Consider the following 54,883-nt stretch of genomic DNA (forward strand, 5'->3'; position numbering starts at 1 on the left):
GGCCGGATGTGTCGGTGCTGTATCCGCAGCGGCACCAGCGCGCCGCCCGCGTCAAGGTGTTCGTCGACTTTGTCGACGCCTTGTTCAAGACCGCCGCAGCTTCCTGCCCGCCAGCGGGTTGATGGTGCCGGCGCATTCGCCGCAGAAGCCATACAGCGACAACGAATGCTCATGCAGCACAAAGTTGCGTTCGCGCGCGACGACTTCCTGGCGCTGTTCGATTTCGGCGTCGAGGAATTCCTCCATGCGGCCGCAGTTGGTGCAGATCAGGTGGTCGTGGTGGCCGCCTTCATTCAACTCGAACACCGAAGCCACGCCTTCGAAGTGACGACGTATCAAAATACGCGCATCGGCAAACTGCATCAGTACGCGGTAGACCGTGGCCAGCCCCATGTCGATGTGCTCTTCATGCAGCAGGCGGTAGACGTCGTCGGCGTTCAGGTGTTTGCTTTTCGATTCCTGGAACAGCTGCAAAATGCGCAGGCGGGGCAGGGTGGCTTTCAGTCCGAGCTTGCGCAGCTCCTGGGGGATATCCATGTGGCTCCGTGATGATAATGATTCTTATTCTCATGGTAACCGTATTTTATTTTATTGGCAATGTCGTTCGCAAGCGTGCAGGTGGTCGTATCCGCAAGGTGGTTGGTGATACAAGATATTTGGTAGTGAAATGCTATTTCTATTGATGTTTAATTATCCAAATACGTGGTTTTTCGATAGATTTTTTGGTGTTGTACTCTAATGCATCGACAGTTGCCGCACAGCAGTATAAAGTACTTACATCCGAATCAGTTCTTCGGAACGGCGCCCTAGCCAGGCGCCACGCGCCTTAGTTGCGACCTTCCCACCCTGTTGAGCATGACCGCCCGCGCTTGCGGACGGCGTCCGCGTATTCGCGCGTCCTGAACACGGTGCACTTGGCAGAACACGCCGTATGTAACGATAGACAGGAACCACGAATGACGTTTGATTTTTCACCGTTGCGCGCCACCCGGGCGTCGCTGGGCTTCACCTTGACGATGCTGGCCTGCGCCGTGGCGCAAGCCGACGACGGCGCCGCCGCGCCGCGCTGGACCTTCGGCGGCTACGGCACGCTGGGTTTTGTGCACAGCAATGACAGCCAGTCCGACTTCACGGCCAACGTCCTCAATCCCGGCAACGCCGGCGCCAGCCACGAATGGAGCGCCACGGTGGATAGCCGCGTGGGCATGCAGCTGGGCGTGAACCTGGACAGCCGCTGGTCGGCGGTGCTGCAAGTGGTGTCCGAGCGCACGCTGCAAAGCGGCTATGCGCCGATGGTCGAATGGGCCAACGTCAAATACCAGGCCACGCCGGACCTGAGCCTGCGGGTGGGGCGCATCGCGCTGCCGCTGTTCCTGGCCGGCGACTATCGCAAGGCCGGCTATGCCTTGCCGTGGGTGCGGCCGCCGGTCGAGGTGTACGGCGCCATCCCGATCAGCAATAGCGATGGTGTCGACGCCAGCTACCGCTGGAGTGTGGCCGGCATCAACAACGTCACCCAGGTTTTCTTCGGCCACACCGATGTCACCGTCACGCCGCAGGCGCATGCCACGGCGCGCGCGATGACGGGCCTTTCCAACACCACCACCAGCGGCGCGCTGACCGTGCGCGCCAGTGCGATGAGCACCGAGTTGACGCTCAAGCTGGCGCGTGAATTGTTCGCCGGCTTGAACCAGTTCGGGCCACAGGGCGCGGCGCTGACCGCGCGCTACGATGTCGACGCCAAACGCGCCGACGTGATCTCGCTGGGGGCAAGCTACGACCCGGGCGCCTGGTTCCTGATGGGCGAAGTGGGGCGCATGAACGCCCGCTCCTACCTGGGTGACAAGACCGCCGCCTATATCAGCGGCGGCTATCGCTTTGGCGACCTGACTCCCTACCTTTCATATGCCGTGTCGCGCGCGAATATGCCGACCCACGTTGCAGGCCTGGACCTGGACGGACTGCCGCCGCAACTGGCCGGCGCCGCCGCGCAATTGAACCTCGGCTTGAACCAGATGCTGGACACGATACCGCAGCAGCGCAGCATCACCGCCGGCGTCCGCTGGGACCTGCGCGCCAACTACGCGTTCAAGCTGCAATACGACCGCCTGACGCCGCAGCAAGGCTCGAACGGCACCTTCATCAACGTGCAGCCGGGCTTCCAGTCCGGCCGCCCGATCAGCGTGTTCAGCGCTTCGGTCGATTTTGTGTTCTGAAGGGGATGACATGGCTATCCTCCGTTTAATCTCCTTGCTGCTGCTGGTGCTGACATGCGCCGGCGTCGGCGCGGCCGAACTGGTTGTCATCGTCTCGGCCAGGAACCCCTTGTCGGCGCTGCGTCCCGAACAGGTGGCCGATATTTTCCTGGCGCAGACTGGCCGCTTCCCTGGTGGCGACGAGGCCATGGCGCTGGACCTGCCGGTCGGCAGCCCGCTGCGCGATGAGTTCTACAACAAGGTGGCGGCCAAGTCGCCGGCACTGATGAAGGCTTACTGGACCAAGATGGTGTTCACCGGCCGTGGCCAGCCGCCACGCGAACTGGCCAACAGCATCGCTGTGCGCAAGATGGTGGCCGAGAATCCGTCGATGATCGGCTATATCGACCGCGCGGCCCTGGATGCCAGCGTCAAAGCCGTGCTGGTGACGCGATGACAGCGCGCACCCGCGGCGACACCTTGCGCAAGCGCTGGCTGCGGCGCGGACTCGATACGCACTTTTCGCTACCCCTGTTCGCCTTGCTGCTGCTGGTGGCGATCTGGGTGGTGACTTTCCACGAGATCGACGCCGAGCGCGTCCACGCGCGCGAAGCCGCCACTGATTCGCTGCGCGAATTGATGGGCACCTACGAGGCGCAGGTGGCGCGTAGCCTGGACGGCATCGACCAGACGCTGCGCGTGCTCAAATACGCGGTCGAACGCAAGGGCGCGCTGGGTGCGCTGCCGGAGCTGGGCCGCGAGGGCCTGCTGCCGCCGGGCGTGGTGTTCGTGGTCAGCATCGTCGACCGCAACGGCCTCACCGTCGCCAGCAATCCCAAGGCGCTGCCGATTTCGGTGGCCGATCAAAACTACTTCAAATTCCACCAGGAGCGCGACAGCGGCGTCACCTTCGTCAGCCAGGCCACGCGCGACGCCGCCAACACCGAATGGCATTTGCACTTCACGCGCCGGCTGGACGACGATACGGGCAACTTCGCCGGCATCGTCATCGTCGAAACCGATCCCGCCTACTTCACCAGTAGCTATGAGCGCAGCCGGCTCGGCGAACACGGCATGCTGGGCCTGGTGGGCAGCGACGGCGTGGTGCGCTCGCTGCGCATCGGCGACAAGCTGTCCTTTGGCCAGCATATGGAACCGGCGACGGAGCAGATCAGCACCGTGGAGGGCGTGCGCCGCTACAGTGGCATGCGCGAGCTGCACGGCGTTGCGCTGAACGTAGTGGTCGGCCTGGCGGAGAAGGAGCTGATGGCGGGCTTCGAACGCCAGCGCCGCGAGAAAACCTGGGAGGCATCGGTCGCCAGCGTGGTGCTGGTGCTGAGCACCGCCTTGCTGTGGCTTTGGTCCTGGCAGGGAGCGCGCAACCGCGCCCGCATGCGCCGCGCGCAGGAAACCTATGCGGCGGCGTCGGCGGCCAGCCTGGATGCCTTCTTCGTCTTGCGCGAGGTGCGCAACATCGGCGGCGAGATCGTCGATTTCGTCTTCGTCGACGCCAATTCGCGGGCCGAGAAGATGACCGGCTACAGCAAGGAAAAACTTCGCCTGGTGACGCTCTGCGGCTTGATGCCGCAGGCGCGTAGCAACGGCATGTTCGATCACCTGGTGCACGTGACGCAGGTAGGCGGCGTGCATGAGCAGGAATGGGAGAGCAATATCCCGCAACTGCGGGCGCGCTGGCTGCACCAGCAGGTGGTACCGGTGGAGGGCGGCTTGGTGGCCATCGTGCGCGATATCAGCGAACGCAAAATGGCCGAGGAGCGCATGCTGCACCTGGCGCATCACGATACGCTGACCGGGCTGCCGAACCGCAGCCTGATCGCCAGCCGTCTCGACCTGACCATCGCCCAGGCCAACCGCAACGGCGGCACGGTGCTGGTGGCCTTCATCGATCTTGACGGCTTCAAGCTGGTCAACGACGGTCTGGGACACAACGCCGGCGACGAGCTGCTCAAGGTGGTGGCCACGCGCATGAGCGCCTGCCTGCGCGCCGGCGACTCTGTCGGTCGTTTCGGCGGCGACGAATTCGTGCTGGTGCTGAACGAGCCGCGTCACAGCGAGCTCGCCGCGCCGGTGCTGGAACGGGTGCGCGAGGCGGTGCTCAAGTCGATCACGCTGAGCGGGCAGGAAGTCCAGGTCAGTTGCAGCATCGGCGTGGCGGTCTACCCCAACGACGGCGCCGACGCCGAAACGCTGCTGATGCACGCCGACGCCGCCATGTACCGCGCCAAGGACCTGGGCAAGAACAACTGCCAGTTCTACACCCGCGAAATGAACGCCTGCATCGAAGAGAAGCTGGTCCTGCTGGAAGGCTTGCGCGGCGCTCTGGACGAAGGCCAGTTCCGGCTGGAGTACCAGCCCAAGGTCGACCTGCGTACGGGCCGCATCTTCGGCGCGGAGGCGCTGGTGCGCTGGGAGCATCCGGAACAGGGCTGCATCGGGCCGGACCGCTTCATTCCGCTGGCCGAGGAAAGCGGCATGATCATCGCGTTGGGCGAGTGGGTGTTGCAGACCGCCTGCCGCCAGAACCGCGTCTGGCAGGAAGCCGGCTTGCCGCCGCTGCGGGTCTCCGTCAACGTTTCGCCGCGCCAGTTCGAGGAGCAGGGCCTGGTGCAGCGGGTCGCGCTGGCGCTGGCCGACAGCGGCCTGGCGGCCGAATGGCTGGAGCTGGAAGTGACGGAAGGCGTCATCATGCGCGACCTGCAGCAGGCCGTGGACAAGATGGCTGAGGTACGGGCGATGGGCGTATCGCTGTCGATCGACGATTTCGGCACCGGCTATTCAAGCTTGTCGGCGCTGAAGTCGTTCCCGATCAGTACCCTGAAAATCGACAAATCGTTTGTGCGCGACCTTGGCGTGAGCGAGGGCGACGAAGCCATCGCCAGCTCCATCATCGACCTGGCGCACCGCCTGCGCCTGCGCGTGATCGCCGAGGGCGTGGAGACCGAGCAGCAGCAAGCCTTCCTGCGCCGGAATGGCTGCGACGAGATGCAGGGCTATCTGTTCAGCCGTCCGCTGCCGCCGGAGCGCTTGCGGCAATTGCTGCTGGACCAGGCGCCGGCGCGTCCCGTGGCCGCTCTGCCGGAACCTACAGCGGCTTGATCACGTACACGCAGCGGCGCGCGCCGTTGAGCATGTGCTCGACGCGGCCCACCGAGCATTCGGGGCCCAGCACGCGCTGGAACACGTCCAGCTCCGAGCGGCAGAACTTCTGGCACTGGCGCGCGGCCGCGCAGATCGGGCAGTGGTTCTCGATCAGCAGCATGCTGCCGTCGTCGCGGGTTTCGACTTCCGCCATATAGCCTTCGGTGCTGCGCGCCTGCACCAACGCTTCCACCCGTTGCGGCAGCGTGCTGGATGCTTGCAGGTGCTGGCGATACTGCTGCTCGCTGGCCGCCTCGCGCGCGCCGATCAATTTATCGAGGCCGGCTTCGCCGAAAAGGCCGCGCACCTGGTCGATCAGCTGCAGCGTCAGGTCGGCGTGGCGGTCGGGGAAGCGCGCGTGACCAGCCTCGGTCAACATCCAGCGGCGCGACGGGCGGCCCGGCTTGTCGGCCACCTCTTCATACGTCACCATGCCTTTTTCCTGCCAAGATTCGAGTTGCTTGCGCGCGCCCATCGAGGTCAGGTTGAGCAGGCCGGCCAGTTGCTGCGCGGTTTGCGGGCCGCGCGTCTTCAGCAGGAACAGCGTGTGTTCGGCGGTGTTCATTGCAGTGCGCCTTCCAGCTTGTCTCGGTCGTTGCGGGCCATGCTGGCGTGCCAGGTCTGCATGCGCCAGGCCGACCACGCCGTCAGCGCGGCGCCCAGCACCAGGATCAGGCGCGTGTCGATCAAGGTGAGCACGGCGCCGATCAGGGCCATGATGATATTGGCCAGGCAGAAGGTGGTGGAGATCAGGCCCATGACGGCGCCTTGTCCGTGCGCGCCGAAGCGCTCGGCGCACCAGTTGGGGACGATGGCGTTGTAGATCGAATGCGGTATGCCGTACAGGATGATGGCGGCGATGCCGAACCACGCATTGCTGGCGGCGAGCAGCGCGATCAGCGAGGCCGTGACCAGCGCGAAGCGGCGCGCCCGCAGCAGCGGCTCGCCCTTGAACGGACGGCCGGCGAACATGGTGGTGGTGGTCATCACCGCGCACATGGCGGCGGTGGTCCAGGCGATGCCGCGCGCGCCGAAGCCGGGCACTTCGACCAGCCACAATGGATAGAATTCGTAGAACGCGGTCACGCCGCAGGTGTAGGCCAGCGTGACGATGAACAGGTTGCGCAGGTCCGGTTCGCGCAGCAGGTTGAGCGAGTGGCGGTCGCGCGCCACCTGCCACCACGAGGTGGTCGCCAGCGACGGCGTCTCGCGCGGCAGCACCACGGCCACCAGCAGCGCCACCAGCAGCAGCGCCACCACGGCGATCCAGAACGGCACCGTGATGCCCCACACCAGCGTCATGCCGGCCAGCAGCGGGCCGGCCAGCCAGCCCATGTAGAAGGCGCCGTTCAACCACGACAGGGCTTTGCGGCGCAGGTCGCCGTCGAGGCGGTCGGCCAGCATGGCGCGCGCCACGGAGCCGTTACCTTCCAGCAGACCGGTGACGAAGCGGGCGACGATGAACAGCGGGTAGGATTCCAGCAGCAGCGCGCAAGCCGTGGCGGCGTGGCCGATGGCGGCGCCGACGGCGGTGATCAGCAGCACCGGGCGGCGGCCGTAGCGGTCGGACATCGGCCCCAGCAGCGCGGAGCCGATCAGCAGGCCGAGAGGGTTGATGGTCAGCGCCAGGCCGAACAGCAGTTTGGGCGGCAGCCCGAGGAACTGGTTCAGGCCGTTGCTGACGCCGGCGGCGAACAGCGGCGGCAGGATGGGATAGGGCAGCGACGCGCCTATCGTCGAGAGCAGGGCCAGCAGGCAGGCGGCGCCTATCAGCAGAGGTGTTTTCATCATCGGCATTCAAAGGTAGCGAGTACCGACACTGTAAGCGGTCTCCGTTAATAAGTAAACAAAAACGTTTATTAACTCATTGCTGCTGCTCGACCATCTTGCGGATCTTGACGGCCTTCTCGAAGTGATCGAGTTCGTGGGTGCGTATCCACCATTCGGCTGCTTCCATCAGCAACGCCGGGTCGTCGTTCTTGTTGGCGAAGAAGGCGTAGAAGGACAGGCCGACCGTCTCGCCCTTTTGCGCGATCTTGTCGTTGCAGACGCGGATGATTTTTTCTCTCAGTTGATCTCTCATGCCCTGGCTTTGTTTTGCTTGAAGTGCGCTTCAAGTTCGTTGAACGACGGCCGCTCGGTGGCGGAAATGACCTTGCGGCCAAATTCTACCGCCAACACTGGCGAATAGCCGTTCATGCTGGCGATCAGCGTGACCTTGATGCATTGGAACATCTTGGACGACTCGTTCAATTTGCGTTGCAACAGCGCGGCCAGCGGGCCGACCACGCCATACGACAGCAGGATGCCGAGGAAGGTGCCGACCAGGGCGGCGGCGATCAGCTTGCCCAGTTCCGCCGGCGGCAGGCCGACCGAACCCATGGTGTGTACCACGCCCATCACCGCAGCGATGATGCCGAATGCCGGCATGCCGTCCGCCAGTTTGGTGATGGCGTGGATCGGCAGGTCGCCGTCCTGGTGATGGGTTTCGATTTCGTTGTCCATCAGGTTCTCGATCTGGAATGGATCCATATTCCCGGAGACCATCAGGCGCAGATAGTCGGTGATGAACTCCACTAGGTGGTGGTCGCCGAGGATGTTGGGGAACTTGGCGAACAATGCGCTTTGATGCGGAGCATCGATGTCCGCTTCCAGCGCCATCAAGCCTTCCTTGCGCACCTTGGCCAGAATTTCGTACAGCAACGACATCAGTTCCAGATACAGCTCGCGCGTGTATTTGGATGTGTGGAACAGCGTCGGCAGCGCTTTGAGTGTGGCCTTGATGGACTTCCTGTCATTGGCGATGACGAAGGCGCCTAGTGCGCCGCCGCCGATCATCAGCAATTCGTAGGGCTGGTACAGGGCGGCCAGGTGACCGTCATCCAGCGCGAAACCTCCGAAGACCGCGCCCAGCACGATCAGGAATCCAAGTATCACCAGCATCGCCACTCCTCACATGAAAAACAGCTGCTTACTATACAGCGTTGCCCCACGAAAATATACGTGGATTGTCACGGTCACGGCGGCGGGCCGCGCATGTATGATGGCGGCATTGCATCTACAATGAAACACCATGAAGAATTGGTTTGCCAGCCAGCGCGGCGCGTACTTTTTTCTGCTGCTCGGCATTGGCCTGATGCTGATGTTCGTCGCGCTGGAGCGCAACTTCCCCAATGCCGATCAGCTGGAGACGGCGAGCGGTCGCGTGGCCTCGTCGCAGTCGGCGCAGGGCGGCTTGTATTTCGCGCTGGATGGCGAGCAGCGCCAGTTCGTGTTGTTCGTCAAAGGCGATTCGGACCAGCGCCTGCGCGCGGCGATCCGCGATGCCGAGGCATATCCGATCAAGGTGCGCTTTCACCCGGGGCAGGTCAGCAGTCCGAGCTTTTTGCCGGGCCGGTTCCATGCGGTCTACGGCGTGACGGTCGGCGGCAAGGAAGTCTCCAGCCTGGCCACCGTGCGGGGCAGCTACCGCCGCGACAACCTGATCGCGCTGGCGATGGGTGTGCTGTTCGCGGCCTACGGCGGGACCCGCGTCTGGAATTTCAGGAATACGGCTGCAGACGCGCCAGCAGTTCGACATCGCCGGCCACGATGAAGGGCAGGTTGGCGGTGATATGTTCGACCGGCCAGTCCCACCACGCGATCGCCTGCAAGCGCGCCGCCACCTCCGGCGTAAAGCGCTCCTTGAGCTGCCTGGCCGGATTGCCGCCGACTACCGTGTACGGCGCGACGTCGCTCGTCACCACCGAGCGCGATGAGACGATGGCGCCGTCGCCGATGGTCACGCCGGGCATGACCAGCACGTCGTAGCCTATCCACACATCGTTGCCGATCACCGTGTCGCCCTTGTACGGCAGCTCGCCAGGCGCCGGCATGACTTGCTCCCAGCCGTTGCCGAAGATCTGGAACGGGTAGGTCGAGATGCCGGACAGCTTGTGGTTGGCGCCGTTCATGATGAACTTGACGCCGCGCGCCAGCGCGCAGAATTTGCCGATCACCAGCTTGTCGCCGATGAAGGGGAAGTGATACAGCACGTTGCGCTCGAAGTTTTCCGAGTCGTCGGGATCGTCGTAGTAGGTGTAGTCGCCGATGACGATGTTCGGATTGTCGACCGTGTTCTTGATGTAGCAGACTTGCGGGAAGCCCGCCATCGGATGCGGGTTGTTGGGTGATGGTCCGTTCATGCACTTTCCTTATCAATGTGCGACTTGGGTCGCCGCGCAAGCAGGTGAGACAGCCGTTGAAGACCCGTATGTAAGCGTCCACGGTCCTTGATGCTGCCCAAAGAGATCCGAATTGCATTCGCGTATCCGCTGCCGGTTGCGAATGCCTCCGCCGGCGTGACGGCGATGCCCTCGCCGTCGGCTGCACGCGCAAACTGTGAGGGGTTCCAATACGCCGGCAACTCGAGCCATACATGCAGGCCGTCTCCAGTGCCGCTGTAGCGCCCCGCCAGAATATCGCGAGCCATCCGGTGGCGCAGGCGAACCTCGTTGCGTACGCCCTGCATCAAGCTGTCGGCCGAACCGTCGAGTATCCACTGAGTGGCCAGTGCGGCCGTCAGAGGCGCGACCATCAGCGCAAAGGATCTGAGCGCGACCAGGAAACGTTCGCGTACGTGCGGGTCGCGTATCAGCACGAAGGCGACACGCAAGCCGGGCGTCAGGCATTTCGACAGGGTTGAGATGTAGTACACCTGTTCCGGGGCAAACGTGGCAATAGGTGGCGGCGGGGCGTCGGCAAGGAGCCAGTAGGGATCGTCCTCGACGATGCGTACATTGCAGCGCTTCGCGATGCCGGCGAGCTCCTTGCGCCGGCGTTCCGGCATGGTGATGGCGGTCGGGTTCTGACATGTCGGATTGAGGTAGACCAGCCCGGGCTTGTGCTGGCGGCACGCTTCCTCAAGCATCCCGGGCACCATCCCGTGCTGGTCCGCTTGCACCGCAATGACGTGCCGGCCGAATTGGGTCGCTGCGGCACGCAAGCCGGGATAACTCGTTGGCTCCGCCAGGATGACATCGCCAGGTTCCGTCAGCGCAAGGATCAATGCGGCGATCGCCGCTTGCGCGCCAGGACAGACAACCAGCTGTCGAGTATCCAGATGTCCCAACATCGGTTCGAGCCATTTGGCGCCAGCCTTGCGGTCGGAGTCGCTTCCCCCGGCCAAGTGGTAAGTCATCAGCAATGCATTATCTGTCCTCATCAGTACTTGGGACAAACCTTGTTTCAACATGTCGTCGAAGTCCACGCCATCCGGCGGTGGCGGGGTATTCATGCTCAGGTCGAGGATGGCGGTCAATTCGACTTTCGGCGCCGCGACATAAGTGCCTCGAGCGCCGCGCCCCTCCAACAAGTTGCGGCGTCTGGCTTCGTCGTATGCGCGCGTGATCGTCGTCAGGTCGACGTCCAGTTGTGTTGCCAGCTGGCGCTGCGGAGGTAGACGGTCACCCGGCTTCAGCGATCTGTCTTCCACCGCCGCCTGCAACGCGTCCGCAATCTGCAAAAAACGCGGCCCTTTGCTGCCGGCCAATCGCGGCAACCAGATTGGCAAATTTTCGTCTTGCATGGTTTTTACCTGGGACATTTTGTCTCAATGTATGGAAATTGCTTTTAAGTAGTATGTCTCAGGACGTTTGGATAGTGTCAAGTAATAACCTGGAAAGACTCAAAATGATGGATTGGATACCTGTAGTCTTCGTGACGTTCAAGTTTCTCGTGCTCGGCACGGGCATGTTCTTCGCCATCAAGTGGCATTACGATCAAGGGAGCAAGGAGACGGAGCGGCGCGCGGTGCTGCGCGCCGGCGGCAAGGTGGCCGCAGTCTTCGTGCTGTCGCTGCTGGGCTTGGGGCTGGTCACCTTCGTCTTGATCAGGATGCTCGGTATGGACTTGACCTTGCCATCTCAGCTATGACACGTCGCGCTGGCGGCGGAAGGCCAGCCAGCCGGCGATCACCGTGAAGCTGGCGACGATCGCCACCACCAGCCAGAAGCCTTCCGGGTCCTGAGCCAGCGGGATGCCGCCGACGTTCATGCCCAGCAGGCCGGCGATGATGTTGATCGGCAGGGCCAGCACCGTGACGATGGTCAGCACGAACAGGCTGTGGTTATTGCCTTCGTTGACCAGCGCCGCGATCTCTTCCTGGATCAGCTTGATGCGCTCCTGCAGCGAGGCCATATCCGCCAGCACCATCGAGAATTCCTCGGTCGATTCGCGCAGCTCCTGCGCATCGAGTTCGGCCACCCAGGCCGGCGGCCGTTGCAGCAATCGGAACAGCGCCGCCGGCTCCGGTGCCAGCAGGCGTTGCAAGCGCACCAGCACGCGCCGCAGCGCGCCCAGGCTGGCGCGCTTGGTCTTCAGTTTGCCGGCCAGCAGATTGTCCTCGATCTCGTCGACGGTGCTGATGGCGTTGCGGACGATCTTGATCAGCGCGTCGGCCTGGTCGCGCAGCAGGTGGATCAGCAGCTCCACCGACGAACGTATCGGCTCGCCGTTGCGCACCGCGTTGCGCAGGCCGTCGACCGCCTTCAGCGGCTTGCGCCGCGCGCTGATGACGAGCTGCTGGTCGACGCTCAACCACAGCGTGGAGATGTCGGATGGCTCGAACGAAAAATCGTGCAGCACGTCGTTGACCACGGCGATCAGCGTGTTGTCGGCCATTTCGATGCGGGTCGAGCGCGGGCCTTCGTGCAGGCTTTCGTAGAATTCCTCCGGCAGCGCGGTGTGCTCGTGCAGCCATTTTTCGCTGGCGGTGTTGGCCAGGTTGTAGTGCAGCCAGATGAATTCCTGCGGATGCTGTTCGCGCTCGGCCAGCCACGCGCACGCGGCTTCGGCATCCAGCGGCAGACCCTTGCAGTCCGGGGCGCGGCCGAACAGGTAGCCGCAAACCAGACCCGATGAGTCGGAACCGTAGGACAGTGGCGCATTCTGCATTCAAATTCTCCGTGATGGTCGCGGGCATCAGGATAGCAAATTACGCTAAGATGGGGTGATATATCCTCGGTCGGAGAGATCATGCAGCAAGCGAAGCCGCAACCCGATCTGCCGCCGCGCCTGCGGCGCTTTGTCGAAGGCATGGACGCGCTGCTGGCGCGCGGCCCGGCCGAAGCCGGCGTCGTGGCGCACGGCGGTGCGCTGCTGCGCGCCTTGCTGGCGCATGACGACTGGCTGCCCGACGCGCTGGCGCAGCCGCATCCGCAGTTCTACCGGCAGTACCTGCTGTATCTCGATCCCGCCTCGCGTTATTCGGTCGCCAGCTTTGTGTGGGGGCCGGGCCAGCGCACGCCGCTGCACGATCACACGGTGTGGGGACTTGTTGGCATATTGCGCGGCGCCGAAGTGGCGCAGCCATGGCGCTACGACGACAGCGGGGCGCTGGTGGCGGACGGCGCGCCTCTGTTATTGCGGGCGGGAGAGGTGAGTGCGGTGTCGCCCACCTTGGGCGACATCCATGAAGTGCGCAACGCTTATGAAGACCGGGTGTCGGTCGGCGTGCATGTGTATGGCGCGGATATCGGCGCCGTCGACCGCTTTGTGTATGCGCCCGACGGCAGCCGCAAGCCGTTCCGCTCCGGCTACGCGAATCGTTGATTCAAACTCAGACCAGCAGCGCGTTGTTCATCTCGATGGCGTCGATCTTGGCTTCGGCCAGCATGGATTCGAGTTTCTGTTCGTCGATGAACAGGTCGATGGCCGAATCGGAGTGCGGCGGCAGGTCGCGCTGCGCTTCCTGCAGCGGCGATTTCACCGGCGTCAGGTGGTTGGCCAGCAGCAGGGTGTCGAGCAGCGTGTCCGGCGGGATCGACATGAAGCTGTCGCGCAGGCCTTCGATGGCTTCGGCCACCGGCTCCGGGATGCACAGCTTGCGCATCACTTCGCGGGTGATGATTTCCTCGCTGGCCGAGTGCCAGTTCTCGGGATCTTCTTCCAGCAGGCCGGGGAATTCGTCGGCGCGCGACAGCAGGTAGAAGCCGCCCACTTCATGCACGATGGCGGCGAACAGCGCGGTGTCCGGATTCACGCCGGTGACCTGGCGCGCGATGATGCGTGACAGCGCCGCTACGGCGATGGTGTGGTCCCACAGCTTTTCCGCTTTGTAGCGCAGGTCGGGGTCGGCGATCTTGGCGCCGAACTGGCGCACCACCATGGCGGCGGCCAGCGCGAACAGGTTCTGGTAGCCGATGCGCATGATGGCGCCGCGCACGTTGGTGATCATCGGCGCGCCGGAGCGGTTGAACATCGCGGAATTGGCGATGGCCACGGTGCGCGCCGCCAGGATAGGCTCCGCCAGCACCAGGCTGATGGCCTTGTCGACCGGGCATTCCGGATCATCGAGCGCAAGTTGAACGCGGAGTGCCGCATTTACACTGGTCGGAAAGACCAGCTCACCACGGATGGCCAGCGCCGCGATATGGCCGAATGCTTCTAGTTTATTCATGATCAAAATTATACGCATGCGCGGCCCCAATCTCAACGCCATCTTGGCTCGGGCGTGGCTTCTGGGGCCTTGAGGAGGCGGCAATGCCACACTGTGGGGCATTCGGCAGGGATGGGATGCTGGTGGGGGAGCCGTGCGCGGCGCCGTCACAGGCGCCGCGCACGGGGTAAAGCTGAGCCTGGTTTCAGGCGTTGGCGAACTGTGGACGGCGGGTGGCGCTGTCGCGGTTGTAGCGGCTGACCGACAGGTCGTCCGACAGGATGGCCGGGCGGCGGGCCGAAATCAGGTCGGACAGCAGCTGGGCCGAGCCGCAGGACATGGTCCAGCCCAGCGTGCCGTGGCCGGTGTTGATGAACAGGTTGCGCAGGCCGGTGCGGCCGACCACCGGCGTGCCGTCCGGCGTCATCGGACGCAGGCCGGTCCAGAAGGTGGCGGCGGCGGTGTCGCCGGCGCCGGGGAACAGGTCGTTGACCACCATTTCCAGCGTTTCGCGGCGGCGCGGGTTCAGCGCCAGGTTGAAGCCGGCGAGCTCGGCCATGCCGCCGACGCGGATGCGGTCGTCGAAGCGGGTGACGGCGATCTTGTAGGTTTCATCCAGAATGGTCGAGACCGGCGCAGCGGAAGCGTTCACGATCGGCACGGTGATCGAGTAGCCCTTCATCGGGTAGACCGGGATCTTGACCAGGTCTTTCAGCAGCGTGGTCGAGTAGGCGCCCAGCGCGACCACGTAGGAGTCGGCCGTCACCAGCTCGGCGCCGCACTGCACGCCTTTGATTTCTTCGCCGGCCGTGACCAGGCCGCTGATGTCGATGCCGTAGCGGAACTTCACGCCCAGCTGCTCGGCCATCGCGGTCAGGCGGGTGGTGAACAGCTGGCAGTCGCCGGTTTCATCGTTGGGCAGGCGCAGGCCACCGACCAGCTTGTTCTGGTCCAGGCCGGGTTCGGCGGCGACCAGTTGTTCGCGGTTCAGCAGCTCGTAGGGCACGCCGGTTTCCTGCAATACCTGGATGTCCTTGGCGGCGTCGTCCAGTTGTTTCTGGGTGCGGAACAGCTGGGTCGTGCCTTGCTGGCGGCCTTCGTATTCGATGCCGGTGGCGGCGCGCAGGGCTTTGAAGCAGTCGCGGCTGTACTCGGCCAGGCGCACCATGCGTTCCTTGTTGACGGCGTAGCGTTCGGCATTGCAGTTCTGCAGCATCTGCCACATCCATTGCAGCTGGAACAGCGTGCCGTCCGGGGTGATCGACAGCGGGGCGTGGCGTTGCAGCATCCACTTCATCGCTTTGAGCGGGATGCCGGGCGCGGCCCAGGGGGAGGCGTAGCCGGGGGAGATCTGGCCGGCGTTGGCGAAGCTGGTTTCCAGCGCGGGACCGGGCTGGCGGTCGAGCACGGTCACGTCGTGGCCGGCTTGCGCCAGATAGTAGGCGCTGGTGACGCCGATAACACCGCTACCCAAGATCACAACCCGCATTTCAGTCTCCCGATTATTTAGCTATACCAGATATTCCGCTATGGTATGCTTGTATCACTAGTATTTGTTACTGTATAACTTCAACTATTCAGTGGATTTTCATGCGAATTCAGAAAGAATCGGTCCGTAGCCTCGATAAACTGGACAGAAAGATATTGCGCATCCTGCAGGAGGATGGGCGGATCTCGATGAAGGACTTGAGCGAGCAGGTCGGCCTGTCGATCACGCCGGCCATCGAGCGGGTCAAGCGCATGGAGCGGGACGGGGTGATCACCGGCTATCACGCGCGCATCGATCCGCCGGCGCTGGGGGCGAAGTTGCTGGTGTTCGTGGAGATCACGCTGAACCAGAAGTCGGGGCCGGTGTTCGAGCAATTCCGGCGCGAGGTGCTACGCATACCGGAGGTGCAGGAGTGCCATCTGGTGTCGGGCGATTTCGATTACCTGATCAAGGCGCGCATTCACGAAATGGCCGAGTACCGCAAGCTGCTGGGCGACATGCTGCTCAGCTTGCCGGGGGCGGCGCAGTCGAAAAGCTATGTCGTGATGGAGGAGATCAAGGAGACCTTGATCCTGTCTACCGAGGTGGTGCCGGGTTGAGCCGGATCAAAGTGCGGCGCTTGCGCGGCGCGGGCAGAGGCGCACAATATGCGGATGAACGGCACATTCGACACCCTCAGTTACACCAAGCGCCTGGAAGCGGCCGGTGTGCCCGCTGAGCAAGCGGAGGCGCATGCGCTCGCGCTTCGTGAAGTGATGCTGGCGCAATGTGCGACCAAGGCCGATATCTATGATTTGCGCGAGGCGATACTTACACAAGGTGGCCGGTTGGATGCCCAGGCCGCCGAGTCGGAAAGGCGCGACCTGCAATTGAGCGCAAAAATTGATCTGGAAGTACAGCGGCTAGATGGTTCGATCAAGGAGCAGGGCAGCCATCTCCATAACGACATGCTCAAGATAAAGGCCGATCTGATGGGCTGGACATTGGCGCTCAATATCTCGCTGGTTGCCATTCTATTCGCCGCGCTGACCTACTTCCGCTCCTGGCCGTTCGCCAGCTAACGCAGTGATCGCGCCGCTTCAGTTAAAATGCAATAACAGCATTATTTAACGAAGCGGAGCAAGTGTGAACAATCAGCACGGTACTCCCGGCGATACCCATGTGGTCAGCGTGCGCTCGCTGGACGAGCATATGTCCACCGACCAGAGCTTCAGCTCGGCCTACGCGCGCGCCGTCGGCGCCATCGCCGGCAACGAGGGCAGCCTGACGCTGGCCCAGTTCGCCGCCGTCACCGACATCGCCGGCGACGGCAAATCCTCCGCCGTCTTCACCGCACTGGTATTGAATGCCATCGAATCGGGCGTGGACGTCGACTGGGCATTCAACGCCCTCAGCCGCAGCAGCGCCGGCATCGACCAGGCCGCGCGCGAAAACGCCCTCAGCATGACCATCCCGCTGCTGGCGCTGCACGGCGCCGACGCCCGCGTGCTGGCGCAGCGCCTGGCCAAGGCCTTGTCGGCCCGGCTGTCGCCCGAAGACCTGAACCGCCTGCCGCAGGCCGAAGAACGCGGCATCCTCGCCAACCTGGGCGAGCAGGCGCGCCGGCTGGTGCGCGGCCGCTCGCTGGCCGACGCCGTGGCCGATTTCGGCCGCCATGCGGGACAGCCGGTGCTGGTCGAACACGCGCGCAATTTCCAGTCGGGCGACATCGATCATGGCCAACTGCGCGAACTGGTCGGTAGCACCACCGCCGCCATCGCGCAGGACATCAGCGTCTACCTGGAGCAGGCGCGCATGCTGTCGGTGGGCGAGGCCATGGCAGCCACCCTGGTCAGCGCCGCCAACGACCTGAAAAACCAGGTGCTGCAACGCCTGACCCTGGTGGACCAGCGCATCGCCTACGAACGCCGCCTGCTGCTGGAGGAAATCGACGACGCCGTGCACGATGCCGGCAACGCCATCGAACTGGCGATCACCGACCGCCTCAACACCGATCAATGGAAAGACGACGATGTGTGGGCCAGCATGGGACGCCAGCAGTTCGGCCTGGAGATGGAGCGGCGGCTGGACCGCATCGTGCGCCGCAAGGAGCAGTCGCTGCACCTGATGCAGGAAGACTTGCGGCTGTTCCAGCAAGCGATGCGGCTGAATCAATCGTCGGTGTTCCAGCGTCAGCACCACTCGACGCTGGCCCGCTTGATGCCGCGGCTGCGGGTCGGCACGCGCATCGTCAACAGCGTCGACACGGCGGCCAATGTCACCCTGATGAGCGGGGCCGTGGTGGCGGCCGGCACCGGCACGGCGGCATATCTGATCGGCGCGGCGGTGGTGTTGCCGGTGGTGGCGCCGGCGGCGCCGTTTGTCGGCGGCGCGGTGCTGCTGGCGGGCGCGTTCAAATGGTTCACCGACGGCGGCAAGCGCAAGCGCACCGAGATCCGCGACAAGCGCGCCGCCTTCGAGGCCGAACTGCGCAAGCAGCTGCAGGCGGCCGAGCTGAGCTTCAACACCCAGCTCGACCTGGTGGCCCAGGGCTTCCACGACTCCGCGCTGCAATTGTTGACGCCTTTGCTGCTGGAAGCGGAAGCGGCCGGCCGCGTGCCCGGCATGCGCCAGCGCATCGCCGACCGCGTGATCACCCAGGCCCAGGCGGCGATCCGCCAGCTCGACGCCGAGCTGCGCAAGTAACCCGTCATTCCCGCGAAAGCGGGAATCCATGCTGAGCCAGTTTCAGACGCGTCCTATGGATTCCCGCCTGCGCGGGAATGACGGCGGGGTCAGAGGTTGCGGGCGATGATGGCGTCGGCGGCGGTGGCGGCTTGCTGCAGCGGCTGCGCCAGCGTCTGCGTGCTGTAGACCGGCGTTTGCGGCATCGCCGCGCCCAGCACCGGACCGTCGGTCTTGCTGATGTCCACCGTCACCGTGGTCGACAGGCCGATGCGCAGCGGATGCTCGGCCAGCTCCTTCGGATCCAGCGCGATGCGCACCGGCAGCCGCTGCACCACCTTGATCCAGTTACCGCTGGCGTTCTGCGCCGGCAGCAGCGAGAACGCGCTGCCCGTGCCGGCCGACAGTCCCACCACCTTGCCGTGGAATTCCACTTTGCTGCCATACATGTCGGCTTCGATCTTCGCGCTCTGGCCGACGCGGATATTGCGCAATTCCGATTCCTTGAAGTTGGCGTCCACCCACAGCTGGTCGAGCGGCACGATGGCCATCAGCGAGGTGCCCGGCGCGGCGCGCGCGCCGAGCTGCACGCTGCGCTTGGCCACATAGCCCGACACCGGCGCGACGATGGTGTTGCGGCGCGCCGCCAGCCAGGCCTGCACATAGTCCGCCTTGGCCGCCTGCACCGCCGGATGCCGGGCCAGCGTAACGCCCGCCACGCCGGCCTGCGCGGCCTCGGCCTGCCGGTTCGCCACCATGATCGCGGCGCGCGCATTGTCGACCGCCTGGCGCGCGTGGTCGACTTCCTCTCCCGATACCGTGTGATCGGCCGCCAGCGGCTTGCGGCGCGCCAGGTCGTCTTCGGCGGTTTTCAATTGCAGCTTGCGCAGCGCGACGGTGGCGTCGTACTGGGCGACGTCGGCGTAACGCTGGCGTTGCTGGCGCACGGCGGCGCCGAGGCGGGCGTCGGCCTGGCTCAGCGCGATGTCGGCATCGGCCGTATCGAGCTTGATCAGGGTGGCGCCGGCTTGCACCATCTGCGTTTCATCGGCGCGGATTTCGGTGACGTTGCCGGTCACCTGCGACGACAGGTTGACCAGGTTGCCGCCCACGTAGGCGTTGTCGGTTTCCTGCTCCTTCGACAGCACGGCCTTGTAGTAGGCCGCGTAGGCCACGCCGGCGGCGATGAACAGCAGCGTGATCGCGGCCAGCACGGTCTTGCGCTTGTTGTCGTTGGGTTTGCTGATGTCAGTGCTCATGATGGGGTTCCCGTTTTATTTGGAGGCGGTGGCGGTGGGCGCTTCTTCGCGGTAGCCGCCGCCCAGCGCGTTCGTCAAAGCCACTTCGGCCAGTCGCTGGACTTGTTGCAGATAGAGGTCGGCGTCCTGCTGCTTGAGCAGCGCCAGTTGCGCGAACAGCACGCTGGCGCGGTCGCCTAGGCCGCGCTGCAGCCGTGCCTGTGCCGACGCCATCTGCGCGCGCGCCGCGCCGGTGGCCGCCGCCTGCTGTGCGATCTGCTGTTCGATGCCTTGCAGCTGTACGCCGTCCTGCGCGACGTCGCGCACGGCGGCGATCACCGCCTGGTTGTATTCGGCGATGCGTTCGTTGCGGCCGGTGCGGGCGCTGTCCAGTTGCGCGTCGAGGCGGCGGCTGTCGAACAGCGGCAGCGTCAGCGTCGGCCCGAGGTAGAACGTGCGGCTGGCCGCTTGCAGCAGGTTCTCCAGCTTGACCGTGTCCAGGCCGATGGAGCCGGTCAGGTTCACGTCGGGATAGAACGCCGCCTTGGCCGCGTCGATCTTGCTGAGCGAGGCTTCCAGCTTCCAGCGGGCGGCCTGCAGGTCCGGGCGCCGCGCCAGCAGTTCCATGCCGAGGCGGGCGGGCAGGGCGTGCGCCGCGTTGCCCGGCGCCTGCGGCTGGAGGTCGGCCAGCGCGCCGCCGTCGGCGCCGATCAAGGCGCGCAGGGCTTCGCGTTCGCGGCCGATGTCGGCGTTGAGTTGCGCCTGCTGCTTGCGGATCAGGCTCAGCTCCGATTCGGCGGCGCGTTGCTCGTCGTTGACGGCCAGGCCGCCGGCGATGCGTTTGGCCTTGTCCTGCACCAGCGCCGCTTGCGCGGCCGCCAGCTGTTCGGTGTTGGCCAGGCGCGCCCACGCGCCTTGCAAACGGAAGTAGCTTTGCGCGATGGCGGCGGCCAGCGCGCGTTCCGCTTCGGCGTAGGCGGCGCGGCCGGCGTTGAGCTCACCGACGGCTGCGGCGACCTGCGCGCGGTTCCTGCCCCACCAGTCGAAGTTGTAGCGGGCGTCGAGGCGCAGCGTCTCGGCATTGAACCAGGCGCCGCCGATCGGCGCCGGGAACAGGCCGGTGCCGGAGTAGCGCTGGCGGTTGGCGCCGGCGTAGCCGCTGACATCCAGCCCCAGGTCGGCCGCGCTGCGCGACAGCGCCGAACGCGCGCTGCCGATCTGCGCCGCCGCCACTTCCAGCGTCGGGCCTTCGGCCAGCGCCTGCTTGATCAGCGCATTCAGTTGTTCGTCGTGGTAGGCGGTCCACCATTGCGCGTCCGGCCAGCCTTCCTTGGCCAGCTTGATGCCGGCCGACAGTTCGGCGCCGGCGATGTCGCGCCTGGCCAGCGGATGCGGGTCCGGCGCGATGTGGGCGCAGCCGGCCAGCGCCAGGGCGGCGGCCAGCAGCAGGGTGGTTTTTTTCACTTGAGGTTCCAATCGTTTCATCATCACTCCATCGCCGCGTGGTCGATCGCCGGCGCCACCTGTTTGGCGGGCGGACGTATCAACAGCAACAGCGGTATCACGCACAAGGTCAGGATCATCATCAGCCAGAAGTCGTCCACGTACGAGATCATCGAGGCCTGGCGGGTGATCTCGCCGTTCAGCGCGGCCGCCGCTTCCGGCGTGGCCAGGTTGTCCAGCAGCGACGGATTGACGGTGGTGATCTTCTCGGTCAGCGCGGCGTGCATGGCCTGGGTGTTCCGCACCAGCAGCGTCTGCACCATCGCGATGCCGATCGAGCTGCCGATATTGCGTATCAGGCTGTAGATGGCCGTGCCCTCGGCGCGCATCTCAGGCGACAGCGTGGCGAAGGTCGCGGCGCTCAGCGGCACGAACACCAGTCCCAGGCCCAGTCCCTGGATCACGCCCGGCCAGACGATGTCGCTGCGCGACAGCACCAGCGTGTAGCCGGTCATCTGCCACAGCGAGAAGGCGGTGATGGCGAAGCCCAGTCCCAGCAGCAGGCGCAGGTCGAACTTGCCGACCAGCCGGCCCACCACCATCATCGCCACCATGGTGCCGATGCCGCTCGGCGCCGTCACCAGGCCGGCGACGGCGGCCGGATAGCCCATCAGGCTTTGCAGCATCGACGGCGTCAGCGCGCGCGAGGCGTACAGCACCAGGCCGACGATGAAGATGAACAGCAGGCCGCTGACGTAGTTCGCGTTCTTCAGCAGCCGGTAGTCGAAGAACGATTTGCCGGCTGGCCGCAGCGCGGTGTGCGCGACGAAATAGGCGAAGCTGAGCGCCAGCACGATGGCTTCCACCCAGGTCTCGGTGGCGGCGAACCAGTCATTCTGTTCGCCGCGGTCGAGCAGCATCTGCAGCGCGCCGATCGACAGGCTGAGGGTGGCGAAGCCGAAGGCGTCGAACGTCATCTTGCGCGCGCCGGGCACGGGGCGGATGTAGCGCCAGATGCCGTAGAACGCCAGCGCGCCGACCGGCACGTTGATGAAGAACACCCAGCGCCAGTTGTAGCTGTCGGTCAGCCAGCCGCCCAGGGTGGGGCCGAGGATGGGGCCTATCATCACGCCCATGCCCCACACGGCCATGGCCGAGCCGTGCTTTTCGCGCGGATTGATGTCGAGCAGCGTGGCCTGCGACAGCGGCACCAGCGCCGCGCCGAACACGCCTTGCAGCAGGCGCGCGGCGACGATCTCGGCCAGCGAGCCGGACAGCCCGCACAGCACCGAGGCTGCCGTGAAGCCGGCCACCGCCGTCAGGAAGATGTTCTTCTGGCCGAACCGGTCGCACAGCCAGCCGGTCAGCGGCGTGGCGATGGCGGCGGCCACGATGAAGGAGGTCAGCACCCAGGTGATCTGGTCCTGCGAGGCCGACAGGCTGCCCTGCATGTGCGGCAGCGCGACGTTGGCGATGGTGCCGTCCAGCGCCTGGATGATGGTCGCCAGCATGATCGAGATGGTGATCATGCGGCGGTTGATTGCGCCTGCGGCCGGGTTCATATGCGCGATTCGAGATCGGTCAGCATGGTCTCCAGGAATTCGGTGACGATGCGCAGCAGCGCAGGATCGGTGCTGCCCAGCAGTTCCAGCCGCACGGCCGAGGCTTCGGTCCAGACGGTTTTGTAGATTTCCTTGCCGGCCTCGGTCAGGCTGACCAGCTTGACGCGGCGGTCGGTCTCCGACGGCGTGCGCAGCATGTAGCCGGCCTTGACCAGGCGGTCGATGGTGGCGACCATGGTCGGGTCCTCGACGCCGACACGGGCGGCCAGCCGGGTCTGCGACGGCGGTTCTGTTTCCTTGGCGGTGTAGGCGATCGCCATCCAGCTGGCCTGGCTGATGCCCAGGTGCTTGAGGCGGCGGTCGATGGCCAGGCGCCAGGCGCGGGCGGTGCCGTGCAGCGCGGCGGAGAAGCGCTCTTCGATAGAAGACATACCATTCACCTGCTAATAGTTAGGATTCGAACTATTATTCTAGCATGGGTGTTTTCCCTTCGGCAAGCGACGTGCTACGCTGGCGTCATAGCCAAACAAGGAAATCCCATGAAACCGTATCTCGCCGCCGCGCTCTGCCTGTTGCCGCTGTTTTGCCTGGCCGAAGACGGGCCGCCGATCACGCCTTATCGGCCATCCGTTTCCAGTCCGGCGCAGCTGCCGGCCGCCGGCCAGCTGGAGCTGGAGCTGGGCGGCTTGAGCAGCAAGTCCGATGACGGCCGCCGCAACAGCCTGCCTTACGCGCTCAAGCTGGGCTTCAACGAACAATGGGGCATCGTGCTCGGCGGCGAAGCCTATGTGTCGGCGCCGGATGGCAACGGCGGCCATGCGCGCGGCATCGGCGATACCTTGTTCGTGCTGAAGCGCGCCTTCGCGCTGGACGAGGGCAGTGCGCTGGGCCTGGAGCTGGGCGCCAAGGCCCCCACCGCCAGGGACAGCATCGGCAGCGGCCGCGCCGACTACAGCCTGAACGGCATCTACAGCCAGGACATGGGCAGCGTCCACATGGACGCCAACCTCAACGCCACCCGCCTGGGCGCCTACGACGCCGGCACCGGCCGGGTGCAGACCGGCTTGTCGGCCTCGTTCTCGACGCCGGTGAACGAGCAGTGGGGCGTGACCGGCGAATGGTCCGGCACCCGCCGCAGCGGCGCGGCCAGCACCGCGCAGGTGCTGGTGGCGTTCAGCTACAGCCCCAGCAAGCGGCTGACCATGGACTTCGGCGCGGCGCATGGCTTGAACCGGGCCTCGCCGAACTGGGCTTTCTTCAGCGGGGTGGTGTTGCCGCTGGCGCAACTTTGGTGATGCATTGTGGTTTTTTGTGTACGCTAGCGTACGGATAGTCGGGGCTGGGTTTGTTACTATTCCAATTGAGCAAGTTCGCTCAGCCAAGATTACAAGAAAAGAAGGCCCAAATGAAAACCAAGATTCTTGCCGCCAGCCTGTTGGCGTTGTCTTCCGCAGCCTTCGCCAGCGACGTCGGCGTTTCCATCAACATCGGCCAACCTGGTTTTTATGGCCGCATCGATATCGGCGACTATCCGCAACCGCAGGTGATTTACCGTCAGCCGGTGATCGTCCAGCGTCCGGTACGCTACGTGGAGAGCGCGCCGATCTACCTGCGCGTGCCGCCGGGCCATGCCAAGCATTGGGACAAGCATTGCGGCGCCTACAACGCCTGCGGCCAGCGCGTGTATTTCGTGCAGGATGGCTGGTACCAGAATCAATACGTGCCGCGTTACCGCGATCGTCATGGCGATGGCCGCCACGAGGAGCGCCACGACGACCGTCGCGATGACCGTCGCGATGACCGCCGTGACGACCGCCGCGATGACGACCACGGCAAGGGCCACGGCCATGACAACGGCAATGGCCACGGCAAAGGCCACAACAAGGACTGATCACGCGGCGCCAGCCGCCGCCACAGGAGAAACGTTTGCAGAGTCAAATCTTGATCGTAGGTGGCGGGGCAGGCGGGCTGGAGCTCGCTTGCAAGCTGGGCCGCAAGCTGGGCCCGCAGGCGGTGTCGCTGGTCGACAGCCGCCTGTTTCATATCTGGAAGCCGTCGCTGCATGAAGTGGCGGCCGGCACGCTGGACGTGCACCAGGAAGGCCTGTCGTACCAGATGCTGGCGCACGACAACGGCTTCACCTTCGTCTACGGACCGATGCTGGCGCTGGACGCCGGACAGCGGCAACTGACCGTCGGCGCCATCTACAGCGGCGACCATGGCCAGCACGAAGAAGTGCTGCCGCAACGCCTCATCGGCTACGACTCGCTGGTGCTGGCGATCGGCAGCACCTCCAATTATTTCGGCGTGCCCGGCGCGGCCGAGCACACCATCTCCCTGAACGCCACCGAAGACGCCGAACGCTTCCGCCTCACACTGCTCAAGCTGCTGACCCAGGCCGAGCTGCAGAAAAGCACCCGTCCCGAGGCCGGCGTCGACATCGTCATCATCGGCGGCGGCGCCACCGGCGTCGAGCTGGCGGCCGAACTGCGCGAGGCCAGCGGCGTGTATGCCGCCTACGGCTTCCGCCAGCTGCGCGCCGAGCGCGACGTGCGCATCACGCTGCTCGAAGGCGCGCCGCGCATCCTCGCGCCCTTGCCGGAAAAAGTATCGGCGGCCGCGCTGGAGTTGTTGCATCAACGCGCCATCCAGGTCGTGACCGCCACCCGCGTGACCGCCATCGCCGCCGACGCGGTAACGGCCGGCGACGTCGTCTACCCGGCGCAGCTGGTGGTGTGGGCGGCCGGCATCAAGGCGCCGGACATCCTCAGCCAGCTGGGCCTGCCGACCAACAAGTCGGGACAGATCGAAGTCGACGCCCGCCTGGCCGTTCAAGGCCATGCGGGCATTTACGCATTGGGCGATTGCGCCGCCTGCGCCGGGCCGGACGGCAAGCTGGTGCCGCCGCGCGCGCAGGCCGCGCACCAGCAGGCCGACTACCTGGTCGAGACTTTCATACGCCAGCGGCGCGGCAAACCGCCGCAGCAACAGCCGTATGTGTATCGCGACTATGGTTCGCTGGTGTCGGTCGGCCAGACCACGTCGGTGGGTAGCCTGATGGGATCGCTGAAGGGATTAAGCTGGTTTGTCGACGGCCTGGTGGCGCGGCTGATGTATGTCAGCCTGCACCTGATGCACCACCGCGCCGTGCTCGGCACGGTGCGCACTGCAGTGCTGGCGCTGGCGCGCTTCCTGATCAAGCGTAGCACGCCGCTGGTTAAACTACATTGACCGGCTTGGGCAGGATCATGGTCAGCGTCATGCCGCGCTCGGCGCCGTTCGCCAGGGTCAGCGTGCCGCCCAGGTAGGCGGCCCGCTCGCGCGCGGTGCGCAGGCCGAACTTGCCTCCGACCTGACTCAGCAGCGCCGTCACCGGCCGGTCCAGGCCGATGCCGTTATCCTTCACCGTCAGCATCACTTCGTCTTCGTTGTCGTCGACGATGACGTCCACCTCGGACGCCCGCGCATGGGCGACGATGTTGCGCAGCGCTTCCTCCAGCGTGTGCAGCAGCACGATGCCGTGGCTGCGCGGGCAGTCCAGTTCTTCTTCCGGCAGGCTGCAGCGCGCGGTCAGCTGTTGCTGCTGGCCGAACTGCTGAACCGCCTCGTCCAGCGCCACCCGCACGCCGAGGAATTCCAGCTTGTCGTTCCACAGCTTGATCTGCATCTGGCGGTTGGTTTCGACGATCTGCAGCAGCAGCTGTTTCATGTGGGCGGCGCGGTCTTGCAGCGCCGGGTCCTGCGGCATCTTCTGCATCAGCAGGCCCAGGTGCATGGTCAGCGCCGTCAGCGATGAACCGAGGCTGTCGTGCAGCTGGCGCGACAGCGAGCGGCGCTCGTTGTCCCAGCAGGTGTGGACGTGGCCGAGCAGGTCGCTCAGGTCGGCGCTGCGCAGCGCGTCTTGCTGGCCGGGCGCTTGTTGCTGTTGTTGTGGTGCCGGGACGGACATGGTTTTCTCTGTTAGGGCGTACTTTGTGGGGCGATCATACCCGAGCTTTGCAAGTCGTGGCGCACTCTGGCTAATGCTCACTGTTTGATGGCGAGCGGGACGTAGCCGCCGATCACATCGGCCAGTTGGTCGATGTCCACCGGCTTGACCAGGTGGCGGTCGAAGCCCGCGTCCAGCACGCGCCGCAGGTCTTCGGCCAGGCCGTAGCCGGTCAGCGCGATCAGGCGGATGTGGCTGGTGACCGGGTCGGCGCGCAGGCGGCGCGCCACTTCGTAGCCGTCGATGCCGGGCAGGCCGATGTCGATCAAGGCCACGTCCGGCTGCTGGCTGGCGGCGGCCGCCACGCCTTCGTTGCCGTCGGCCGCCGCATGCACTTCATAGCCGTAGCAGCTGAGCATCATGGTCATCATTTCGCGGCCGTCGTCGTTGTCCTCGATCAGCAGGATGCTGGGCATGCCGTGCTCGCTGATCGGCGCGGCCGGCGCCGGCGCCGCCGTCGGCTGGTGTTCGATGCGCGGCAGGCGCAGCGTGAAGGTGCTGCCGCCGCCCGGCCCCTTGCTTTCGGCGGCGACGGCGCCGCCGTGCAGATCGGCCAGCCGGCGCACCAGCGACAGGCCGATGCCCAGGCCGCCCTGCGAGCGGTCCAGCGTGCTGGAGCCCTGCACGAACACGTCGAACACATGCGGCAGCAGGTCGGCGGCGATGCCGACGCCGGTGTCGCGCACGCTGAGCACGACGTCGTCGTTCTCGGTCCAGGTGCGCACTTCGATGCGGCCGCCGGCCGGCGTGTACTTGAGGGCGTTGTCGATCAGGTTGCTGGTGATCTGTTCCAGCCGGGTGGCGTCGCCGTCGACCCAGCCCGGGTCGAGGTCATTGACCAGCTGGTAGTCGGCGCTGCGGCCGGTGGTGCGGTAGGTTTCCAGCGTTTGCCCGACCAGCGCCGCCAGGTCCAGCGGCGCGCGGTTGAGCAGGATCTTGCCCGACATCGCGCGCGACAGGTCGAGCAGGTCGTCGACGATGCGGCCCAGGTGCTGGCTCTGGCGCTGGATGATCTTCTTGGCGCGCGTCACGCCCTCGGCCGACACGCCGGGCAGGCCGATCAGCGACGCCGCGCTGCTGATGGCCGACAGCGGATTGCGCAGCTCATGGCCCAGCATGGCGAGGAACTCGTCCTTGGCGTGGTTTTGCCGTTCGGCCGACTGCCGCTCCTCGATCTCGCGCGTCAGGCGCAGGTTGGTGGCGGTCAGCTCGGTGGTGCGCTGGCTCAGCTGGCGCGCCTGCTTCTTCAATTCCTCGTTCTTGGTGGCCAGCGCGACAAACACCGCCACCTTGGCGTACAGGATCTGCGGGATCACCGGCGTGAACAGGAAGTCGACCGCGCCGCGCTGGTAGGCCTTCAGCCGGTCGAGCTCGTCCGCGAGGAAGGCGGTGATGAAGATGATCGGGATGTCGGCCGAGCGGGCGCGCTGGTGGATCGCTTCGGCCGTTTCAAAGCCGTCCATGCCGGGCATGTTCACGTCCAGCAGGATCACGGCGAAGTCGTGCATCAGCACCTGGCGCAGCGCCTCCTGGCCCGAGCGTGCCGCCAGTACCTCGTAGGACTCCTGTTCCGCCCACTGGGTGAGCAGGCTGGTCAACGCGAACAGGCTGTTGGCATCGTCGTTGACAACCAGGATTTTGGGCTTTTCTGTTTTAGGCACGGGGTCTCTGCACACTGCTGGAACGGCGAAATCTTCGCGGCCTTGAAGCTGCCAGAGAAGCAAGAAATACACGCGAAATCATGATATCAATTGCCTATATGAATGTCAAAAACGCCCGGTCAATCGAACGCGGCAGAGGATAGCCGACGCAGTGTTCGATTCCGTACAGACCACGGCAACCCGGGCTGCGACAGTGGTGGCTTAACACCAACGGAAAGGACGCATCATGAATATCGATACTGTCGTAGACAAAGAGTACCTGGGCCAGAGCTTCCGCGCGCTGGCCGACGCCCCGACCAGTGCGCTGCGCGGCCTAAGCGCCAAGGATGCCAAGGCGCTGGCGCAGTCCTTCAATGTGCACACGGTGCGCGAGCTGGCCAACCTGGAGTTCGTCAAATGGGCCGCCGCGATCACCACGCTGGCCGAGCACGAGCAGGCCACGCCGGAAGAACAGGCCAAGGAAACCCTGCTGGACGGCGGCCTGGAGATGACTTTCCCGGCCAGCGATCCGGTGTCGGTGGACGCCGGCATCACCCGCATCGAAGTGGCGCCGGAGAAGGTCGACGCGCATGACGATCACCAACACGCCGGCAAGATGGAAGAAGACGCCGCACACCCGGTGTGAGGCCAGTCGGTCCCGGCCGCTCAGGCCGGGGTCGGCGACATGATGTGTTGTGGCGCCGGCGTGCGCATGGTTTGCGCGGTGCAGCAACGGTTCTTGCCGGAGCGTTTGGCTTGGTACAGCGCGCTGTCGGCCGCCGCGATCACCGACGCCACCTGGTCGGCGTCGTCGGGATAGATGCCGATGCCGATGCTGGTCGACAGCTGCAAGGTCAGGCCGTTGATGATGTAGGGCTCGGAGACCGCCTCGATCAGTTTGCTGGCCGGCTCCTGGGTATCGCCCAGCTGCGCGATATTGCCCATGACGATGACGAATTCGTCGCCGCCGACGCGGGCCACGGTGTCTTCCTTGCGGGCGCAGCCAACCAGCCGCTGCGCCACCATTTTCAGGATCTCGTCGCCGGCCGCGTGGCCGTGGGTGTCGTTGATCGCCTTGAAGCCGTCCAGGTCCAGGTACATCACGGCCGCCTTGTTTTGCTGGCGGGTGGCGTGTTGCAGCACGGTGGCGATGCGGTCTTCCAGCAGGCGGCGGTTGGGCAGGCCGGTCAGCGGATCGTGCAGCGCCAGTTCCTGCTGCTGGCGGCTGTACTGGGCCAGCTCCTTGTACAGCAGGCGCACTTCCAGCATGTTGTGGATGCGCTTGTGCACTTCCAGCAGGTCGAACGGCTTGCTGATGAAGTCGCGCGCGCCCGCTTCCAGCGCGGCGATCTTGAAGCTCGGCTGCGCGGTCAGCGCCAGCACCGGCAGGTAGCCGCCTTGCTCGATCTCCTTCAGGCCCTTCATGACCTGGAAGCCGTTCAGGCCCGGCATCTGCAGGTCCAGCAGGATCAGGTCGTAGCAGTGCTGGCGGTGCAGCGGACATACCTGCTCCGGCAGCATGGTGGAGGCGACATCGGTATAGCCAGCTTCGCGCAGGATCTCCAACATCAATTCGACGTTGTCGGCGCTGTCATCCACCACCAGGATCTTGGCGTTCAGGATTTCGTCTCGGCTCGGCATAATGGTCTCTGTCTGTCTCAAGTTGGCCATTCTGGCCGGAAAAATGATAGTCCCACGATCTTAGCGCATGCATCTGTGCTGCGGCGCACATCTGCACGTTGTATTTCCACATGGAAACTAATTGTACCTGCTTTTTAGAACTTTTGTAGTTTATCAACTGAACTTCAGATTGCTTGTAGGACATTGCCGCGTCTGCAAGTAGGTCGTCGGTCAGGCGTGGCGGTGGGCCGCCCCCATCGCCGCCACCTTGGCGATCAGCTCGTTGGGCTCGACCGGCTTGGAAATATGCGCCAGGAAGCCGCTCGACAGCGCCCGGATGCGGTCCTCGGAGCGGGCGAAGGCGGTCAGCGCGATGGCCGGCAGGTCGCCGCCGCGCGCCGGCCCCAGCGCCCGGATCCGGTCCAGCAGGCCGTAGCCGTCCACCTCCGGCATGCCGAGGTCGCTGAGCATCAGGTCCGGCCGCGCGTGTTGCAGCAGCGTCAGCGCCTCGCCGGCGGTGGCGGCGGTCAGCACGTCGGCGTTGCAATCGTTGAGGATGCGCTTGATCAGTTCGCGGGCGTCGTCCTCGTCGTCGACCACCAGCACCTGCAGGCCGGACAGGTCGTGGGCGAGGGCGCGGCGCTGGGCGCCATCGCTGCCGGCGCCGAGCGGCTCGTTGCCGCCCTGGCGGCGCGGCAGGCGCACGGTGAAGCAGGCGCCGCGGCCTTCGCCCTCGCTGGCGGCGTCGACCGTGCCGCCGTGCTGCTCCACCAGGTGCTTGACGATCGACAGTCCCAGGCCCAGCCCGCCGTGCTTGCGGGTGGTGGTGGCGTCGGCCTGGCGGAAGCGCTCGAATACATGTTCGATGAAAGCGGGGGCGATGCCGATGCCGTTGTCGCGCACGCCGATGGCGATCTGGTCGCCCTCGCGGCGGATGCCGACCCGGATGCGGCCGCCGACCGGCGTGAACTTGAGGGCGTTGGTCAGCAGGTTCCAGACGATTTGCTGCAAGCGGCTGGCGTCGCCGGCCACCATGCCGGGCGCCAGCTCGAAGTCGCGCTCGATGCGGATCTGCTTGGCCTCGGCGGCCGGGCGCACGGTGTCGATGGCGGCGGCGACGATGGCGGCCGGCGCCAGCGACAGCATTTCCAGCCGTACCTTGCCGGAGGCGATGCTGCTCATGTCGAGCAAGTCCTCGATCAGCTGGGCCTGGGCGCGGGCGTTGCGCTCAATGGTTTGCAGGCCGCGGTGCAGGTCGGCCTGGTCGCGGCTGCCGCGCCGCAGCACCTGGGCCCAGCCGAGGATGGCCGTCAGCGGGGTGCGCAGCTCGTGCGACAGCGTGGCCAGGAATTCATCCTTCATCTGGCTGGTGCGTTCGACGTCGGCGCGCGCCTGGCGTTCGCTGTCGAGCAGGATCTTGCGCTCCTCGGCGGCCTGTTGCGAGGCTTCGTACAGGCGCGCGTTGTCGATCGCGACGGCGGCCTGGGCGGCGATGCCGCCGATGATGCGCTCGGTGCGCTCGCTGAACATGAACGGTTCCGGGTGGCCGAAGAACAGGCAGCCGATCACCACGCCCGAGCGCAGCGCCACCGGCACCGCCAGGTAGCTGCGCACCGGCGGCTGGCCGGGCGGCAGCCGGTGGCAGGGCGAGTCGCGGCCGTAGCGGGCGTCGGCCGGCCAGTCGTTGCTGCGCACCGTGCCGTGCGTGCACAGCTCGGCGCTGGACAGGGCGCCGTCGCCGGGGCGGCCGAAGTCGGCGCAGCCGGCCGGGGCGCCGCTCGACACCATGTGCAGCTCACGCGCGCGGCCCTGGCCGTCGACGCCGCGGTAGAAGAAAGCGCCGAAACGGGCCCCGCTGATGCTGGTGGCGGCGTCGGTCACTTCCTGCAGCAGCGGATGCAGGTCGCGGGTCGAGGCCAGCGCGTTGCCGGTGCGGTTGACCAGTTCCAGCACGGCGGTCTCGTCGCGCAGCGCTTCCTGCACCCGCTTGACCTGGTCGACGTCGGTGCTGGTGCCGAACCAGCGCAGCACGCGGCCGGCGGCGTCGTGCACCGGGTTGGCGCGCGTCAGGAACCAGCGGAATTCGCCGTTGGCGCTGCGGATCGGCACTTCCAGTTCAAACGGCAGTCCGGTGGCGCGCGAGTGCTGCCAGCGCTCCTGCATCGGCGCGATGCAGTCGGGCGCGTAGACCTGGCGCCAGCCGTCGCCGCTCATTTGTTCGGGGGTGGTGCCGGTGTAGGCGTACCAAGGCTGGTTGTACCAGATCCTGGTGCCGTCCTGTTCGGCGATCCAGGCCAGCTGCGGCATGGAGTTGGCCAGCGCGCGCAGCTCCAGTTGGCTCTGGCGCAGCGCTTCCTGGGCGCTCAGCAAATCCTGCTGGGCGTTGCTTGATGCAGGGAGCGCGGCGTCGTCCGTCGGGGGCTCGGGCGTTACGGCGTCGGTGGGCTCGTGAGGAAGAATCATGTGGGGCTTCGGGCTGCCGCGCTGCCTGCGGCCGCCGGACGGCGGCCGTCTGCTCGCCAGGCTAACGCTCGACGTTTACGGTGACTTCATTGTAGCTCGATCTCCCCCCGTGGCTCCGCACGGTTGGCAGAGGGTCAGGCCGGGCGGGCGGCCATGCGCTGGGCGATCTGGTCCAGCGCGGCTTGCAGCTGTTCGATGTCGTAGGGCTTTTGCAGCGACTGGGCGGGGAATTCCAGGTGGCGGGTCAGTTCGTCGCCGTAGCCGGAGGCGAACAGCAATTGCAGCGCGGGCGCCTGCCTGAGCGCCTGGCGCGCCAGCTCGACGCCGGACATGCCGGGCAGGCTGACGTCGGTGAACAGGACATCGAAGGACTGGCGCGCCAGCTCGGGCAGGGCGTCCTCGCCGGTGGCGGCGGCGTGCACTTCGTGGCCCAGCGCGCGCAGGGTTTCGCAGACCAGGTAGCGGGCATCGGCGTTGTCCTCGACCACCAGCAGGTGCAGCGGACGCGCGACCTCGGCCGGCGGCGCGGCCTGGGCCGGCGCCAGCGCGCACAGCACGCCGCCGACCTGGCCGGCATCGGTACGCACCGGGGTGTAGTACAGGTCCAATGGCAGCTGGGCGACGCCGTTGTTGCGCCACGCCGGCAGGCTGACGCCGCGATAACTGGCGCCGTCGCCGGCCCAGGCCTGGCGCACCGCGGCGCTGTTCCAGCTCCACGCGGCCGGCTGGATCGACGGCACGCCGCCGCCGGGCGCGCGCAGGCTCGACAAGCCGATCAGCGCCGCGTAGGCGTCGTTGTAGACCATGATTTGTTCGGGGCCCCACATCAGCAGCATGGCCGTGGGGGAGTTGAGCAGAATATCCACCGTCAACCGCAGCGGCAACGGCCAGCCGGCCGGCTCGCCTAGGGCGGTGCGCGACCAGTCAGGGGAGGGCGGCGCGACGGCGGTGGGTGGTGTCATGCTGGGGCAACCTGTCTGTATTTGTCTTGGAAGGCAAAGCTGACCGCATCGTACACTAAAAAAAAAGCCCGCTACAGGAGCGGGCTAAATCTATTTCCTTGGAGGAGAATAGAGGAGACAGGTGAATGATGCTGCAATGCGGAAATGAAAGCAAATTTTTTCTGATGATAAGCGAGATCACTGGCGTGAATGAAGCTGCCCGCAAGCCTTGATATATCCGGGTTTGTGGACGAAACGGCCATGTTTTTTTCCGCAATTTAGCGCGCCGGATATACACTGTATGTCGACGCGGCGCAGTGCCGCAATTTGGAGGCGCCATGGCGACTGTGGTGAAGCACAGAAAGATTAACATTGTTGTATTGGAACAAAACGAACAGATATCGGACCAGTGCCGGCAGGGCGATATCGCCATCGTGACCGACCCTGCCGGCTGGTGGATCAAGTTTGTCGGCGAGGGCGGCCATGTCGATTGCTACGGCGTACCCTACGCGTCCTACAATGAAGCATTGTGGTCGGCCAAGGCGGCGGCCGAATTCGGCACCTGACAGAGAGTGCTGGACAAGCCGGTGGAGTGTCCCTATAATGCTGCTTCTTTCGAACGGCATGCCGGTTGAAGGAGATGCAGCAAAGCAGTTTGCAGGGTTGGTTGATTCGGTGTTTCGTACGCTTGACCAACTAAACGATAGAAAATATCGAACTTTGCAAAACGAAATTAATGCTTTATAATGTTGCTTAAGCGGCTGTAGCTCAGCTGGATAGAGTACTTGGCTACGAACCAAGGGGTCGTGGGTTCAATTCCTGCCAGCCGCACCAAAATTCGTGAGTGAAAGGGCCTGAAGAGCAATCTTCGGGCCCTTTTGCTATTAGTGTAAGACCTTGAAACGGATTGCAAAATTTCTTCAAGGAATTCTTCGCCAAACAAGAAAACGCTGTTATAATCTTGTTTTTCGCGGCTGTAGCTCAGCTGGATAGAGTACTTGGCTACGAACCAAGGGGTCGTGGGTTCAATTCCTGCCAGCCGCACCAAAATTCGTAAGTAGAAAGGCCTGAAGAGTGATCTTCAGGCCTTTTTTCTTTGCGCCAGCCTTTCGCCGCCGTCTGTGTACGGCAGCGCACGATGCAACCCCGCAATTGTCGCTATCCTGTCTCAAACAGCCAGGAGAAGACAATGACCACCGCACACGCCACCAGTTTCACCTTCATGGAAAGCCAGATCGAAGCTTCCGCCTATAACAAGGAAGGGCGGTGGCTGCCCGAATACCGCGTCCTGAAACATGCCGACGACGCCACGCCGCTGACGCGGCCCGAAATCCTCGGCTTTGTCGATCGCGAAACGGCGGTATTGATGGCTGTGGAATATGGCAGCTACGAAATCCGCTGCCGGGAATACGAAGCGAAATATGCCCGCGTGCACCACTGAGCAGCGCACCGGAAAAAAGTCGCCGTTGCCCTTCTTGATTTGAGTTTCCCCTGCTATAATGTTGTCTTTCGCGGCTGTAGCTCAGCTGGATAGAGTACTTGGCTACGAACCAAGGGGTCGTGGGTTCAATTCCTGCCAGCCGCACCAAAATTCGTAAGACGAAAGGCCTGAAGAGTGATCTTCAGGCCTTTTTTCTATTTGCGCGCGGCTTTATCGCACTGGGCGGAGAGGATGGAGCGCTCCATCGCGTCGCCGACGCCGCGGATGTATTCCGGCGTGCAGGTCGCGGCGCTGACCGCCACCGGCTGCACCTGCCGGGTGAGGCTGCGATAGCCGAACACGCCGAGCAGGGCGGCCGCGGCCAGCGTGATGAGGACGTTGGTTTTGGATTTCAAAAATCATTCCTTATTTGATAGTACTTCCATCATACATGGCCTCCGTGCGATGATTGTTCGATCATCGTCCTGAGGAGCGTGCATGACCATCATCACCACCATCGAAGACCTGCGTGTCTTGGCCCAGAAGCGCGTGCCGCGCATGTTCTACGATTACGCTGATGCCGGTTCGTGGACCGAGTCAACCTACCGCGCCAATGTCGACGATTTCCAGACCATCAAATTCCGCCAGCGCGTGGCCGTCAACCTGGAGAACCGCACGCTGAAAAGCACCATGGTCGGGCAGGACGTGGCGATGCCGGTGGCGCTGGCGCCGACCGGCCTGACCGGCATGCAGCACGCCGACGGCGAGATCCTCGCCGCCAAGGCCGCGGAAAAATTCGGCGTGCCGTTCACCTTGTCCACCATGAGTATCTGCTCGATCGAAGACATCGCCGCCAACACCAGCAAGCCGTTCTGGTTCCAGCTGTACGTGATGAAGGACCGCGAATTCATCAACCGCCTGATCGACCGCGCCAAGGCCGCGCGCTGCTCGGCGCTGGTGCTGACGCTGGACTTGCAGGTGCTGGGCCAGCGCCACAAGGACTTGCGCAACGGCCTGTCGGCGCCGCCCAAGCTGACCATCGCCAATATCGTCAACATGGCGACCAAGCCGCGCTGGGTGCTGGGCATGCTGGGCACCAGGCGCCGCGGCTTCGGCAACATCGTCGGCCATGCGTCGTCGGTGTCGGACATGTCGTCGCTGTCGGCGTGGACCAGCCAGCAGTTCGACCTGAGCCTGTCGTGGAAAGACGTCGAGTGGATCAAGCAGCGCTGGGGCGGCAAGCTGATTATCAAGGGCATCATGGACGCGGAAGATGCGCGGCTGGCGGTGGAAAGCGGCGCCGATGCGCTGATCGTCTCCAACCACGGCGGCCGCCAATTGGACGGCGCGCAGTCGTCGATCGGCGCGCTGTCGGCCATCGTCGACGCGGTCGGCGGGCAGATCGAAATCCATATGGACGGCGGCGTGCGCTCCGGCCAGGACGTGATCAAGGCGCTGGCGCTGGGTGCCAAGGGCGTCTACATCGGCCGTCCCTTCCTGTACGGCCTGGGAGCGATGGGTGAGCAGGGCGTCAGCAAATGCCTGGACATCATCCGCAACGAGCTGGATCTGACGATGGCCTTCTGCGGCCTGCGCGACATCACCAGGGTCGATAAAAACATCCTGCTGCCGGGTAGCTTTAAATGAAGCAGGCCAGTAGCGGCAAGGGTTTGTTGCAACAGGGCGTAGCCAGCCGCAGCGCGCTGATGGTGGCCATGCTGCGCGCCGCGCACCAGTTGCTCGATACGCCGCTGGTGTTCGACGATCCGCTGGCCTTGTCCGTCATCGGCCCTGACCACGAGGCGACGGTGCGCGCCGCGCCGGAGAAGTTCGACACCGGCGTGGTCCGCGTGCTGCGCGCCGCGATGGCCGTGCGCAGCCGCTTCGCCGAGGACGAACTGGCACAGGCGCTGCGCGACGGCGTGCGCCAGTACGTGCTGCTGGGCGCGGGCCTCGATACCTACGCCTACCGCAATCCGGTGGCCGACCTGCGCGTGTTCGAGGTCGATCATCCGGCCACCCAGCGCTGGAAGCGCAGCTTCCTGGAGCAGGCCGGCGTCGCCGCGCCGGCGTCGATGAGCTACGTGCCGGTCGATTTCGAACGCGACGACTTGGCCGAGGCGCTGACCGCCGCCGGCTGCCGCCTGGACCAGCCGGTGTTCTTTTCCTGGCTGGGCGTGACCCTGTACCTGACCAACGACGCCGTGTTCGACACGCTGGCCTTTGTCGCCGGCCTGCCGCCCGGCAGCGGCATCGTGTTCGACTACGGCGTGGTGCCGGAGCTGCTCAACCCGATGGAACGCATGGGCATGGCCTACTTCGCCAAGAAGTACGAGGCCGAAGGCGAACCGTGGATTTCCTTCTTCGCACCCGAGGTGCTGGCCTGCGAACTGCGCGCGCTCGGCTTCGGCGACGTGTCCGACCATGGCGCCGACCAGCTGCGCCTACGCTATCTTGCAAGCCGCAACGACGGCCTGCAGCTGGGTGGCGGCACGCGCCTGATGCGGGCGCATGTCAAATGAATTTGCTTGAATTAGAGTTAATGTTCTAGTACTGTTGTATTTAAAGTCACTCCTTTCTGTGCGGCAATCGTCGCATGCTAATCTCGATTTCGGCGACTCCTTATGCGCAAAACGCATGAGGGGTGTGCCTTTCATTCACTTCATGAGGAAAAAGAAATGGAAATCCTGATCGACACGACCTTCATCTCGATTACCGATTCGACCGAATCGGAATATCTGCACGACGACATGAGCGGCGCCCTGGCTGACGTCAGCGTCTCTTGCTGCACCTGCTCCTGCTCCTGCTGCTGCTAATTGCCAGCTGGGGGGGGCGGGATGGCGCTGCTGGTTGCTGCGCCGTCCCGCCTTTCCGGAGGTTGGATGAATGTTCTGACGATAGGTCTTCACAATGAATGAGTCTCTTTACGTATCGCCGCTGGCGGAAATCACCACGCTGGGCGAGGACAAAATAGCCATGTCCGTGGTCGGCCGCCGCTTCACGGTCGAGGACAAGGTCGGTATGCTCAAGAGCATCCTGGACCAGGCCGCGCAGGGCGTGCAACTGGCCGCGCTGACCGAGGCGATGGCCGACAGCTTCCCGCCCGAGGCGGTCGAAGCGGCCATCACGGCGCTGGTCAACGCCCGGGTGCTGGTGCGCGACGACGCCCGCGCCGGCGGCGACGCCACCCACCAGCATCTGCAGCACCGGCGCGAACTCGACGCGCTGATCCCGCGCGACCAACTGGCCGCCTACGACCGCGCCAACTGGCTGCTGGTGCTGGCCGGCGAGGGCGCCTGCGCCGACGCGCTGGCCGAGGCGCTGGCCGAGATGAGCGTGCCGCTGCAGCGCATCGGCCGCGATGGCGAGCTGCCGCCGGCCGACGCCATCGGCGACAAACGCGCGCTGTTGCTGGTCTGCTCCGATTTCGAGGACTTCGCGTCCTTCCGCGCGATGAACGCCAAGGCGGTCGAACGCGGCCTGGCCAGCCTGTACCTGGGCATAGACTGGAGCACGGTGCAGTGCGGCCCGCTGGTGATGCCCAAGGCGACCGCCTGCTACGAATGCTATTTCCACCGGGTGCGCAGCACGCGCAAGTTCGTCGCCGAATTCGACGTGCGCAGCAAGCCGGAAAACATCTTGTACCACGCGCTGCCGAGCAAGCTGGCGATCCAGTTCGGCGTGGCCGAGGCGTCGCGCCTGGTGCTGCAATACCTGAGCGGCACGCTGGACGACCTGCATCACAGCGTCTTCAGCGAGATCGACAGCCTGAGCGGCGAGACGCATCGCAGCCGCATCCTGCGCCTGCCGCGTTGCGCGTGTTGCGGCAACGCCAGCACGGCGCGGCCGGTCGGCACCGTGTTCCAGCAATCGCTGCTGCGTCGCCGGGCCTAAGCCATGGAGCGATTATCCGACGCAGCGCGCCTGGCGCTGATCCACGAAGCCCTGGTGCACCGCCGCCACGGCATCATCACCACGCTGCTGGAAGAGACCGAGCATCCCGATGCGCGCGGCCTGTTCGTCTTCAATGCGCTGATGGTCGACGTCAAGGCGATGATGATCGATCCGTCGCGCGCCAAGCCGAACAACCCGACCAGCGATCGCGCCAGCCTGGCCGGGTCCGGCGCGGCGTTCGACCGTACTTCTGCATTGTGGGCGGCGTTCGGCGAAGCGATCGAGCGCTACTCGGCGGCCGTGCATTTCGACGACCAGCTGCATTACGCCAGCCAGGCCGAATTGGGCGCGGCGGCGGTGGGGCTGGAGCGGTTTGTGTTGTTCTCGCCGGAGCAGTATGCGGCCGAGGGCTTTGAATTCTCCGCGCCCGATGCCGACGTCACCCGCGCCTGGGCTGCCGCGACCGATCTGTGCGACCCGGAGCGCGCATGCTATGTGCCGGCGCAGATGGTCTACCTCGGCATGCAGGTGAAGAACCAGCGCGAGATCGTATTCCAGTCTTCCTCGACCGGCCTGGCGTGCGGCATGGACGAACAACGCGCCATCCTGAGCGGCTTGTGCGAAGTGATCGAACGCGACGCCTTCGCTGCGATGTGGCAGATGCGTTACGCGCCGCGCCGGCTGGAAGTCGGCCCTGAAGCGCGGGCGGCTTTGCTGCCTGGCGTGCAGCGCGCGCTGGAGCATCCGTCGCTGGACGTGCGGCTGTGGGACATCACCACCGATGTCGGCCTGCCCGTGGTGCTGTGCCTGGCGCGCAGCCGCAACGACGGCACCATGTCGCTGGGCGCCAGCGCGCAATTGGGCGTCGGCCAGGCGATCAACAAGGCGGTGATCGAAGCGCTGCACGGCTATTGCTGGGCGAGTTCCATCCTCGGCGCAGGTACGCCGCTGCCGGAGCGCGCCGCCATCCGCAATCCGGGCGATCACTTCGCCTATTTCCTGGAGCCGTCGCGCCAGCAGGCGATGGACTTCCTGTTCGCGAACACACTCACCATCGACAGCGGCGACGCCTCCCTGCATCAACTGGCGACGCTGGACGATTTGCTGGCGCGCCTGCGCGCGATGGGTTTGCCGGCGCTGGCGGTTGACGTCACCTCGGAGGATATCGCCAGCCTGGGTTTCTGCGTGGTGCGCTCGCTGATCCCTGGCCTGCATCCGCTGCTGTTCGGCGACGGCATGTTGAGCCGCGACGAGCGTCGCCTGCGCCAGATCGCCCGCCACTGGGGGCTGGCCGAGGTGCCGCCGCCGAATACCGATCCTCACCCTTTCCCTTGATGCGGACTTCACATGAACCATAGTTTGCAAGAACTGCTGCCGCCGCAGGCCATGGCGGGCGATTTCGACATCGACGACCCGGCCGAGATCCTGCACGAGCAGACCAAGTTCCATCGCGCCACGCTGGCGGGGCAGGTCAAGAACATCGTCCGCTACCTGCGGCATCCGGCATTTATCGCGCGCGGCGCGGCGGGCTACAACGTGTTTGCCTCCTGTCCGAAGATAGACCTGCCGGAGCCTGACCTGGCGCTGGGCGAACTGGCGGCGGCGATGGCGGGGCGCAGTAGCGCGCGCGGCTTCGCGCCGGCGCTTAGCCTGCGCGAGGTATCGAGCCTGCTGCACCACGCGGTGCGCGTGAATCGCTATCGCAGCAGCGACGCCGCGCCGCACGTCAAGCTGGCGTTCCGCGCCTACCCATCGCCGGGCGGCCTGTATCCGACCGAGTTTTACTTCTTCCTGAACCAGGTCGAAGGTATCGCGCCGTGCATCGCCCACTACGATGCGCGCGAGCACTGTCTGCGGGTGTTGAAGCCGCAGGACGGCGACGCCTTCGGCAGCGCCGAGGTGCGCGGTGGCGAGCAGTCGATCAAGGCGCCGCTGGTGTGCGTGATGACCAGCGTGCCGCAGCGCGCCACCGCCAAGTACGGCGCGCGTGGCTACCGCATGGCTCTGCTGGAAGCGGGCCACGCGTCACAGAACCTGTGCCTGGCGGCGCAGGGCCTGGGCATGGGATCGCTGGTCTACGGCGCCTACTACGACGACGAACTGGCGGCGCTGCTCGATATCGACGGCGTGACCGAGACCGTGGTGTCGGTCATGCTGCTGGGCCGCGAGGCACCGCAGGAGAGCGTCAAGCCATGAACGATAACGCCATCCGTGTGCTGGGCGATGCAGTGACTGCGGTGCCTGCGGCGCTTGCGGCCGGAGCCAGCCTGCGACAGGGCGCGTTCGCGTTGCTGCGTCACGCTGCGGCGGGCGATCGCGATGCCGCGCTGGCGGAACTGGATCAGCTGTTTGCGCTGCGCGGCCGCTTCCACGCCTATCCGCTGTTGCTTGATATGGTGGTGGGCAAGCAGGCCTGGTATCCGAGCGGATCGCTGTTCGTGCTGGACGCCGCGCCGTTGCCGCCGGTATTGCAATCCCACTTCGAAGAGGCGATCGCTTGCTGCGCCGGCTTCCTGGCGCTGCCAGCGCCGTGCATCCTGCTGCAATGCCGCGCCGAGAGCCGCGACCTGCACCTGACGATGGAGAGCTTTCCCGGACTTGCTGTGCTGCGCCTGTCCACTCTGTCGCCGGGTTATCCGGACGATCTGCGCGCGGTGCAGTTTCACGAGGTGGCGCATTGCTTCCTGACTTGCGGTGTGCGGCTGCTGGACGAGGGGCTGGCGCACTTCTTCGCCAGCCGCCACGCGGGCGCCGCGCTGCCGGCGGCGAATATGGATCTGCTGCCGCCGATGCGCACGCTGTTGAGCCGCAGCGCCGACAGCATGTTTGGCGAAAGCGTGGACAGCGATCTGGCGGTGTACAAGTCGGCCTGCCGCGTCGGCGCCGATTTGCTCGAAGCGATTTACGCGCTGGGCGGGGCGGGGCGCATCACGCGCCTGTTCGCCGCCGTGGCGCGGGCTGGTTCGGAAGCCCAGATTGTGCGTCTGGTGGAAGAGGCCAGTGGACAGAATTTTCCCGCCGTCGCCCGTAGCGGCGGGCCAAGTGCCGAACAGGCCGCGCTGATCGAACGCGCGCGCCAGGCCGTCTTCACCGCGTGGATCAACAAGAATCCGGCGGATCTGGAGGAGGCCATCGCCTCGCTGGAAGCGGACGAAATCTATGTGGAACCTGCACTGCTCGACAGCCTGCTCGGCGCGCGCATCAACCGGGCGCTATTGCAGGTCAATTTCGCGACCGCGCCGACGGTCGATGAACTGGCGCAGCTGGACATGCTGCTCAAGGCCGGGGAATGCCTGCCGCAAGGACGACTGTGGCTGTGGCGCGGCACGCACGCGATCCTGATGATTTTGCTGGCTCGGCCCAACATCATCAAGGTCGCCAGCGCCGGCCAGCAGGCGATCAACGCCTTCCACAAGGCCGTGCAGCTGATACCGAACGATCCCGATCTGCTGGTGCAGCACGCATCGCTGCTGCTGCACGCGCCGCCCGCGTACGGCGGCGACCGCGATCTTGGCGTGAGCAAGCTGCGACAGGCGATGCTGGACCCGGTCTATCGCGAGCACGCGCGGCAGGTCTTGCTGGAATACGGCATCGAGACGCCGGCGCAGGAGGCTGTCGCGGCAGCTGTGGAGCATGCGCCGGACGCGCCGGCACCCGCACCCGCACCGGCGCTGCTGGAACTGAGCGGCGTGGAGCTGCGCCTGTCGTCCTCCTTCACGCTGCGCCCTGGCGCGCTGACGGTGCGTCGCGGCGAGCGCGTGGCCTTCATCGGCCGCAACGGCAGCGGCAAATCAATGCTGATGGAAACCCTGCTGGGGTTGCGCCGGCCCGATCGCGGCACTGTCGCACTGCACCTGGGCGACCCACGCGACGCGGCCACACGCCAGCGCATCGGCGGTCTGCTGCAAGGCTACGACCTGCCAGGCCAGACCAAGGTACGCGAGATGATGGCGCTGCACCAGGCCATGTACCACCGCACCGACGCCGCAGTCACCCGCGCACTGGGACTGGACGAGCTGCGCGACCGATTCTGGCAGCAGCTGTCGCGCGGCCAGAAGCAACGCGTGATGCTGTGGATGGCCCTGGCCCATGTGCCGGAGCTCGCGATTCTCGACGAACCATCGCTGGGACTGGACGAATGGTTCGCCCGCGCGCTGCGCGAACTGCTTGCAACCTTGCCGGTGACGCTGCTGGTGATCTCGCACGCGCCGTCCGACCTGCTCGGCATGGACCGCATCTGCTGCCTCGATGATGGCCGCATCATTGCCGAGGGCACGCTGGCGTCACTGATGGCGCAACGAGTCGGCCAGTTCAAAGGCGCGCTGCGGCAAACCCTGTCGGATGCGGCGTTGCAGGCCCTGCACGCGCTGCCTGGACTGGTGCAAGTGCCGCGTGAACGCGACGGCGCCTGGGAACTGTTCGGCGGCGCCGGTTTCGACCAGGCCTTCCGCCAGTTTATCGAACAACAGCGTATCGGTGCATTCAGCCTGGAACCCGTGTCGGTCGAGGACTTCCTCGCCGACGTCACCCAAATCGCGCCCACAACGGGGCTGTCATCATGAAGATACTTCTGCATCTGGTCAAAGCCGATCTGGCCATGTTCTTGCGCGGGAAGCTGGCGTTGTTCTGGACCTTCGCCTTCCCCTTGCTGATGCTGGTCATGCAGATGGCCTTGTTCGGCCAGGACGTCAAGCTCGGCCCCGTGTCGCTGGCGATCGTCGATCTCGATCGCAGCACCGAGAGCGGTTCGTACCTGCGGCAATTGCAGGCCGGCCTGCGCCAGCAGCACAGCGTGGACTTCGCTCTCGTGACGACACCCGCTGACGGCGCGGTAGCGCAGGCCGATTTCGTGCTGACGATACCGGCCGGTTTCGCCGCCAACGTCGCCGCCGGCCGCACCACGGACATCGCACTGCGCGGCGGCCATGGCGCGGGCGCCGCGTTCGACGCGGCCTACGGCCTGCTGCGCGGCTACAGCGACGCCTACAACCTGAACGGCCTGAATGCGCCGCCGCGCGTGGCCCTGCCGCCGCCACCGCCAGCCGCCGAACAGACGCTGGACTACCGCCTGTTCCTCGTCACCGGCCTGGCCGGCATGGTGATACTGTCCACCAGTTTGATGGGCTTTGCCGGACCGCTGGTGGCCGCGCGCGAAGGCGGCATGTTCCGCATGTACCAGCTGTTCCCGATGCCAACCGGCGTCGTGGTGGCCGCGTGGTGCATATCGCGATTGCTGATCGTGCTGGCGGCCAGCCTGGCGATGTTCCTTGCCGCGTGGGCGATCTACGGTGTGCGCATCAGCGCCGACGGCATGCAGGTCGCCGCCGCCATCGCCATGCTGGCGCTGGGCGCTGGCGCATTCCTGGCGCTGGGATTGTTGATCGCTGCGATGACCAACAGTGTGGCCGCCGCCACCATGTTCTGCAACCTGCTGTATTTCCCGCTGCTGTTTTCGGGTAATCTCATGGTCCCATTGGGCGGCCTGCCCACGCTGGCGCGCGAAGTGCTGGACTGCCTGCCGCTGAACGCGATGATGTCGAGCATACGCCGTGGCCTGACTGGCGGCATGGGGTGGAGCACGGATATCTACAGCGTGGCTTTGCTGTCGGTGATGCTGATAGCCTGCCTGGCGCTGTCGGCGCGGCGTTTCACATGGATGCCGCGCTCCTGAAAAAGAGACATGACATGAACGAACAAAATCGATCAAGAGTGCAGGGGAGCGAAGACACGCGCAGCAGGTTGCGCCGCCTCCCGCTTATCGCCACCATGAGCATCGTCGCCTGCGTGGGCGTGGTGCTGTCCTTGCTGCTGTCGCGGGCGCCGCAGGCGGCTTCGGTACAAGCGCCGTCGCCCTCGGCCGGCGCCAGTGTCACCATCAAATTGAGCGGCGTCGCCGGCAGCAAAGGCATGGTCATGGCGGCCTTGTGCGACAAGGCGACCTTCCTCAAGCGCTGCCCATACATGCAGACGGTGGCCGCGTCGCCGGTCATCAACCTGAAGTTCGAAGGCATCAAGCCTGGCGTGTATGCGGCCATGCTGTTCCACGACGAGAACGGCAACGGTGAATTCGACCGCTCGCCCAACGGCATGCCGCTGGAAGGTTATGCGTTCTCGCGTAACGCCAGGGGCCATTACGGGCCGCCGTCCTTCGAGGATGCTGCGGTGGAAGTCAAGGCCGGCAAAGCGGCGCTCGATATCGACATGGTCTACTGATGGCGGCCATTCTGGAAGTTGACGCGGTATCGAAGCACTATCTGCGCGGCGATGAGCGCATCGTGGCGCTGGACCGGGTGTCGTTCCGCATCGATCACCCCAGCGTAACGGCCATCGCCGGGCCATCGGGCAGCGGCAAGAGCACTTTGCTCGGCATGCTGGCGCGCTTCGACCGGCCGGACAGCGGCAGCATCAGCGTCGACGGCGAACGGCTGGACCAGATCGCGGAACCGCAGCTGGACCAGTACCGCAACCGCAAGCTCGGTTTCGTGTTCCAGCAATTCAATCTGGTCGGAACGTTGACGGCGCAGGAAAATGTGGAACTGGCGCTGGCGCCGCAGAAACTGGCGCCGGCAGAGCGCAGCCGGCGCGCCATCGAAGCGCTGCAGATGGTCGGCATGGATCATCGCCTTAAACACGAACCGTCCGAGCTGTCGGGCGGGCAGCAGCAGCGCGTCGCTATCGCGCGGGCGCTGGTCAATCGTCCCAGCCTGGTGATCGCCGACGAGCCGACCGGTAATCTGGACGGCAAGACCGCGCAGCAGCTGCTGGAACTGATCGGCAACCTGAATCGCCAGGTCGGCACCACCTTTGTCATCGCCACCCACGATCAGCGGGTGATGGACATGGCGCACAGCGTGGTGCGGCTGGCGGACGGAAGGCAGGTCGCATGAAGCAATGGCTGATACTCGCGCTGCGCAACGTGCGCCGCAATGGACGGCGCTCCCTTCTGCTGGGCGGTACGATAGGCGTCGGCACGCTGGCGTTGCTGCTGTTTGTGGCGTACATCGCGGCCTCTCTGGATGGCCTGCGCGAGAGCACCATCCGCAGCGGTCTGGGACACGCGCAACTGGCCAGCGTCGGCCAATTTGACGGCTACGCCGAGCAGCAGCTGCAATATGGATTGGACCTGCCGGCGCTGGCGCAGGTGGAAACGCTGTTGGCGCAGGAGCCGCAAGTGCGCCGCGTGGTCCCGCGCCTGCTGTTTGCGGGCTTGGTGTCGAACGGCGCGCGCACGCTCAACTTCGAGGGGAGCGGCGTGATGCCGGACCGCGAGCGCCAGGCGTTCGGCGCCTTCCAGACTTTGGCTGCCGGTGTTTCGCTGAGCGCGAAGCCGGCCGGCCGCTATCAGGTCCTGATCGGCAAGGAGATGGCGCGGCGCCTGGCGGTCAAGCCCGGCGAGTCGATCACGTTGATGACCACCACCGTCAGCGGCAGCGTCAACGCGATGGATCTGGAGGTAGTGGGGCTGGTGGCGACCGGCGTTCCGCAGACCGATTTGTACCTGCTGCAAATGCCGCTCGAGACGGCGCAGGAACTACTGCGCACGACCAAGGTATCCAGTGTCGCGGTGCTCTACCAGGACACGGCGCAGGCCGACGCCGTATCAACGCGTTTGCGTGCGGCCATGAGCAGCACGCATGTCGAGCTGCGCACCTGGCAGGCGCTGGCGCCCTTGTATTCGCAGGTGCTGGCCTTGTACCGCAATCAGTTCCTGGTGTTCGGCGTTGTGATCTGCATTATCGTCTTCCTCGGCGTGGCGGCGATGACGCTGACCACCATCTATGAGCGGGGCAGGGAGATCGGCACCATGCGCGCGATGGGCATAGGCCACGCGCAAGTGCGGCGTCTGTTCGTCATGGAGGGCATGCTGCAAGGCGTGTTTGGCGCATGCGCCGGCGCGCTGTTGGCGTTCATCGCCATCCTGCTGATCAACGCTGCGCATATCGAACTGGCGCCACCGCCCGGGCGCAACGCCGGCGTGCTGCTGCAAATGCTGTGGGTACCGTCGTACAGCGCCGCCATCGTCTGCGCCTTGCCGCTGGTGGCGATGCTGGCCGCGTGGACGATTAGCCGCCGCATCGGCCGCATGCCGATCATGTCATCTCTTTCCATACAGTGAGCCAGCTTCATGCCATTTCAATTTGACCGTATCCGCTGGCTTGCGAGCTGCATCATCCTGGTCGCCGTTCCGGCGATGGCCGCGCCGCCTGCGACGGAGATCCTGCGGCAGGTGGACCGCTACCGCATGCCGTTCGATAGCTTCGAGGCGGCGGTGCGCATCGTGCCGTTCCAGAACGGGCAGGAGCAGGAACCTGGCACCTACGTCATACGCGGCGCAAATCACAATCAGGTGCTGGTGGAGGCGACCAGCATCGATCAGCGTGGCCAGAAATTCCTGACCACCGATGCAGGAATCTTCTTCTACGCGCCCCGCACCCGGCGCGCGATTCGATTGACGCCGCTGCAAACACTGCGCGGCAAAGCGTCGATCGGAGACCTGGCCCGCATCAGTTTTACGACCGACTATGACGCCGTGACAATGGAAGCGCCGCCTGCATCCTGCACTGGCGACTGCATCGCGCTGGCTTTGAGCAGCAAGAGCGAGGCGGCCACTTACACGCGGATTACGCTGTTGGTGACGAAACAGCGCGGCCAGTACGTGCCGTTGAAGGCGATGTTGTACGTCGCCAGCGGCAAACTGCTGAAGGTGGCCGAATTCGACGCTGCCACCGGCGGTCTGCCGCCAGTCACCCGCTACTTCGATCCGCAGGCGCCGGCCGAGCAAACGCGCGTGGCGTACGAGAAGATCAAGGCGATGGAATTCTCAGCCAGCACCTTCAACCCGCGTACCCTGGAACAATGAGCGTGCGCCGGTCGGTATTGATGGCGGGGCTGCTGCTGTGCGGCGGCGCGCAGGCGGACGAGGACTGGCTGGGCGGCTTTGCGCTGGCCAGCCAGGAAGCTACGCGCTTGCAAGCAACGCCGCTCAACGACGATAACTTCCTGGCGATACCGAAGAAGAAAACCACGTTGGCAGGCCTGCTCGAAGGCCGCTTCCATGACCTGACCTGGCGCGCGCGTTTCGAAGTCCGGCACAGCGATATCGATGGGCAGCGCAGCGCTTCGTCGGCGACGTTGCAAGAGCTGAACCGCGTATTCCAACTGACGCCGGCGGTGACGCTATCGCTCGGCAAGCGCTTGTATGCGCTCGATCCATCCTTCGTCAATCAGCCGCTGGGCTTCCTGCAAAAACGCACGGACCTGAGCGACCCGCTGGATGAACTGGGCCAGTCCGAAGGGCTGCCGATGGCGGTGCTGGGCTGGACCGGCTCCCAGGCCAGCCTGACGGCGATCTACAGCAAGGACGCAGCGCGGCACGCGGATGGTTACAACCGTGGTGTCGAACAATCCATCATCAAATTTGGCTATGAGTTTGAGCGTTTGAGCGCCAGCGTGCTGTTGCGACGCGCCAGCGGGGAATCCAGCGGCATCGGCGCGACGCTGAGCGGAGCAGTGGGGGAGCGGCTGTCCTGGTACGGATCGGCTTACAGCGCGCGCGGTACGCAGCGTCCCATCGCAGGCGCCGTGCTGTCCGGCGGCGACGGCACCGCACCAGCCTTCCAGCGCAGCGACGACGGCCGGCGCTACCAGCGCGCTACGGTCGGCCTGACCTACACCTTGCCGGACCTGCCCAAACTCCAACTTGAATATGCCTACGATGGTCGCGGCATGTCCGACGGCCAGTTTGACCGCTGGCTGGCGCTAATCGATCGCAATCAAACCTTGCCGCTGCCGGACAGCGCACGCAAAGGCGTGCAGGCGCAGGCCGCGCAGATGCTGGTCAGCCAGGGCGCGCGCCAGCGCTATGTCAGCATCTCGCTAGGCCAGACAGTAGGTTACTGGGAGCTAGGCGGTGGTATTTATGCCGGCCAAGACGACCGCAGCGCCGTCTGGCATGGCACGGCCGATTACCACTACTCTCCGCGCACCACGCTGATGCTGTCGGCACTGCACCAAACAGGAGACGCGCGTTCCGAACGTGGCCTGTCTCCACTAGGTAGAGTGGTTGCTGTTCGAGTGCGTCACCTGTTTTAGCGTTTGTAATTGTTGAGAGCGTGTCCGAATGTCAGACTTGACCCCCGGTTCCGGTACTAGTTTATGGTGAACCAAGCGGCGGAAGCGAAGAGGAACGCGAAGACGGCGAGCACCCACAGACTGTTCCAATAGTCGAGGTGCACGTCCTGCGGATTGCTGCGGCGGTAGCGGATCGACACCTCGCTGCCCACCGCGTAATCGACCAACTCCTTGAAGCCGCCGGCTTCGTAGCTGCGGCCGTCCACCTCGTAGCGGATAGCGATCAGGTGATGGCGATTGACGTAGCCCTCCGAATCCTCGTTCTGGTGTAGGGCGGCAGTGGTGACGGTGGCTGTGCCGCGCCGGCTCAGGCACAGGAAGGCCAGCTTGTAGGCCAAGCCAAGCAGCAGAAGGCCTGCAAGCGGAATCAGTATCATGGCAAATTGGTGTAAAATATTCATTTAAAATACTCTATTCTTTTAAATAAGTAAAAGTCTATAAAAAATGAAAGCAATTATCACCGGCGGTAACCGAGGAATCGGGCTTGAAATATCGAAGAAGCTTTTAAGCAAGGGCTTTGAAGTGCATGTATTGTCTCGCTCCGGCGTTTCCGACGCCATGAATGGATTAACCTCGTGGACAGCAGACGTTTCTGACTACGAACAGGCGCTGCGGATTGTCGAGAAGATCGGGACGCCAGACGTCTTCATCAACAACGCGGGAATGATGAACGCGAAGACGGCAAGCGATTACGACAGCGAGGCAATTCTCCACATGCTCAACATGAACCTGATCTCCGCCGTGCGCCTGAGCGTACATGTGGCGGAACGGATGGCGAGCAAGGGCGGTGGTCGCATCGTCAGCATGGGTTCGATTGCTGGCGAAATCGGTCATCCGGATATTTGGTACGGCGTTTCCAAGGCGGGCCTCATGAATGCAATGCGTTCGCTCGCGCGAACCTACGGCGCAAGGGGCGTGATTGCCAACTCGGTCGCGCCGGGCCCCGTCGAAACGGACATGATGAAAAACATTCCGCAAGACAGAAAGGACCGCTTGAAGGCCGCGACCATAGGCCAGCGATTCTGCCTGGCGGAAGAGGTTGCGGAAACGGTCAGCTGGCTTGCAACCGACGCACCGGCGTTCATTAACGGTGACGTTATCGATATGAACAACGGCACCAATTATCGATAACGGTCAGCCAACCACGTTTCTGGGCGCGCCAGCCACCCACGCTTCGACATTGTCGATCAGCTGATCCACCAGCACCTGCATCGCCTGCGAGCTGGCCCAGGCCGAATGCGGCGTCAGGATGAAGTTCGGCAGCCGCAGGTTGAGCAGCACGTTGTCCTCCGGCGGCGGCTCCTTCACCAGCACGTCGAAGCCGGCGCCGGCGATCACGCCGCTGCGCAGCGCATCGGCCAACGCCGTCTCGTCCACCAGGCCGCCGCGCGCGGTGTTGATCAGCAGGGCGTTGCGCTTCATGCGGATCAGCTCTTTCGCGCTGATCATATTGCGCGTCTTGTCGTTCAGCGGCAGGTGCAGGCTGATGATGTCCGAGGTTTCCAGCACTTCGTCAAAGCCTGCTTCGCGCACGCCGTCGGCCTTGGCGTCCGGCAGCGGCGAGCGCGTATGCACGATCACCTCCATGCCGAACGCGCGCGCGATCTGCGCCACCGAGCGTCCCAGCGCGCCGTAGCCAAACAGGCCCAGACGGCTGCCCGCCAGGTCGGAAATCGGATGGCCGAACAGGCAGAAGCGGTCGGACTTCTGCCACAAGCCGGCCTCGATATCGGCGCGGTAGGCCACCAGCTGCCGGCGCAGCGCCAATATCAATGCGAAGGTGTGCTCGGGTAGCGTATGCACCGCGTAGTTGCGGATGTTGGAGACGACGATGCCGCGCTCGCGGCAGGCCGCCAGGTCGACGATGTCGGTACCGGTGGCGGCCACCGCGATCATCTTCAGGTCCGGCAGCTGCGCCAGCTCGGCCGCGCGCAACGGCACCTTGTTGGTGATGGCGATGGTGGCGCGGGCATCGCGCAGGCGCTGCATGGCGTCGGCCGCCGCGGTGGCCGGATATTCGGTCCACTCATGCGCGAACGAAGGCTTGCGGATGTTGGCGATCACGCTGTCGCGGTCGAGGAAAACGATGCGGTGAATATCAGTCATAGTGCAACCTCAAATGGAATCGGGCGCGCCGGCGGCATAGCCTTCGGCAGGCGCATGCCCGGATGGTTGGAAAACAGTTCGGCGACCCATTCGACAAACACCCGCACCTTGGCCGACAGGTGGCGGTTCTGTGGATAGACCACGTGCACCGGCAGCGGATCGGTGCTCCAGTCGGCCAGCAGCTGCTCGAAGCGGCCGTCGTTGAGCATGGGCTCCATCATAAAGTTCGGCATCTGCACGATGCCCAGTCCCGCCAGGCCGGCCGCAATGTAGGCGTTGGTGTCGTTGACGGCGATGTGGCCGGGCAGGGCGACCTGTATCCGGTGGCCGTCGCGCGAAAAGTCCCAGTCGAACAGCTTGCCGGTGCGGGACGAAAAATAGTTCACGCAGCGGTGACGCATCAGCTCATCGGGATGCACCGGCCGGCCGTAGCTGTTCAGGTAACCCGGCGTGGCGCAGGTGACGAACTGCAGGATGCCCACGCGCCGCGCGATCAGGTTGGAATCGCCCAACACGCCGCCGCGCACCGCGCAGTCCACGCCTTCCTCGATCAAATCGATGGTGCGGTCGCTGCAGCCCAGCTCCAGCTGGATATCCGGGTAGCGCGTAAAAAAGTCGGGCAGGGCGGGGATCAGCACATCGCTGGCCAGACCGGTGGGCGCGTCCACCCGCAGCCGTCCGCTGGGGCTGAGCCGCGTGCGCGACAGCGATTCCTCGGCCTCGCGCACGTCCGACAGGATGCGCAGGCAGCGCTCATAATAGGCGGCGCCGTCGGCCGTCACGCTGACCTGGCGCGTGGTCCGGTGCAGCAGCTTGACCGACAGCGTCGCCTCCAGCGACTGGATCAGCGTGGAGACGGTGGCCTTGGGCAGTTGCATATTGTCGGCCGCGCGCGTGAAACCGCCGGCGTCGACCACCTGGACGAACACTTCCATTGCTTGCAGTTTATTCATCTATTCATCCCATTGTTCGGAATCCTGAACAATCAATTCGACATTGCAGTATTTATCAGATTGTAGATCAAGTCTATGATTGCTGTACTGCACCAAGAAAGTACAACGAGGGAAAGGGGTTCAACATGAAATATCGGAATGGAATTTTTGCAACGATCGCACTGGCGCTGACTTCGGTCGCGCTGGCGGGCGTGGTCTATACCGATGCCTACTCGCAGGCGGCCAAGGCCGAAGCGACCGGCGTTCGTGCCCTGACCGAGGCGGCCGCCGGCGAGACCTTCGCCTGCGCCGACACCGCCATGCTGTCCAGCCCATCGGATACGGTGCAGCGATGAGCGCAGCCGTCGAGCCATTGCCGCAGCTGTCGGAGCTGATCAAGGTCCGCTCCATGGAAGTGCGCGGCGCGGAAGGCCCGTTGGCCGCCCGCCTGTACACCAGCGGCGAGGCCGGCATCAAGCGCGACACCTTGATCGTGTTCTTCCACGCCGGCGGCTTCAATGGCGGCGACCTGGAGGATGCCGACATCTTCCTGCGCCACATGGCTGACGACAACCAGGGCAGCGCAGTACTGGCCACCGCCTACACGCTGGCGACGGTGCAGCCTTTCCCGGCCGCCGTCGAAGACGCCCACGCGGTGCTGATCTGGGCCAAGAAGAACAAGGCCAAGCTGGGCTGGACCGGCAAGCGCCTGGTGGTGGCTGGCATCGAAGCCGGCGCCAACCTGGCGGCGGTCTGCGCGCTGATGTCGCGCGACCGTGGCGGCCCGGCGCTGGCCGGCCAGGTGCTGGTCATGCCTATGCTGGATCCTGGCCTGAGCACCTGGTCGATGCGCGAGATGCAGAACGCGCCGGAGCTGCTGGACGTGGCCGACGCCTGCGCGGCGGCCTACCGCGGCTACCTGCCGAACGCCGCCGACCGTACCCATCCATACGCCTCGCCTTTGCAGTCGAGTCGTTTGAAGAACCTGCCGCCGGCACTGATCCTGTCGGCCGAAGACGACCCGCTGCGGGACGAAGCGGAACAATACGGTGCCAAATTGATCGCCTGCGGCGTCAAGACCACCGTCAATCGAATGCCACCGTCGCCCCTGAACGAAGCTGGGGCGCGCAACGAATGCGCGTGCAAGTGTTACGCGCTGGGAGAAATCGCCGGTTTCATCGCCGGCCTGGAACGGTCTGAGACACCGCCAGCCGAATAGGGTTCCCCAACCTTTAAGCAGTATCTGCAATCACGTCCCCACTGGCTTGCCGGCGGGGCGCTAGTACCGTGTTTTCTCGATTTTCGTTGAGGTAGCCGGTGCCGCCATTTCTATTAATTATTTTCATATAAAAGGGAATAAACATGAAAACCATTAAACAACTCACCGTCGTAGCCCGGCCGCTGGCCGCCGCTATGGCGCTGGCGGGACTGGCCGCTTTCGGCCTCTCCGGTTGCGAAGACGCTACCGGCAAGACGGCTGAAGCACCGGCTGCAGCCGGCGGTCCTCCGATTTCGGCCGCAGTGGTCGTCGAGAAAACCATCACCGAGACCCAGGAGTTCTCGGGCCGCCTGGAAGCGATCGAGCAAGTGCAGATCCGTCCGCGCGTCGGCGGCTTCATCACCGCCATCAACTTCAAGCCGGGCAGCGAAGTGAAGAAGGGCGAAGTCCTGTTCGTCATCGATCCACGTCCGTTCCAGGCTGAAGCCAACCGCGCCGAAGCGGCAGCCGGCTCGGCCCGCGCCAAGGCCGACCTGGCCAAGCTGGAGCTGGCCCGCGCCGAGAAACTGCTGGCCGACAAAGCCATCGCCCAGCGCGAATACGACGCCCTGGCGTCGAGCCTGAAGCAGCTGGACGCGGACACCCGCGCCGCGCAAGCGCAGTACGAAGCGGCCAAGCTGAACCTGAGCTACACCCAGGTGACGTCGCCGATCAACGGCCGCGTGTCGAAAGCGGAAATCACGCTGGGCAACCTGGTCGACGCTTCGGCGGTGCTGACGTCGGTGGTTTCGCTGGAGCGCATCTACGCCTCCTTCGACGGCGATGAAGAGACCTATCTGCGCGTCGGCGCCGCCGCCCACCAGGGCAAGCCGGCCACCGTCAAGATCGGCCTTGCCAACGAAACCGGCTTCCCGCACGAGGGCAAGCTGGAATTCGTCGACAACCAGCTCGATCCACGCAGCGGTTCGGTGCGCATGCGCGCCACCTTCACCAACACCGACGGCATGCTGGTGCCCGGCCTGTTCGCCCGCGTGCAGCTGGCCGGTTCCACCGGCGCCAAGTCGGCGCTGATGATCAACGACCGCGCCATCAGCACCGACCAGGACCGCAAGTTCGTGTTCGTGGTCGACAAGGACAACAAGGCCGAGTACCGCCCTGTGACCCTGGGACCTGCGATCGACGGCCTGCGCGTGGTGCGCGACGGTTTGAAGGCGGGCGAGAAGATCGTCGTCAACGGCCTGCAGCGGGTACGTCCCGGCGCGCCGATCACGCCGACCGTGGTCGCCATGGATTCCGATCCGCTGGCCGCCAACGTGGCGAAACCTGAAGTAAAAAAAGATGAAAAAGTAGCGGCGGTCGTTGCGAAGACCGGCACTTCCAAGGAATAAAAAAATATGAATATCTCTCGATTTTTTGTCGACAAGCCGATTTTTGCGGCTGTACTGTCGATCATTATCTTCGTCGCCGGCTTGATCGCCATCTTCAAGCTGCCGATCTCGGAGTACCCGGACGTGGTGCCGCCGTCGATCGTGGTGCGGGCCCAGTATCCGGGCGCGAATCCGAAGATCATCGCCGAAACCGTGGCCGCGCCGCTTGAGGAACAGATCAACGGCGTCGAGAACATGCTGTACATGTCCTCGCAAAACACCTCGGACGGCGCGCTGGCGCTGACCGTCACCTTCAAGATCGGCACCAACGTCGAGCAGGCCGAAACGCAAGTGCAGAACCGCGTCCAACGCGCGCTTCCGCGCCTGCCGGAAGAGGTGCGCCAGATCGGCGTGACGACCGTGAAGTCGTCGCCCAACCTGACCATGGTGGTCCACCTGCAATCGCCGAACGGCCGTTACGACGACCTGTATCTGCGTAACTACGCGGTGCTGAACATCAAGGACCAACTGGCCCGCCTGCCCGGCATGGGCGAGGTGCAGCTGTTCGGTTCGGGCGACTACGCGATGCGTGTATGGCTCGATCCACAGAAGGTGGCGCAGCGCGGCCTGACCGCCGGCGACGTCGTCGACGCGGTGCGCGAGCAGAACGTGCAGGTCGCCGCCGGTGTGATCGGCCAGGGCCCAAGCCAGGGCGCGGACTTCCAGCTGACCGTCAATACGCAAGGTCGTTTGAAGAGCCCGGAGGAATTCGGCAACATCATCCTCAAGACCAACGCCGACGGCGCGGTGACGCTGCTGAAGGATGTCGCCCGTCTTGAAATGGGTTCGAACTCGTACGCGCTCCGGTCCCTGCTGAACAACAAGTCGGCAGTGGCGATTCCTATTTTTGAAGCGCCGAACGCCAATGCGCTGCAACTGTCGACCGACGTTCGCGCGACCATGGCCCGCCTGTCGAAAGATTTCCCGGAAGGCGTC

56 protein-coding genes and 3 tRNA genes (1 of these 59 cut by a window edge) are annotated in these 54,883 nt (G+C 64.8%); 36 read left to right on the forward strand and 23 right to left on the reverse strand.

From position 1 onward, the window contains the following. Positions 1 to 84: 84 nt before the first annotated feature. Positions 85 to 537 carry a ferric iron uptake transcriptional regulator gene (gene fur, locus V6M89_RS24710; protein ID WP_332855689.1) on the reverse strand — a complete coding sequence of 151 codons (453 nt, stop codon included), beginning with the start codon at positions 535 to 537 and terminating at the stop codon, positions 85 to 87. A gap of 419 nt (positions 538 to 956) precedes the next feature. On the opposite strand from fur, the gene V6M89_RS24715 reads away from it, so the two are divergent. The 3 genes from V6M89_RS24715 to V6M89_RS24725 are packed head-to-tail and all read left to right on the forward strand — an operon-like array spanning position 957 to position 5,312. Then, the gene (locus V6M89_RS24715) at positions 957 to 2,216 is read left to right on the forward strand and encodes a porin (protein WP_332855690.1); all 1,260 of its coding nucleotides are present in this window, start codon (positions 957 to 959) and stop codon (positions 2,214 to 2,216) included. 10 nt (positions 2,217 to 2,226) lie between these two features. Next, positions 2,227 to 2,652, forward strand: a complete 426-nt coding sequence (locus V6M89_RS24720; protein WP_332855691.1) for a phosphate ABC transporter substrate-binding protein — start codon at positions 2,227 to 2,229, stop codon at positions 2,650 to 2,652. Further along, entirely contained in the window at positions 2,649 to 5,312 is a 2,664-nt protein-coding gene (locus tag V6M89_RS24725; protein ID WP_332855692.1) for a bifunctional diguanylate cyclase/phosphodiesterase, read from the forward strand. Before V6M89_RS24720 ends, V6M89_RS24725 begins: the two co-directional genes overlap by 4 nt. Here the strand turns inward: V6M89_RS24725 and V6M89_RS24730 are convergent. The 4 genes from V6M89_RS24730 to motA all read right to left on the reverse strand — a co-directional run bounded on the left by V6M89_RS24730 (position 5,299) and on the right by motA (position 8,297). Beyond that, positions 5,299 to 5,919 (reverse strand): helix-turn-helix transcriptional regulator, encoded by a 621-nt coding sequence (locus V6M89_RS24730; protein WP_332855693.1) that lies wholly within the window; start codon positions 5,917 to 5,919, stop codon positions 5,299 to 5,301. The genes V6M89_RS24725 and V6M89_RS24730 overlap by 14 nt on opposite strands. Next, positions 5,916 to 7,142, reverse strand: coding sequence for an MFS transporter (locus tag V6M89_RS24735; protein WP_332855767.1), 1,227 nt, complete (start codon positions 7,140 to 7,142; stop codon positions 5,916 to 5,918). Before V6M89_RS24735 ends, V6M89_RS24730 begins: the two co-directional genes overlap by 4 nt. 76 nt (positions 7,143 to 7,218) lie before the next feature. Next, on the reverse strand, positions 7,219 to 7,437 hold the full coding sequence (locus V6M89_RS24740; protein ID WP_332855694.1) for a DUF6500 family protein: 219 nt from the start codon (positions 7,435 to 7,437) through the stop codon (positions 7,219 to 7,221). After that, entirely contained in the window at positions 7,434 to 8,297 is an 864-nt protein-coding gene (gene motA, locus V6M89_RS24745; protein ID WP_332855695.1) for a flagellar motor stator protein MotA, read from the reverse strand. Before motA ends, V6M89_RS24740 begins: the two co-directional genes overlap by 4 nt. A gap of 130 nt (positions 8,298 to 8,427) precedes the next feature. On the opposite strand from motA, the gene V6M89_RS24750 reads away from it, so the two are divergent. Beyond that, positions 8,428 to 8,949 (forward strand): hypothetical protein, encoded by a 522-nt coding sequence (locus V6M89_RS24750; RefSeq protein ID WP_332855696.1) that lies wholly within the window; start codon positions 8,428 to 8,430, stop codon positions 8,947 to 8,949. Here V6M89_RS24750 and V6M89_RS24755 read toward each other — a convergent pair. Continuing rightward, on the reverse strand, positions 8,897 to 9,538 hold the full coding sequence (locus V6M89_RS24755; RefSeq protein WP_332855697.1) for a Vat family streptogramin A O-acetyltransferase: 642 nt from the start codon (positions 9,536 to 9,538) through the stop codon (positions 8,897 to 8,899). The two genes, V6M89_RS24750 and V6M89_RS24755, sit on opposite strands and share 53 nt — an antisense overlap. After that, positions 9,535 to 10,938: an aminotransferase-like domain-containing protein gene (locus tag V6M89_RS24760; RefSeq protein WP_332855698.1), complete on the reverse strand. Its 1,404-nt coding sequence runs from the start codon at positions 10,936 to 10,938 to the stop codon at positions 9,535 to 9,537. Before V6M89_RS24760 ends, V6M89_RS24755 begins: the two co-directional genes overlap by 4 nt. A gap of 86 nt (positions 10,939 to 11,024) precedes the next feature. On the opposite strand from V6M89_RS24760, the gene V6M89_RS24765 reads away from it, so the two are divergent. Then, positions 11,025 to 11,267 (forward strand): hypothetical protein, encoded by a 243-nt coding sequence (locus tag V6M89_RS24765; protein ID WP_332855699.1) that lies wholly within the window; start codon positions 11,025 to 11,027, stop codon positions 11,265 to 11,267. Here V6M89_RS24765 and V6M89_RS24770 read toward each other — a convergent pair. Continuing rightward, entirely contained in the window at positions 11,262 to 12,287 is a 1,026-nt protein-coding gene (locus tag V6M89_RS24770) for a transporter (RefSeq protein ID WP_332855700.1), read from the reverse strand. The genes V6M89_RS24765 and V6M89_RS24770 overlap by 6 nt on opposite strands. A gap of 81 nt (positions 12,288 to 12,368) precedes the next feature. Between V6M89_RS24770 and V6M89_RS24775 the strand changes: the two genes are divergently transcribed. Continuing rightward, on the forward strand, positions 12,369 to 12,944 hold the full coding sequence (locus tag V6M89_RS24775) for a cysteine dioxygenase (protein WP_332855701.1): 576 nt from the start codon (positions 12,369 to 12,371) through the stop codon (positions 12,942 to 12,944). A gap of 7 nt (positions 12,945 to 12,951) precedes the next feature. Here V6M89_RS24775 and V6M89_RS24780 read toward each other — a convergent pair whose 3' ends face one another. After that, positions 12,952 to 13,791 carry an HDOD domain-containing protein gene (locus V6M89_RS24780; RefSeq protein ID WP_332855702.1) on the reverse strand — a complete coding sequence of 280 codons (840 nt, stop codon included), beginning with the start codon at positions 13,789 to 13,791 and terminating at the stop codon, positions 12,952 to 12,954. A 184-nt stretch (positions 13,792 to 13,975) separates the two neighbouring features. Further along, positions 13,976 to 15,259, reverse strand: a complete 1,284-nt coding sequence (locus V6M89_RS24785; RefSeq protein ID WP_332855703.1) for a D-amino acid dehydrogenase — start codon at positions 15,257 to 15,259, stop codon at positions 13,976 to 13,978. A 101-nt stretch (positions 15,260 to 15,360) separates the two neighbouring features. Here V6M89_RS24785 and V6M89_RS24790 point away from each other — a divergent pair, with 101 nt between their 5' ends. The 3 genes from V6M89_RS24790 to V6M89_RS24800 all read left to right on the forward strand — a co-directional run bounded on the left by V6M89_RS24790 (position 15,361) and on the right by V6M89_RS24800 (position 17,944). Next, positions 15,361 to 15,858, forward strand: coding sequence for an Lrp/AsnC ligand binding domain-containing protein (locus tag V6M89_RS24790; RefSeq protein ID WP_026335331.1), 498 nt, complete (start codon positions 15,361 to 15,363; stop codon positions 15,856 to 15,858). Positions 15,859 to 15,912: 54 nt separating this feature from the next. Continuing rightward, entirely contained in the window at positions 15,913 to 16,320 is a 408-nt protein-coding gene (locus tag V6M89_RS24795; protein ID WP_332855704.1) for a hypothetical protein, read from the forward strand. A gap of 64 nt (positions 16,321 to 16,384) precedes the next feature. Next, the gene (locus V6M89_RS24800; RefSeq protein WP_332855705.1) at positions 16,385 to 17,944 is read left to right on the forward strand and encodes a hypothetical protein; all 1,560 of its coding nucleotides are present in this window, start codon (positions 16,385 to 16,387) and stop codon (positions 17,942 to 17,944) included. An 89-nt stretch (positions 17,945 to 18,033) separates the two neighbouring features. Here the strand turns inward: V6M89_RS24800 and V6M89_RS24805 are convergent, their stop codons facing one another. Genes V6M89_RS24805 through V6M89_RS24820 form a run of 4 tightly spaced genes read right to left on the reverse strand, consistent with a single transcriptional unit; the run spans position 18,034 to position 22,597 of the window. Continuing rightward, a complete protein-coding gene (locus V6M89_RS24805; protein WP_332855706.1) occupies positions 18,034 to 19,182 on the reverse strand; it encodes an HlyD family secretion protein in 1,149 nt (382 codons plus the stop codon). A 15-nt stretch (positions 19,183 to 19,197) separates the two neighbouring features. Next, complete coding sequence (locus V6M89_RS24810; protein WP_332855707.1) at positions 19,198 to 20,625, reverse strand: efflux transporter outer membrane subunit; 1,428 nt, start codon at positions 20,623 to 20,625, stop codon at positions 19,198 to 19,200. 23 nt (positions 20,626 to 20,648) lie between these two features. Continuing rightward, positions 20,649 to 22,166, reverse strand: a complete 1,518-nt coding sequence (locus tag V6M89_RS24815) for an MDR family MFS transporter (RefSeq protein WP_332855708.1) — start codon at positions 22,164 to 22,166, stop codon at positions 20,649 to 20,651. Continuing rightward, positions 22,163 to 22,597 (reverse strand): MarR family winged helix-turn-helix transcriptional regulator, encoded by a 435-nt coding sequence (locus V6M89_RS24820; RefSeq protein ID WP_332855709.1) that lies wholly within the window; start codon positions 22,595 to 22,597, stop codon positions 22,163 to 22,165. The genes V6M89_RS24815 and V6M89_RS24820 overlap by 4 nt, the downstream gene beginning before the upstream one ends. 108 nt (positions 22,598 to 22,705) lie before the next feature. Here V6M89_RS24820 and V6M89_RS24825 point away from each other — a divergent pair, with 108 nt between their 5' ends. The 3 genes from V6M89_RS24825 to V6M89_RS24835 all read left to right on the forward strand — a co-directional run bounded on the left by V6M89_RS24825 (position 22,706) and on the right by V6M89_RS24835 (position 25,397). Continuing rightward, the gene (locus V6M89_RS24825) at positions 22,706 to 23,461 is read left to right on the forward strand and encodes a transporter (protein ID WP_332855710.1); all 756 of its coding nucleotides are present in this window, start codon (positions 22,706 to 22,708) and stop codon (positions 23,459 to 23,461) included. A 110-nt stretch (positions 23,462 to 23,571) separates the two neighbouring features. Further along, positions 23,572 to 24,057, forward strand: a complete 486-nt coding sequence (locus V6M89_RS24830; RefSeq protein ID WP_332855711.1) for a hypothetical protein — start codon at positions 23,572 to 23,574, stop codon at positions 24,055 to 24,057. Positions 24,058 to 24,092: 35 nt separating this feature from the next. Next, entirely contained in the window at positions 24,093 to 25,397 is a 1,305-nt protein-coding gene (locus tag V6M89_RS24835) for an NAD(P)/FAD-dependent oxidoreductase (protein WP_332855712.1), read from the forward strand. On the opposite strand, the gene V6M89_RS24840 is transcribed toward V6M89_RS24835, so the two are convergent. Both V6M89_RS24840 and V6M89_RS24845 read right to left on the reverse strand, forming a co-directional pair. Then, positions 25,384 to 26,115 carry a sensor histidine kinase gene (locus V6M89_RS24840; protein WP_332855713.1) on the reverse strand — a complete coding sequence of 244 codons (732 nt, stop codon included), beginning with the start codon at positions 26,113 to 26,115 and terminating at the stop codon, positions 25,384 to 25,386. The genes V6M89_RS24835 and V6M89_RS24840 overlap by 14 nt on opposite strands. A gap of 77 nt (positions 26,116 to 26,192) precedes the next feature. Then, positions 26,193 to 27,815 carry a response regulator gene (locus V6M89_RS24845; RefSeq protein ID WP_332855714.1) on the reverse strand — a complete coding sequence of 541 codons (1,623 nt, stop codon included), beginning with the start codon at positions 27,813 to 27,815 and terminating at the stop codon, positions 26,193 to 26,195. Between the two features lie 226 nt (positions 27,816 to 28,041). Between V6M89_RS24845 and V6M89_RS24850 the strand changes: the two genes are divergently transcribed. After that, complete coding sequence (locus V6M89_RS24850) at positions 28,042 to 28,440, forward strand: hypothetical protein (protein WP_332855715.1); 399 nt, start codon at positions 28,042 to 28,044, stop codon at positions 28,438 to 28,440. A 20-nt stretch (positions 28,441 to 28,460) separates the two neighbouring features. Here the strand turns inward: V6M89_RS24850 and V6M89_RS24855 are convergent, their stop codons facing one another. From V6M89_RS24855 to V6M89_RS24865, 3 genes are all read right to left on the reverse strand, one after another. After that, positions 28,461 to 29,435, reverse strand: a complete 975-nt coding sequence (locus V6M89_RS24855) for a GGDEF domain-containing response regulator (RefSeq protein WP_332855716.1) — start codon at positions 29,433 to 29,435, stop codon at positions 28,461 to 28,463. 210 nt (positions 29,436 to 29,645) lie between these two features. Further along, the gene (locus V6M89_RS24860) at positions 29,646 to 31,877 is read right to left on the reverse strand and encodes a hybrid sensor histidine kinase/response regulator (protein WP_332855717.1); all 2,232 of its coding nucleotides are present in this window, start codon (positions 31,875 to 31,877) and stop codon (positions 29,646 to 29,648) included. Positions 31,878 to 32,011: 134 nt separating this feature from the next. Beyond that, a complete protein-coding gene (locus V6M89_RS24865) occupies positions 32,012 to 32,839 on the reverse strand; it encodes a response regulator (RefSeq protein WP_332855718.1) in 828 nt (275 codons plus the stop codon). Positions 32,840 to 33,156: 317 nt separating this feature from the next. Between V6M89_RS24865 and V6M89_RS24870 the strand changes: the two genes are divergently transcribed. From V6M89_RS24870 to V6M89_RS24890, 5 genes are all read left to right on the forward strand, one after another. Beyond that, a complete protein-coding gene (locus V6M89_RS24870) occupies positions 33,157 to 33,384 on the forward strand; it encodes a hypothetical protein (RefSeq protein WP_332855719.1) in 228 nt (75 codons plus the stop codon). A 191-nt stretch (positions 33,385 to 33,575) separates the two neighbouring features. Then, a tRNA-Arg gene (locus V6M89_RS24875) sits at positions 33,576 to 33,652 on the forward strand. A gap of 136 nt (positions 33,653 to 33,788) precedes the next feature. Beyond that, a tRNA-Arg gene (locus V6M89_RS24880) sits at positions 33,789 to 33,865 on the forward strand. A 142-nt stretch (positions 33,866 to 34,007) separates the two neighbouring features. Beyond that, positions 34,008 to 34,259, forward strand: a complete 252-nt coding sequence (locus tag V6M89_RS24885; protein ID WP_332855720.1) for a hypothetical protein — start codon at positions 34,008 to 34,010, stop codon at positions 34,257 to 34,259. Between the two features lie 70 nt (positions 34,260 to 34,329). Further along, a tRNA-Arg gene (locus V6M89_RS24890) sits at positions 34,330 to 34,406 on the forward strand. A 47-nt stretch (positions 34,407 to 34,453) separates the two neighbouring features. On the opposite strand, the gene V6M89_RS24895 is transcribed toward V6M89_RS24890, so the two are convergent. Further along, complete coding sequence (locus V6M89_RS24895; RefSeq protein ID WP_332855721.1) at positions 34,454 to 34,654, reverse strand: entry exclusion lipoprotein TrbK; 201 nt, start codon at positions 34,652 to 34,654, stop codon at positions 34,454 to 34,456. An 82-nt stretch (positions 34,655 to 34,736) separates the two neighbouring features. Here V6M89_RS24895 and V6M89_RS24900 point away from each other — a divergent pair, with 82 nt between their 5' ends. The 13 genes from V6M89_RS24900 (at position 34,737) to V6M89_RS24960 (ending at position 48,224) form a co-directional block, all read left to right on the forward strand. Further along, positions 34,737 to 35,885 (forward strand): alpha-hydroxy acid oxidase, encoded by a 1,149-nt coding sequence (locus V6M89_RS24900; RefSeq protein ID WP_332855722.1) that lies wholly within the window; start codon positions 34,737 to 34,739, stop codon positions 35,883 to 35,885. Then, entirely contained in the window at positions 35,882 to 36,760 is an 879-nt protein-coding gene (locus V6M89_RS24905; protein WP_332855723.1) for a class I SAM-dependent methyltransferase, read from the forward strand. The genes V6M89_RS24900 and V6M89_RS24905 overlap by 4 nt, the downstream gene beginning before the upstream one ends. A gap of 156 nt (positions 36,761 to 36,916) precedes the next feature. Then, on the forward strand, positions 36,917 to 37,054 hold the full coding sequence (locus V6M89_RS24910) for a hypothetical protein (RefSeq protein WP_158567992.1): 138 nt from the start codon (positions 36,917 to 36,919) through the stop codon (positions 37,052 to 37,054). A 94-nt stretch (positions 37,055 to 37,148) separates the two neighbouring features. After that, complete coding sequence (locus V6M89_RS24915) at positions 37,149 to 38,132, forward strand: TOMM precursor leader peptide-binding protein (protein WP_332855724.1); 984 nt, start codon at positions 37,149 to 37,151, stop codon at positions 38,130 to 38,132. A gap of 3 nt (positions 38,133 to 38,135) precedes the next feature. After that, on the forward strand, positions 38,136 to 39,467 hold the full coding sequence (locus V6M89_RS24920; RefSeq protein ID WP_332855725.1) for a YcaO-like family protein: 1,332 nt from the start codon (positions 38,136 to 38,138) through the stop codon (positions 39,465 to 39,467). A gap of 12 nt (positions 39,468 to 39,479) precedes the next feature. After that, positions 39,480 to 40,328 (forward strand): SagB/ThcOx family dehydrogenase, encoded by an 849-nt coding sequence (locus V6M89_RS24925; protein ID WP_332855726.1) that lies wholly within the window; start codon positions 39,480 to 39,482, stop codon positions 40,326 to 40,328. Continuing rightward, complete coding sequence (locus V6M89_RS24930; protein ID WP_332855727.1) at positions 40,325 to 42,694, forward strand: ABC transporter ATP-binding protein; 2,370 nt, start codon at positions 40,325 to 40,327, stop codon at positions 42,692 to 42,694. Before V6M89_RS24925 ends, V6M89_RS24930 begins: the two co-directional genes overlap by 4 nt. Next, a complete protein-coding gene (locus V6M89_RS24935; protein WP_332855728.1) occupies positions 42,691 to 43,803 on the forward strand; it encodes an ABC transporter permease in 1,113 nt (370 codons plus the stop codon). The genes V6M89_RS24930 and V6M89_RS24935 overlap by 4 nt, the downstream gene beginning before the upstream one ends. Before the next feature lie 14 nt (positions 43,804 to 43,817). Beyond that, positions 43,818 to 44,345, forward strand: a complete 528-nt coding sequence (locus V6M89_RS24940) for a DUF2141 domain-containing protein (RefSeq protein ID WP_332855729.1) — start codon at positions 43,818 to 43,820, stop codon at positions 44,343 to 44,345. Further along, entirely contained in the window at positions 44,345 to 45,019 is a 675-nt protein-coding gene (locus V6M89_RS24945; protein WP_332855730.1) for an ABC transporter ATP-binding protein, read from the forward strand. The genes V6M89_RS24940 and V6M89_RS24945 overlap by 1 nt, the downstream gene beginning before the upstream one ends. Continuing rightward, positions 45,016 to 46,248 carry an ABC transporter permease gene (locus V6M89_RS24950; protein WP_332855731.1) on the forward strand — a complete coding sequence of 411 codons (1,233 nt, stop codon included), beginning with the start codon at positions 45,016 to 45,018 and terminating at the stop codon, positions 46,246 to 46,248. The genes V6M89_RS24945 and V6M89_RS24950 overlap by 4 nt, the downstream gene beginning before the upstream one ends. Before the next feature lie 9 nt (positions 46,249 to 46,257). Then, on the forward strand, positions 46,258 to 46,992 hold the full coding sequence (locus V6M89_RS24955; protein WP_332855732.1) for an outer membrane lipoprotein-sorting protein: 735 nt from the start codon (positions 46,258 to 46,260) through the stop codon (positions 46,990 to 46,992). Next, entirely contained in the window at positions 46,989 to 48,224 is a 1,236-nt protein-coding gene (locus V6M89_RS24960) for a hypothetical protein (protein ID WP_332855733.1), read from the forward strand. Before V6M89_RS24955 ends, V6M89_RS24960 begins: the two co-directional genes overlap by 4 nt. Positions 48,225 to 48,280: 56 nt before the next feature. On the opposite strand, the gene V6M89_RS24965 is transcribed toward V6M89_RS24960, so the two are convergent. Next, positions 48,281 to 48,664, reverse strand: a complete 384-nt coding sequence (locus V6M89_RS24965; protein WP_332855734.1) for a DUF3592 domain-containing protein — start codon at positions 48,662 to 48,664, stop codon at positions 48,281 to 48,283. 43 nt (positions 48,665 to 48,707) lie between these two features. On the opposite strand from V6M89_RS24965, the gene V6M89_RS24970 reads away from it, so the two are divergent. Further along, positions 48,708 to 49,394: an SDR family NAD(P)-dependent oxidoreductase gene (locus V6M89_RS24970; RefSeq protein ID WP_332855735.1), complete on the forward strand. Its 687-nt coding sequence runs from the start codon at positions 48,708 to 48,710 to the stop codon at positions 49,392 to 49,394. Positions 49,395 to 49,397: 3 nt separating this feature from the next. Here the strand turns inward: V6M89_RS24970 and V6M89_RS24975 are convergent, their stop codons facing one another. Then, the gene (locus V6M89_RS24975; protein WP_332855736.1) at positions 49,398 to 50,369 is read right to left on the reverse strand and encodes a D-2-hydroxyacid dehydrogenase; all 972 of its coding nucleotides are present in this window, start codon (positions 50,367 to 50,369) and stop codon (positions 49,398 to 49,400) included. Then, a complete protein-coding gene (locus V6M89_RS24980; RefSeq protein WP_332855737.1) occupies positions 50,366 to 51,322 on the reverse strand; it encodes a LysR family transcriptional regulator in 957 nt (318 codons plus the stop codon). The genes V6M89_RS24975 and V6M89_RS24980 overlap by 4 nt, the downstream gene beginning before the upstream one ends. Positions 51,323 to 51,447: 125 nt before the next feature. On the opposite strand from V6M89_RS24980, the gene V6M89_RS24985 reads away from it, so the two are divergent. From V6M89_RS24985 to V6M89_RS25000, 4 genes are all read left to right on the forward strand, one after another. After that, on the forward strand, positions 51,448 to 51,657 hold the full coding sequence (locus tag V6M89_RS24985) for a hypothetical protein (protein ID WP_332855738.1): 210 nt from the start codon (positions 51,448 to 51,450) through the stop codon (positions 51,655 to 51,657). Beyond that, positions 51,654 to 52,520 (forward strand): alpha/beta hydrolase, encoded by an 867-nt coding sequence (locus V6M89_RS24990; protein ID WP_332855739.1) that lies wholly within the window; start codon positions 51,654 to 51,656, stop codon positions 52,518 to 52,520. Before V6M89_RS24985 ends, V6M89_RS24990 begins: the two co-directional genes overlap by 4 nt. A 143-nt stretch (positions 52,521 to 52,663) precedes the next feature. Next, positions 52,664 to 53,908 carry an efflux RND transporter periplasmic adaptor subunit gene (locus V6M89_RS24995; protein ID WP_332855740.1) on the forward strand — a complete coding sequence of 415 codons (1,245 nt, stop codon included), beginning with the start codon at positions 52,664 to 52,666 and terminating at the stop codon, positions 53,906 to 53,908. Between the two features lie 6 nt (positions 53,909 to 53,914). Further along, positions 53,915 to 54,883, forward strand: the 5' portion of a protein-coding gene (locus tag V6M89_RS25000; protein WP_332855741.1) for an efflux RND transporter permease subunit. The gene runs 2,220 nt beyond the window's last position; the window shows 969 of its 3,189 coding nt (coding positions 1-969); it begins with the start codon at positions 53,915 to 53,917; the stop codon falls past the right edge of the window.

This window comes from Duganella sp. S19_KUP01_CR8 (assembly GCF_036688705.1).
Taxonomy (GTDB): domain Bacteria; phylum Pseudomonadota; class Gammaproteobacteria; order Burkholderiales; family Burkholderiaceae_D; genus Rugamonas.

Bases quoted from the DNA above. Each gene is read 5' to 3' on its own strand.
- fur (WP_332855689.1), bottom strand. From the start codon at position 537: ATGGATATCCCCCAGGAGCTGCGCAAGCTCGGACTGAAAGCCACCCTG.
- V6M89_RS24715 (WP_332855690.1), top strand. From the start codon at position 957: ATGACGTTTGATTTTTCACCGTTGCGCGCCACCCGGGCGTCGCTGGGC.
- V6M89_RS24720 (WP_332855691.1), top strand. From the start codon at position 2,227: ATGGCTATCCTCCGTTTAATCTCCTTGCTGCTGCTGGTGCTGACATGC.
- V6M89_RS24725 (WP_332855692.1), top strand. From the start codon at position 2,649: ATGACAGCGCGCACCCGCGGCGACACCTTGCGCAAGCGCTGGCTGCGG.
- V6M89_RS24730 (WP_332855693.1), bottom strand. From the start codon at position 5,919: ATGAACACCGCCGAACACACGCTGTTCCTGCTGAAGACGCGCGGCCCG.
- V6M89_RS24735 (WP_332855767.1), bottom strand. From the start codon at position 7,142: ATGAAAACACCTCTGCTGATAGGCGCCGCCTGCCTGCTGGCCCTGCTC.
- V6M89_RS24740 (WP_332855694.1), bottom strand. From the start codon at position 7,437: ATGAGAGATCAACTGAGAGAAAAAATCATCCGCGTCTGCAACGACAAG.
- motA (WP_332855695.1), bottom strand. From the start codon at position 8,297: ATGCTGGTGATACTTGGATTCCTGATCGTGCTGGGCGCGGTCTTCGGA.
- V6M89_RS24750 (WP_332855696.1), top strand. From the start codon at position 8,428: ATGAAGAATTGGTTTGCCAGCCAGCGCGGCGCGTACTTTTTTCTGCTG.
- V6M89_RS24755 (WP_332855697.1), bottom strand. From the start codon at position 9,538: ATGAACGGACCATCACCCAACAACCCGCATCCGATGGCGGGCTTCCCG.
- V6M89_RS24760 (WP_332855698.1), bottom strand. From the start codon at position 10,938: ATGTCCCAGGTAAAAACCATGCAAGACGAAAATTTGCCAATCTGGTTG.
- V6M89_RS24765 (WP_332855699.1), top strand. From the start codon at position 11,025: ATGATGGATTGGATACCTGTAGTCTTCGTGACGTTCAAGTTTCTCGTG.
- V6M89_RS24770 (WP_332855700.1), bottom strand. From the start codon at position 12,287: ATGCAGAATGCGCCACTGTCCTACGGTTCCGACTCATCGGGTCTGGTT.
- V6M89_RS24775 (WP_332855701.1), top strand. From the start codon at position 12,369: ATGCAGCAAGCGAAGCCGCAACCCGATCTGCCGCCGCGCCTGCGGCGC.
- V6M89_RS24780 (WP_332855702.1), bottom strand. From the start codon at position 13,791: ATGAATAAACTAGAAGCATTCGGCCATATCGCGGCGCTGGCCATCCGT.
- V6M89_RS24785 (WP_332855703.1), bottom strand. From the start codon at position 15,259: ATGCGGGTTGTGATCTTGGGTAGCGGTGTTATCGGCGTCACCAGCGCC.
- V6M89_RS24790 (WP_026335331.1), top strand. From the start codon at position 15,361: ATGCGAATTCAGAAAGAATCGGTCCGTAGCCTCGATAAACTGGACAGA.
- V6M89_RS24795 (WP_332855704.1), top strand. From the start codon at position 15,913: ATGAACGGCACATTCGACACCCTCAGTTACACCAAGCGCCTGGAAGCG.
- V6M89_RS24805 (WP_332855706.1), bottom strand. From the start codon at position 19,182: ATGAGCACTGACATCAGCAAACCCAACGACAACAAGCGCAAGACCGTG.
- V6M89_RS24815 (WP_332855708.1), bottom strand. From the start codon at position 22,166: ATGAACCCGGCCGCAGGCGCAATCAACCGCCGCATGATCACCATCTCG.
- V6M89_RS24820 (WP_332855709.1), bottom strand. From the start codon at position 22,597: ATGTCTTCTATCGAAGAGCGCTTCTCCGCCGCGCTGCACGGCACCGCC.
- V6M89_RS24825 (WP_332855710.1), top strand. From the start codon at position 22,706: ATGAAACCGTATCTCGCCGCCGCGCTCTGCCTGTTGCCGCTGTTTTGC.
- V6M89_RS24830 (WP_332855711.1), top strand. From the start codon at position 23,572: ATGAAAACCAAGATTCTTGCCGCCAGCCTGTTGGCGTTGTCTTCCGCA.
- V6M89_RS24840 (WP_332855713.1), bottom strand. From the start codon at position 26,115: ATGTCCGTCCCGGCACCACAACAACAGCAACAAGCGCCCGGCCAGCAA.
- V6M89_RS24850 (WP_332855715.1), top strand. From the start codon at position 28,042: ATGAATATCGATACTGTCGTAGACAAAGAGTACCTGGGCCAGAGCTTC.
- V6M89_RS24855 (WP_332855716.1), bottom strand. From the start codon at position 29,435: ATGCCGAGCCGAGACGAAATCCTGAACGCCAAGATCCTGGTGGTGGAT.
- V6M89_RS24860 (WP_332855717.1), bottom strand. From the start codon at position 31,877: ATGATTCTTCCTCACGAGCCCACCGACGCCGTAACGCCCGAGCCCCCG.
- V6M89_RS24865 (WP_332855718.1), bottom strand. From the start codon at position 32,839: ATGACACCACCCACCGCCGTCGCGCCGCCCTCCCCTGACTGGTCGCGC.
- V6M89_RS24870 (WP_332855719.1), top strand. From the start codon at position 33,157: ATGGCGACTGTGGTGAAGCACAGAAAGATTAACATTGTTGTATTGGAA.
- V6M89_RS24885 (WP_332855720.1), top strand. From the start codon at position 34,008: ATGACCACCGCACACGCCACCAGTTTCACCTTCATGGAAAGCCAGATC.
- V6M89_RS24900 (WP_332855722.1), top strand. From the start codon at position 34,737: ATGACCATCATCACCACCATCGAAGACCTGCGTGTCTTGGCCCAGAAG.
- V6M89_RS24905 (WP_332855723.1), top strand. From the start codon at position 35,882: ATGAAGCAGGCCAGTAGCGGCAAGGGTTTGTTGCAACAGGGCGTAGCC.
- V6M89_RS24910 (WP_158567992.1), top strand. From the start codon at position 36,917: ATGGAAATCCTGATCGACACGACCTTCATCTCGATTACCGATTCGACC.
- V6M89_RS24915 (WP_332855724.1), top strand. From the start codon at position 37,149: ATGAATGAGTCTCTTTACGTATCGCCGCTGGCGGAAATCACCACGCTG.
- V6M89_RS24920 (WP_332855725.1), top strand. From the start codon at position 38,136: ATGGAGCGATTATCCGACGCAGCGCGCCTGGCGCTGATCCACGAAGCC.
- V6M89_RS24925 (WP_332855726.1), top strand. From the start codon at position 39,480: ATGAACCATAGTTTGCAAGAACTGCTGCCGCCGCAGGCCATGGCGGGC.
- V6M89_RS24930 (WP_332855727.1), top strand. From the start codon at position 40,325: ATGAACGATAACGCCATCCGTGTGCTGGGCGATGCAGTGACTGCGGTG.
- V6M89_RS24935 (WP_332855728.1), top strand. From the start codon at position 42,691: ATGAAGATACTTCTGCATCTGGTCAAAGCCGATCTGGCCATGTTCTTG.
- V6M89_RS24940 (WP_332855729.1), top strand. From the start codon at position 43,818: ATGAACGAACAAAATCGATCAAGAGTGCAGGGGAGCGAAGACACGCGC.
- V6M89_RS24945 (WP_332855730.1), top strand. From the start codon at position 44,345: ATGGCGGCCATTCTGGAAGTTGACGCGGTATCGAAGCACTATCTGCGC.
- V6M89_RS24950 (WP_332855731.1), top strand. From the start codon at position 45,016: ATGAAGCAATGGCTGATACTCGCGCTGCGCAACGTGCGCCGCAATGGA.
- V6M89_RS24955 (WP_332855732.1), top strand. From the start codon at position 46,258: ATGCCATTTCAATTTGACCGTATCCGCTGGCTTGCGAGCTGCATCATC.
- V6M89_RS24960 (WP_332855733.1), top strand. From the start codon at position 46,989: ATGAGCGTGCGCCGGTCGGTATTGATGGCGGGGCTGCTGCTGTGCGGC.
- V6M89_RS24965 (WP_332855734.1), bottom strand. From the start codon at position 48,664: ATGAATATTTTACACCAATTTGCCATGATACTGATTCCGCTTGCAGGC.
- V6M89_RS24970 (WP_332855735.1), top strand. From the start codon at position 48,708: ATGAAAGCAATTATCACCGGCGGTAACCGAGGAATCGGGCTTGAAATA.
- V6M89_RS24975 (WP_332855736.1), bottom strand. From the start codon at position 50,369: ATGACTGATATTCACCGCATCGTTTTCCTCGACCGCGACAGCGTGATC.
- V6M89_RS24980 (WP_332855737.1), bottom strand. From the start codon at position 51,322: ATGAATAAACTGCAAGCAATGGAAGTGTTCGTCCAGGTGGTCGACGCC.
- V6M89_RS24985 (WP_332855738.1), top strand. From the start codon at position 51,448: ATGAAATATCGGAATGGAATTTTTGCAACGATCGCACTGGCGCTGACT.
- V6M89_RS24990 (WP_332855739.1), top strand. From the start codon at position 51,654: ATGAGCGCAGCCGTCGAGCCATTGCCGCAGCTGTCGGAGCTGATCAAG.
- V6M89_RS24995 (WP_332855740.1), top strand. From the start codon at position 52,664: ATGAAAACCATTAAACAACTCACCGTCGTAGCCCGGCCGCTGGCCGCC.